The 57671-nt window shown below is 53.7% G+C and carries 48 protein-coding genes (2 of these 48 cut by a window edge); 9 read left to right on the plus strand and 39 right to left on the minus strand.

What is annotated here, in order from left to right; genetic code table 11:
* The 6 genes from L384_RS04300 to ttcA all read left to right on the plus strand — a co-directional run.
* Nucleotides 1-1566 carry the final stretch of a RecE family exodeoxyribonuclease gene (locus L384_RS04300; protein ID WP_023324752.1) on the plus strand. Its footprint begins 1572 nt before the window's first position, so 1566 of the gene's 3138 nt are visible here — the last part of the coding sequence; its start codon lies beyond the left edge, outside the window; it ends in the stop codon at nucleotides 1564-1566.
* Between the two features lie 9 nt (nucleotides 1567-1575).
* Nucleotides 1576-2661: a RecT family recombinase gene (locus L384_RS04295; protein ID WP_022651303.1), complete on the plus strand. Its 1086-nt coding sequence runs from the start codon at nucleotides 1576-1578 to the stop codon at nucleotides 2659-2661.
* Between the two features lie 38 nt (nucleotides 2662-2699).
* Nucleotides 2700-2942: a DUF4060 family protein gene (locus L384_RS04290; RefSeq protein WP_020882485.1), complete on the plus strand. Its 243-nt coding sequence runs from the start codon at nucleotides 2700-2702 to the stop codon at nucleotides 2940-2942.
* 64 nt (nucleotides 2943-3006) lie between these two features.
* Nucleotides 3007-3219: an excisionase family protein gene (gene xisR / locus L384_RS22125; protein ID WP_022651304.1), complete on the plus strand. Its 213-nt coding sequence runs from the start codon at nucleotides 3007-3009 to the stop codon at nucleotides 3217-3219.
* Between the two features lies 1 nt (nucleotide 3220).
* The gene (locus L384_RS04285) at nucleotides 3221-4459 is read left to right on the plus strand and encodes a site-specific integrase (protein ID WP_023324753.1); all 1239 of its coding nucleotides are present in this window, start codon (nucleotides 3221-3223) and stop codon (nucleotides 4457-4459) included.
* Between the two features lie 49 nt (nucleotides 4460-4508).
* Nucleotides 4509-5444, plus strand: a complete 936-nt coding sequence (ttcA, locus tag L384_RS04280; RefSeq protein ID WP_023324754.1) for a tRNA 2-thiocytidine(32) synthetase TtcA — start codon at nucleotides 4509-4511, stop codon at nucleotides 5442-5444.
* Nucleotides 5445-5487: 43 nt separating this feature from the next.
* Here the strand turns inward: ttcA and dbpA are convergent, their stop codons facing one another.
* The 28 genes from dbpA to L384_RS04150 all read right to left on the minus strand — a co-directional run bounded on the left by dbpA (nucleotide 5488) and on the right by L384_RS04150 (nucleotide 42031).
* Complete coding sequence (gene dbpA, locus L384_RS04275) at nucleotides 5488-6861, minus strand: ATP-dependent RNA helicase DbpA (RefSeq protein WP_023324755.1); 1374 nt, start codon at nucleotides 6859-6861, stop codon at nucleotides 5488-5490.
* A gap of 57 nt (nucleotides 6862-6918) precedes the next feature.
* Entirely contained in the window at nucleotides 6919-7065 is a 147-nt protein-coding gene (locus tag L384_RS22540) for a proline-rich small protein YnaL (protein ID WP_275427718.1), read from the minus strand.
* Between the two features lie 280 nt (nucleotides 7066-7345).
* Nucleotides 7346-8329: a zinc transporter ZntB gene (gene zntB, locus L384_RS04270; protein ID WP_023324756.1), complete on the minus strand. Its 984-nt coding sequence runs from the start codon at nucleotides 8327-8329 to the stop codon at nucleotides 7346-7348.
* A 90-nt stretch (nucleotides 8330-8419) separates the two neighbouring features.
* Entirely contained in the window at nucleotides 8420-9550 is a 1131-nt protein-coding gene (locus L384_RS04265) for a methyl-accepting chemotaxis protein (RefSeq protein ID WP_022651306.1), read from the minus strand.
* Between the two features lie 316 nt (nucleotides 9551-9866).
* The gene (locus L384_RS04260; RefSeq protein ID WP_023314232.1) at nucleotides 9867-10355 is read right to left on the minus strand and encodes a hypothetical protein; all 489 of its coding nucleotides are present in this window, start codon (nucleotides 10353-10355) and stop codon (nucleotides 9867-9869) included.
* 28 nt (nucleotides 10356-10383) lie between these two features.
* Entirely contained in the window at nucleotides 10384-11700 is a 1317-nt protein-coding gene (locus tag L384_RS04255; RefSeq protein WP_023324757.1) for a VasL domain-containing protein, read from the minus strand.
* 23 nt (nucleotides 11701-11723) lie between these two features.
* On the minus strand, nucleotides 11724-12179 hold the full coding sequence (gene tssE / locus L384_RS04250; RefSeq protein WP_023324758.1) for a type VI secretion system baseplate subunit TssE: 456 nt from the start codon (nucleotides 12177-12179) through the stop codon (nucleotides 11724-11726).
* Nucleotides 12179-12724: a type VI secretion system lipoprotein TssJ gene (gene tssJ, locus L384_RS04245; RefSeq protein ID WP_023324759.1), complete on the minus strand. Its 546-nt coding sequence runs from the start codon at nucleotides 12722-12724 to the stop codon at nucleotides 12179-12181. The genes tssE and tssJ overlap by 1 nt, the downstream gene beginning before the upstream one ends.
* Entirely contained in the window at nucleotides 12702-13787 is a 1086-nt protein-coding gene (gene tssG, locus L384_RS04240) for a type VI secretion system baseplate subunit TssG (protein WP_023324760.1), read from the minus strand. Before tssG ends, tssJ begins: the two co-directional genes overlap by 23 nt.
* Nucleotides 13751-15505, minus strand: a complete 1755-nt coding sequence (gene tssF / locus L384_RS04235) for a type VI secretion system baseplate subunit TssF (RefSeq protein ID WP_023324761.1) — start codon at nucleotides 15503-15505, stop codon at nucleotides 13751-13753. Before tssF ends, tssG begins: the two co-directional genes overlap by 37 nt.
* 41 nt (nucleotides 15506-15546) lie before the next feature.
* Entirely contained in the window at nucleotides 15547-17148 is a 1602-nt protein-coding gene (gene tssA / locus L384_RS04230) for a type VI secretion system protein TssA (RefSeq protein WP_023324762.1), read from the minus strand.
* A complete protein-coding gene (locus L384_RS04225; protein ID WP_233094131.1) occupies nucleotides 17148-20603 on the minus strand; it encodes an ImcF-related family protein in 3456 nt (1151 codons plus the stop codon). The genes tssA and L384_RS04225 overlap by 1 nt, the downstream gene beginning before the upstream one ends.
* Nucleotides 20566-21741: a hypothetical protein gene (locus tag L384_RS04220; protein ID WP_023324764.1), complete on the minus strand. Its 1176-nt coding sequence runs from the start codon at nucleotides 21739-21741 to the stop codon at nucleotides 20566-20568. The genes L384_RS04225 and L384_RS04220 overlap by 38 nt, the downstream gene beginning before the upstream one ends.
* Nucleotides 21742-21790: 49 nt before the next feature.
* Nucleotides 21791-22696, minus strand: coding sequence for a DUF4123 domain-containing protein (locus tag L384_RS04215; protein WP_023324765.1), 906 nt, complete (start codon nucleotides 22694-22696; stop codon nucleotides 21791-21793).
* A gap of 339 nt (nucleotides 22697-23035) precedes the next feature.
* Nucleotides 23036-23242, minus strand: coding sequence for a hypothetical protein (locus L384_RS22545; protein ID WP_131773768.1), 207 nt, complete (start codon nucleotides 23240-23242; stop codon nucleotides 23036-23038).
* 1 nt (nucleotide 23243) lies between these two features.
* The gene (locus tag L384_RS04210) at nucleotides 23244-23873 is read right to left on the minus strand and encodes a putative type VI secretion system effector (RefSeq protein WP_023324766.1); all 630 of its coding nucleotides are present in this window, start codon (nucleotides 23871-23873) and stop codon (nucleotides 23244-23246) included.
* A 378-nt stretch (nucleotides 23874-24251) separates the two neighbouring features.
* Nucleotides 24252-25211, minus strand: a complete 960-nt coding sequence (locus L384_RS04205; RefSeq protein ID WP_023324767.1) for a putative type VI secretion system effector — start codon at nucleotides 25209-25211, stop codon at nucleotides 24252-24254.
* Nucleotides 25208-27976, minus strand: coding sequence for a T6SS effector BTH_I2691 family protein (locus L384_RS04200; RefSeq protein WP_023324768.1), 2769 nt, complete (start codon nucleotides 27974-27976; stop codon nucleotides 25208-25210). Before L384_RS04200 ends, L384_RS04205 begins: the two co-directional genes overlap by 4 nt.
* A 45-nt stretch (nucleotides 27977-28021) precedes the next feature.
* On the minus strand, nucleotides 28022-28288 hold the full coding sequence (locus L384_RS04195) for a PAAR domain-containing protein (protein ID WP_023324769.1): 267 nt from the start codon (nucleotides 28286-28288) through the stop codon (nucleotides 28022-28024).
* 15 nt (nucleotides 28289-28303) lie between these two features.
* A complete protein-coding gene (locus L384_RS04190; protein WP_023324770.1) occupies nucleotides 28304-30676 on the minus strand; it encodes a type VI secretion system Vgr family protein in 2373 nt (790 codons plus the stop codon).
* On the minus strand, nucleotides 30673-33318 hold the full coding sequence (gene tssH, locus L384_RS04185; RefSeq protein WP_023324771.1) for a type VI secretion system ATPase TssH: 2646 nt from the start codon (nucleotides 33316-33318) through the stop codon (nucleotides 30673-30675). The genes L384_RS04190 and tssH overlap by 4 nt, the downstream gene beginning before the upstream one ends.
* A gap of 172 nt (nucleotides 33319-33490) precedes the next feature.
* Nucleotides 33491-33982: a type VI secretion system effector Hcp gene (hcp, locus tag L384_RS04180; RefSeq protein WP_009653685.1), complete on the minus strand. Its 492-nt coding sequence runs from the start codon at nucleotides 33980-33982 to the stop codon at nucleotides 33491-33493.
* A gap of 5 nt (nucleotides 33983-33987) precedes the next feature.
* Entirely contained in the window at nucleotides 33988-35694 is a 1707-nt protein-coding gene (locus L384_RS04175; RefSeq protein ID WP_023324772.1) for an OmpA family protein, read from the minus strand.
* The gene (gene tssL, locus L384_RS04170) at nucleotides 35691-36380 is read right to left on the minus strand and encodes a type VI secretion system protein TssL, short form (RefSeq protein ID WP_023324773.1); all 690 of its coding nucleotides are present in this window, start codon (nucleotides 36378-36380) and stop codon (nucleotides 35691-35693) included. The genes L384_RS04175 and tssL overlap by 4 nt, the downstream gene beginning before the upstream one ends.
* A complete protein-coding gene (gene tssK / locus L384_RS04165) occupies nucleotides 36377-37717 on the minus strand; it encodes a type VI secretion system baseplate subunit TssK (RefSeq protein ID WP_032628287.1) in 1341 nt (446 codons plus the stop codon). Before tssK ends, tssL begins: the two co-directional genes overlap by 4 nt.
* Nucleotides 37718-37732: 15 nt before the next feature.
* Nucleotides 37733-39268 (minus strand): type VI secretion system contractile sheath large subunit, encoded by a 1536-nt coding sequence (gene tssC, locus L384_RS04160; protein WP_023324775.1) that lies wholly within the window; start codon nucleotides 39266-39268, stop codon nucleotides 37733-37735.
* Nucleotides 39269-39308: 40 nt separating this feature from the next.
* Entirely contained in the window at nucleotides 39309-39800 is a 492-nt protein-coding gene (tssB, locus tag L384_RS04155) for a type VI secretion system contractile sheath small subunit (protein WP_003856899.1), read from the minus strand.
* Nucleotides 39801-40414: 614 nt separating this feature from the next.
* The gene (locus L384_RS04150; protein WP_023324776.1) at nucleotides 40415-42031 is read right to left on the minus strand and encodes a peptide ABC transporter substrate-binding protein; all 1617 of its coding nucleotides are present in this window, start codon (nucleotides 42029-42031) and stop codon (nucleotides 40415-40417) included.
* A 183-nt stretch (nucleotides 42032-42214) separates the two neighbouring features.
* Here L384_RS04150 and mpaA point away from each other — a divergent pair, with 183 nt between their 5' ends.
* Nucleotides 42215-42928 (plus strand): murein tripeptide amidase MpaA, encoded by a 714-nt coding sequence (gene mpaA / locus L384_RS04145; RefSeq protein ID WP_023324777.1) that lies wholly within the window; start codon nucleotides 42215-42217, stop codon nucleotides 42926-42928.
* On the opposite strand, the gene ycjG is transcribed toward mpaA, so the two are convergent.
* Complete coding sequence (gene ycjG / locus L384_RS04140; protein WP_023324778.1) at nucleotides 42919-43884, minus strand: L-Ala-D/L-Glu epimerase; 966 nt, start codon at nucleotides 43882-43884, stop codon at nucleotides 42919-42921. The two genes, mpaA and ycjG, sit on opposite strands and share 10 nt — an antisense overlap.
* A 106-nt stretch (nucleotides 43885-43990) precedes the next feature.
* Here ycjG and tpx point away from each other — a divergent pair, with 106 nt between their 5' ends.
* Nucleotides 43991-44497: a thiol peroxidase gene (gene tpx, locus L384_RS04135; protein WP_023324779.1), complete on the plus strand. Its 507-nt coding sequence runs from the start codon at nucleotides 43991-43993 to the stop codon at nucleotides 44495-44497.
* 34 nt (nucleotides 44498-44531) lie between these two features.
* Here the strand turns inward: tpx and tyrR are convergent, their stop codons facing one another.
* The 3 genes from tyrR to L384_RS04120 all read right to left on the minus strand — a co-directional run bounded on the left by tyrR (nucleotide 44532) and on the right by L384_RS04120 (nucleotide 48631).
* Nucleotides 44532-46073: a transcriptional regulator TyrR gene (tyrR, locus tag L384_RS04130; protein ID WP_003856887.1), complete on the minus strand. Its 1542-nt coding sequence runs from the start codon at nucleotides 46071-46073 to the stop codon at nucleotides 44532-44534.
* A gap of 111 nt (nucleotides 46074-46184) precedes the next feature.
* On the minus strand, nucleotides 46185-47237 hold the full coding sequence (locus L384_RS04125) for a YcjF family protein (RefSeq protein WP_023324780.1): 1053 nt from the start codon (nucleotides 47235-47237) through the stop codon (nucleotides 46185-46187).
* A complete protein-coding gene (locus L384_RS04120) occupies nucleotides 47234-48631 on the minus strand; it encodes a YcjX family GTP-binding protein (protein ID WP_023324781.1) in 1398 nt (465 codons plus the stop codon). The genes L384_RS04125 and L384_RS04120 overlap by 4 nt, the downstream gene beginning before the upstream one ends.
* A gap of 155 nt (nucleotides 48632-48786) precedes the next feature.
* Between L384_RS04120 and L384_RS04115 the strand changes: the two genes are divergently transcribed.
* Nucleotides 48787-49797, plus strand: a complete 1011-nt coding sequence (locus L384_RS04115; protein ID WP_023324782.1) for a LacI family DNA-binding transcriptional regulator — start codon at nucleotides 48787-48789, stop codon at nucleotides 49795-49797.
* A gap of 33 nt (nucleotides 49798-49830) precedes the next feature.
* Here L384_RS04115 and L384_RS04110 read toward each other — a convergent pair whose 3' ends face one another.
* From L384_RS04110 to L384_RS04080, 7 genes are all read right to left on the minus strand, one after another.
* Nucleotides 49831-50745 carry an OmpG family monomeric porin gene (locus L384_RS04110; protein WP_023324783.1) on the minus strand — a complete coding sequence of 305 codons (915 nt, stop codon included), beginning with the start codon at nucleotides 50743-50745 and terminating at the stop codon, nucleotides 49831-49833.
* 65 nt (nucleotides 50746-50810) lie between these two features.
* On the minus strand, nucleotides 50811-51893 hold the full coding sequence (locus tag L384_RS04105; protein WP_003856876.1) for an ABC transporter ATP-binding protein: 1083 nt from the start codon (nucleotides 51891-51893) through the stop codon (nucleotides 50811-50813).
* A 13-nt stretch (nucleotides 51894-51906) separates the two neighbouring features.
* Complete coding sequence (gene pgmB, locus L384_RS04100) at nucleotides 51907-52572, minus strand: beta-phosphoglucomutase (RefSeq protein WP_023324784.1); 666 nt, start codon at nucleotides 52570-52572, stop codon at nucleotides 51907-51909.
* The gene (locus L384_RS04095; RefSeq protein ID WP_023324785.1) at nucleotides 52562-54841 is read right to left on the minus strand and encodes a glycoside hydrolase family 65 protein; all 2280 of its coding nucleotides are present in this window, start codon (nucleotides 54839-54841) and stop codon (nucleotides 52562-52564) included. Before L384_RS04095 ends, pgmB begins: the two co-directional genes overlap by 11 nt.
* A complete protein-coding gene (locus tag L384_RS04090) occupies nucleotides 54835-55893 on the minus strand; it encodes a Gfo/Idh/MocA family protein (protein ID WP_111946901.1) in 1059 nt (352 codons plus the stop codon). The genes L384_RS04095 and L384_RS04090 overlap by 7 nt, the downstream gene beginning before the upstream one ends.
* An 11-nt stretch (nucleotides 55894-55904) precedes the next feature.
* Nucleotides 55905-56693 carry a sugar phosphate isomerase/epimerase family protein gene (locus L384_RS04085; protein WP_023324787.1) on the minus strand — a complete coding sequence of 263 codons (789 nt, stop codon included), beginning with the start codon at nucleotides 56691-56693 and terminating at the stop codon, nucleotides 55905-55907.
* Between the two features lie 16 nt (nucleotides 56694-56709).
* Nucleotides 56710-57671, minus strand: the 3' portion of a protein-coding gene (locus L384_RS04080; RefSeq protein WP_023324788.1) for a zinc-dependent alcohol dehydrogenase. The gene runs 91 nt beyond the window's last position; only the last 962 of its 1053 coding nucleotides appear in the window; the start codon falls outside the window, past its right edge; it ends in the stop codon at nucleotides 56710-56712.

A 57671-nucleotide genomic window follows, 5' to 3' on the forward strand; every position in this document is an offset into this window, starting at 1 on the left:
GAACAACCGCAGGTTGAAAATCTCGGCAGCGGCGTGTTCTCCATCGATGGCCTGATGGGGGGAAATACCGAACCGGTCGTCAATACCTCCTCAAATGAAGTCGAAAACACGAAATACACAGCGGAGACCACCAGCGATGTGCAGATGGAAACGGCTAAGCCAGAGAAAGACGAAGATGTTGATTCGGTACAACCAGGCGAAGGCGCTTATGCAGCTAATACGCAGACAGATTCCATAGCGCCGGAAGAGCAACAGTCAGAGCCAGTAATCGAATACCCGGCCTACTTCGAACCTGGCCGCTACGAAGGTCTGCCGAATGATGTTTATCACGCAGCAAACGGCATCAGCTCAACTCAGGTGAAAGATGCCCGCGTCAGCCTGATGTACTTCAATGCGCGCCATGTAGCTAAAACTATCCCTCACATAGCATCAAAAGTGCTGGACATGGGAAACCTGGTGCATGCCCTTGCATTGCAGCCGGAAAACCTCGAAGCAGAGTTCAGCTTAGAACCGGGGATCCCGGAGGATGCTTTCACCACCACCGCAACCCTGCGCGAGTTCATCGACGCGTACAACGCCAGCCTGCCGGCGCTGCTGAGTGCTGACGAGATTAAAGCGTTGCTTGAACAACATAACGCATCCCTTCCCGCTCCAGTGCCGCTTGGTGCGAGCCTGGAAGAAACGGCTCAAAGCTATATGGCTCTCCCAGCTGACTACCAGCGTATTGAAGAAGGCCATAAACAGACAGCAACGGCAATGAAGGCATGCATTAAAGAGTACAACGCCACCCTGCCCGTGCCGGTTAAAACCAACGGCAGCCGTGATGCGCTACTCGAGCAATTAGCGATCATCAATCCTGATTTGGTCGCACAGGAAGCGCAGAAACCGACGCCGCTGAAAGTGTCCGGCACTAAAGCAGACATGATCCAGGCAGTTAAGTCGGTTAAGCCCGATGCCATATTCGCCGACGAACTGCTGGATGCCTGGCGCGACAACCCTGGCGAAAAGATTCTGGTTACCCGCCAGCAACTGGCCACAGCGCGGGCAATTCAATCTGCACTCCTGGCGCACCCGACCGCCGGCATGCTGCTGACACATCCAAGCCGCGCCGTTGAAGTGAGTTACTTCGGCTTTGACGACGAAACAGGTTTAGAAGTGCGTGTACGCCCTGACCTTGAGATTGAACTGGACGGCGTGCGCATCGGTGCTGACCTGAAAACCATCAGCATGTGGAATGTGAAGCAAGAAAGTCTGCGCGCCAGGCTACACCGGGAAATCATTGACCGGGACTACCACCTCAGCGCAGCTATGTATTGCGAGACCGCGGGGCTGGACCAGTTCTTTTGGATATTCGTCAACAAAGACGAGAACTACCACTGGATCGCCATCATTGAGGCATCCACCGAACTGCTGGAACTGGGCATGCTCGAGTACCGCAAAACGATGCGTGCCATAGCAACCGGATTCGACACGGGCGAATGGCCAGCGCCGATCACTACCGATTACACCGATGAACTGAACGACTTCGACCTGCGCCGCCTCGAAGCGCTGCGCGCTCAGGCTTAAGGGGGATTTATGCATAACACAAACGTTTCCGTTGCTGACCAGAACACCGTTATTAATTCCAACGTGGCTTTGTTCGATTCCCAGTATCTGAACGCCATCAGCACGTTCGCGCAGATCATGGCGCAAGGCACCGCGACTGTTCCTAAACACTTACAGGGTAATCAGGCCGACTGCATGGCGGTAGCAATGCAAGCGGCACAGTGGCAGATGAATCCCTTTGCCGTGGCGCAGAAGACGCACCTGATTAACGGTGTGCTCGGGTATGAAGCTCAACTGGTTAATGCCGTCATTTCACGCAGCGGCGTGCTTGCCAGTCGTTTTGATTATGAGTGGTACGGTCCATGGGAAAAGGTTGTAGGAAAATTCCACATCCGTAAAGGCGATAAAGGCGAGTACCGCGTCCCGGGCTGGACCCTGGCTGACGAAGCCGGGATCGGCATCATTATCCGCGCAACTCTGAAAGGTGAAGATCAGCCGAGAGAACTTGATTTACTGCTGGCTCAGGCCCGAACCCGAAACTCTACCCTGTGGGCTGACGACCCACGCCAGCAGTTGGCATATTTGGCTGTCAAACGCTGGGCGAGACTGTTCTGCCCGGATGTGATTCTGGGTGTTTATACCCCGGATGAACTGGATGATCGCCGTGAAGAACGAGAGGTAAACCCAGCACCGGCGCAGCACGTAAGCCTTGCAGACATTTCAGGTGACAACGTCACTATGACTCAAACGGCTCAGGAATCAGCTCAAAATATCGATGCACTTGCTGATGATTTCCGTGACCGGATCGAGGCGGCTCAGGATGTGGATAGCGCTAAAGCTCTGCGCGCAGATATTGAAACCGTGAAAGTAACGCTGGGTTCTGCCCTGTTCACTGAACTGAAGAACAAAGCTGTGAAGCGTTATTACCTGGTTGATGCTCGTAACAAGGTGGAAGCGGCAATCAACTCCCTACCATCTCCAGATGAACCCGGTGCGGCAGAACGCTTTGGCGAAGCTGAACGCGTGTTGGCATCTGTGAAACGCCATTTAGGAGAGGAACTACACGATCAGTTCAGCATCACCCTGGCGGATATGAAACCGGAATACGTGGACTAACGAGATCGGGAGGAGAAACCCTCCCTCAAGGAGAAGAAATGCGACTGATTAATCGAGGCAGTAAGCAATCCCCTTTAGCTCGCCAGGCATGTGAAATCGCGCTCGCAGCCCACCAGCAAAGATATGGTGACTATGGGCGCAGCAAGATGAAAGAGACCTATACGGTGAGAGTGGAAGGCGTGAAGGTCTGGGTCGAGGTAGTGAACTGCAAGGCAAGCTACGTGGCCACAGCAATGACCGGCATGCGCCGACTGCGTTCCCTGCCCGGCCAGGCAAACTGAAACTGAAATATCAACGACTGAAGACCGGCATATCTATACTCATGCCGGTTACCTGAGGTGAACCATGTCGCAGGTAATTTTTAACGAAGAATGGGTTGTTGGCGCCAGGCTCACAGAAAAAACAGGCCTGACCCAACGACAGATTGAGAAGTATCGCCAGGGCTGCTGGGTAGAAGGTGTCCATTTTAAACGGATATCGCCTTCTGGGGAAAAAACCTTGCGTGGCACAACCTGGTATAACTATCCGAGAATTAATCAGTTAATAAGGGATGCGTAAGATGGCAGCTTTGCCTACAGGTGTCGAAATCAGAAACAATAAGATTTGTATCTGGTTTATGTACCGGGGAAAGCGTTGCCGCGAAATTCTCAAAGGTTGGATTAACACCCCGGCGAACATCAAAAAAGCCGGGAATCTTCGGGCTGTGATCGTTAGTGAGATCAACCTTGGAGAGTTTGATTACCATCAGCGCTTTCCTTCATCGTCCAGAGCAAAAAAAACCGTAACCACTGTTTCAGTTCAAACCTTTTCAGAGCTGTGTGAGCTGTGGACGAGCATTAAAGAAACCGAAATTAGCGCGAATACCATGCGTAAGACTCGCTCACAACTCGGTACGTTAATGCACATCATTAACGGAGATACGCCTGTTTCAACTATACGCCACAGCGACATTCTGAAATACAGAAAGGAGCTGTTGAACGGTGAGACACTTTACCTGGCAAATCCCAGAAGTAACAAACAGGGACGCACTGTGCGTACCGTGAACAACTATATATCGCTTCTGTGCTCCCTTCTTCGGTTTGCACACAAGTCTGGCTTTATCAGTGGCAAACCCTTTGAAGGGATCAAGAAACTACACAAAGGGAAATTAAAACCGGATCCTTTAACGAAGCAGGAGTTTAGTTTGCTTGCGGCATCCGAGCGTGGCCAAAGCCTCAATATGTGGACGTTCGCAGTTTATACTGGTGTCCGTCATGGAGAGCTTGCAGCTCTTGCCTGGGAAGATATCGACTGGGAAAAAGGTACGGCTCATATACAGCGCAACCTTAATGCGCTAGGAATGTTCGTCCCACCAAAAACCGATGCAGGTGATCGCGTTATCACGCTTTTAGAGCCAGCACTAGAGGCCTTGAAGGCACAGCGTAAGCTGACTTCGTTACAGCCCAAAACCGAGATTGTGTTTCATCACCGAGAGTATGGTGCGATGGAATATCAGAACCTGCGGTTTGTTTTCATGCCCAGGATGCGCAAGGGCATACAGAAGGCCTACTACTCTTTATCGAGTATCGGCTCCAGATTTAACGCAGCTGTAAAACGTGCTGGTATTCGCCGCCGGAATCCGTACCATACGCGGCATACTTTTGCCTGCTGGCTTTTATCTGCCGGCGCTAATCCGTCTTTCATAGCCAGCCAGATGGGGCATGAAAACGCGCAAATGGTTTATGAAGTCTACGGTGCGTGGATTGAAGAAATGAATGGCGAACAGGTGCTGATGCTTAACGACAAGCTCGCACGCTGAAGAATTTTTGCCCCTATTATGCCCCTATTGGCTCCGAAGGTAGTAATAAATGCAAGAAAATCAATCAAATACAAAGAAAGAGCAATACAACCTGAATAAACTGCAAAAGCGACTGCGCCGTAACGTGGGCGAAGCCATTGCAGACTTCAACATGATTGAAGAAGGCGATCGCATCATGGTCTGCCTGTCGGGCGGTAAAGACAGTTACACCATGCTGGAGATCCTGCGTAATCTACAGCAAAGCGCACCGGTGAACTTTTCCCTGGTCGCGGTTAACCTCGATCAGAAACAACCTGGCTTCCCGGAGCATATCCTGCCGGAGTACCTTGAGAACCTGGGCGTTGAGTACAAAATCGTAGAAGAGAATACCTACGGCATTGTTAAAGAGAAGATCCCAGAGGGCAAAACGACCTGCTCGCTCTGCTCACGTTTGCGTCGCGGCATTCTGTACCGGACCGCAACCGAACTGGGTGCCACCAAGATTGCGCTTGGCCATCACCGGGACGACATTCTGCAAACGCTGTTTCTGAATATGTTCTACGGCGGCAAAATGAAGGGAATGCCACCGAAGCTGATGAGCGACGACGGCAAACACATCGTGATCCGCCCACTTGCCTACTGCCGCGAGAAAGACATTGAGCGTTTCTCTCAGGCCAAAGCCTTCCCTATCATTCCGTGCAATCTGTGCGGCTCACAGCCGAACCTGCAACGTCAGGTCATTGGCGACATGCTGCGTGACTGGGATAAACGCTATCCGGGCCGCATCGAAACCATGTTCAGCGCCATGCAGAACGTGGTGCCTTCGCACCTCGCCGACGTTGAACTGTTCGATTTCAAAGGGATTAACCACGGTTCAGAGGTGGTGAATGGCGGGGATCTGGCGTTTGATCGCGAAGAGATCCCGATGCAGCCTGCTGGCTGGCAGCCAAAGGAAGAGGATGCGCAATTCGATGAACTGCGCCTGAACGTGGTAGAAGTCAAGTAACCTGGCAGCGTCTCAGATATCGTTTCTGAGACGCGTTTTAAGCTTACTTCAGCAGTCGAACGCGGCAGGTTTTCCCTTTAATCTTCCCGCCCTGCAACTGTTTCCAGGCCTTATGCGCAACCGACTGGCGAACCGCTACGTAGACATGCGCAGGGTGGACCGTGATCTTGCCAATATCTGCCCCGTCGAGACCGATATCCCCTGTTAACGCCCCCAGAACGTCACCGGGACGCATTTTGGCCTTTTTACCGCCGTCGATGCACAGGGTGGCCATTTCCGCCGCCAGCGGAGCGATGCTGATATTACCTGGGGTATTCACCCAGTTGAGTTTCAGTTGCAGCATTTCCGAAAGAATATTAGCGCGCTGCGCCTCTTCAGGTGCGCAGAAGCTGATGGCGAGACCACTGTTACCCGCACGCGCAGTACGCCCGATGCGGTGGACATGCACTTCCGGATCCCATGCCAGTTCGAAATTCACCACCAGCTCAAGCGATTTAATATCCAGGCCACGGGCCGCCACATCCGTTGCAACCAGCACGCGAGCGCTGCCGTTAGCAAAACGCACCAGCGTCTGATCGCGATCGCGCTGTTCCAGATCACCATGCAGCGATAATGCGCTCTGCCCGGCATCATTCAGGGCATCGCACACCGCCTGACAGTCTTTTTTGGTATTACAGAACACCACGCAGGACGCTGGCTGGTGTTGGCTCAGCAATTTTTGTAGCAGTGGAATTTTGCCCTGCTGCGATGTCTCGAAGAACTGCTGCTCAATCGCCGGCAACGCATCGACAGTATCGATTTCAATGGTCAGCGGGTTCTTCTGCACGCGCCCGCTGATCGCCGCAATCGCCTCAGGCCAGGTGGCAGAAAAGAGCAGCGTCTGACGCGTGGCTGGCGCAAAGCGGATCACTTCGTCAATCGCATCGCTGAAGCCCATATCCAGCATGCGGTCAGCTTCATCCATCACCAGCGTTTGCAGTGCATCGAGTGAAACGGTGCCTTTTTGCAGGTGATCGAGCAGACGGCCCGGCGTTGCCACAATGATATGCGGCGCGTGCTGAAGGGAATCGCGCTGCGCACCAAACGGTTGCCCGCCGCAGAGCGTTAAAATTTTAGTGTTAGGCAAAAAACGCGCCAGACGACGCAGCTCACCCGCGACCTGGTCGGCCAGCTCGCGCGTCGGGCAGAGTATCAGGGACTGAGTCTGAAACAGGGTTGCATCAATGTGTTGTAACAGGCCTAGCCCGAATGCAGCCGTTTTTCCACTGCCGGTTTTCGCCTGCACGCGCACGTCACGGCCTTCAAGGATAGCCGGCAGCGCGGCGGCCTGGACAGGGGTCATAGTGAGGTAGCCCAACTCATTCAGGTTAGTCAGTTGGGCTTCAGGCAGAACGTTCAGCGTGGAAAAAGCGGTCACAATATACTCTCGTGGTAATGATTGCAGTCAGATGGCGCGTATCCTCGCAGATCTGCGCTAACGATGCGACAATTTAATCGGCTCTTCATCCGGTGGTGGATCCGGCATCGGCTGCGGACGTGGGACAGGGTCAGGTATCGGCGTCGGATCGGTGGGCACCGGATCGGACTGCCAGGTGTTCAGGCGTTGCAGGGCAAGTAGCATACTCATCTTTTCCTCCAGATTAGGGTGCTGACCCCTAAAGGGTAGACGCAGATAAACAGGAGGCAAAAAAAAGCCGACTATGAAGTCGGCGTCGTACGAATCAATTGTGCTATGCAGTAATTCAAAAAAAGGAAGTAAGACAATATGGAGCGCAACGCCCATCGCTTGACGTTGCATTCACCTGCGGTAGTAATATTGCACCTAACATGGTCGGAGTTTATTGACTTCGCTCAATTAAAATGTCGTTTTGAAGCCGACTCTGCCACAGAAAAGCGTAAATTTACAGCCATTTACTACGATGCAACCACCACGCAACACCGCCAATCAAAACCACTAACATGACGCAAAATGTCGTGAAGCCATAGTGATATTCACCGCCGGGGATCCCTCCGAGGTTTACGCCAAACAACCCCGTCAGGAAGGTACTCGGTAAAAAGACCATCGCCATCAGCGACATGGTGTACGTTCTCCTGGCTAACGACTCCTGCATTACCTGGGCTATCTCATCCGCCATGACTGCCGTTCTGGCAATACATGAGTCAATCTCGTCCAGACCACGTCCGAGCCGGTCAGCGATATCCTGCATTCTGCGGCGCTGATCGTCGTTCATCCAGCTCATGCGTTCGCTGGCCAGTCGCGCATAAACGTCGCGCTGGGGGGTCATATAGCGGCGCATCACGATGAGCTGTTTACGCAGCAACGCCAGAAAACCACGTGGGGGGATTTGCTGATCGAGCAAGTTATCTTCCAGATCGATGATTTTATCGTGAAGTTCTTCTATAAATTCGCTGGCATGATCGGTCAACGCATCACACACATCCACCAGCCAGCTGCCGCAATCCGTTGGTCCCGTGCCCTCTTTCAGATCGTTAATGACGTCATCCAGCGCCAGCACTTTTCGCTGGCGGGTGGAAACAATCATCCGTTCATCCATATAAACACGCATGGCCACCAGCTGATCCGGACGCTCATCCGTACTGCCGTTTATACAACGCAGCGTAATTAACGTCCCCTCACCCATCCGGCTGACGCGGGGTCTGAGACTTTCTCCCGCCAGCGCATCCCGAACGTTGTTGGGCAATAGCGGCGTGGACGCGAGCCACTCGGCGCTGTCCGGGTGCGTGTAGTTGAGGTGCAGCCAGCATGGATGTTCGTTGTCGATGTGATCCTGATCTTCAAGCGGCCTTGCGCCGCCACGTCCATCAAACACCCATGCAAAAACTGCGTCAGGTACGTTAACCTCAGACCCTTTGATGCTCTCCACAGCGCCTCCACCGTTTTATCTCTTTCGGTGTCAGTCTAGCTTTCGCCGAGGGTTAAGCAATAATTATGTGAGGCATCGTCCTGAATACGCTCAGGAATTCACCGCCCATTCGCGGCTTCTTAACGCATTGTCAGCCTGGAGCTCATTTTCCAGACGGAAATTACGTGTTCGTGTCTGGAGCTCAATCACCTGATTGCGCAGCACATCTGACGATCCATTGAGTTCTTCAACCATCGACACGTTGCTCTGCGTTACGCGTTCAAGCTCAGACAAAGCCTGCGTAATTTGTGAAATACCTTTTTCCTGTTCTGATGTTGAGGCGGATATTTCATCCATCAGTCTGCTCACATTGCCCGAACCGGTAACAATATCATGCATATTTTTTTCGGCTTCAGAGACCACGTTAACGCCCTGTGTCACGTTATGGCTGGTAACTTCAATCAATGACTTAATATTTTTTGCCGCTTCGGCGCTACGATGCGCAAGGCTTCTCACTTCGCCCGCGACCACAGAAAACCCTTTACCATGGTCGCCCGCTCGTGCCGCTTCAACGGCGGCGTTAAGCGCCAGAATATTGGTCTGAAAAGCGATACCGTCAATCAGCGAGATAATCTCTGTCATTTGCTGGGCGCAGTCGGTAATCGACTGCATATTGTTCGCGACCTGCCCCATTAACTCTCCGCCTTTACGCGCCTGCAACGTCGCGAGATTCGCCTGTTCGCTGGCTAAACGGGTATTGTCGGCATTATTTTTTGTACTTGCAGCCATCTCTTCCATGCTGGCTGCCGTTTGCACCAGCGAAGCTGACTGCTGTTCTGTTTTGACGGAAAGCTGCGCGCTGCGTGAAGAGAGTTGATCTGACAGGGTCATCGCGGTTTGCGAGGAGGCGCGGATCTCACGGACCAGCGTTGCAATGTTGCTGGAGAGACTATTAATCCCCGGGATCAGACGTCCCGCACAGTTGTTGCCAAATTCAGGTATCGACACGCCAAGTTTGCCTGACGTCACTTCTTCAATACTTTTTTTCACCGTATTGATCGGCGTCACAAGATATTTTGTCATGTACGCCCAAAGCAAAAATAAGGCGATGAATTGTACAATTATGACTGCAATAAAAAGCGAAGAATTTCGTGAAAATAGCGCTATAACTCCATCACTTACCAAAAATACACATAAAAGGAAATAGACAATGAACGTTCTGACACTAATATTTCTTAGCATACGTTTTCCTGGGACATTATATTTTGGTTGGCATTAAGGGTTATAGCATTGCCATACGAATTTGTCCTCACGTTCGTCGCTGGTTTGTTGTTTTGCAGTTTGATATGTGCAGTTTTACTTAAGGCGGATAAAAAGCATGTGTTACGGTAAATATCTGGCTTGTCGTTTGGTTACTGATACTCCTTCAATAACGGTAATTATATATTTAAGGAGAGATACTGTAGAGTGCCGATGTTTAGTGGTGCTTAATAAGTTAACGTAGTTAATATATATTAACTACGTCATTGCACGCCCCTTCCGTTAGGGTGGCTGACGTTCAGGCCAGACAGTCGATAGACTGGAAAAAACAGTCCTCAGTCATGAGGATATTCTCTTTTGCACTTTGATGCCCGCGACGAATATACCAGCCTGCTTCAGGCGCCATGCTTAAATGGAATATCCTTGCCCCCGACAGACTATCGGGGACAGTAATACTCATCGTCACACACCCCTTCTCCGACCCCCTGATCACCTGTTCTGGCATAATGGTGACGCTGCGATCCCCATTTTGCAAAATGATCGTCGTAATAGCATAACGACATATACCGCTACTAAGGCTGTAGCCAACCGTACTTAAATCGGTGATATGTTTTTTAGATAAAAATATTTCAATACCAGAACCTTCAAACCATGTAATGATTTGCTGCGCAAGATCCTCCATCCGCTCACAAAACGCCCTGACTTCGGCCTCAGCCGTATTAACATAGATCGGTTTGTCCCCGATACTCTGTTGCACTTTCTTAAAAAAACGCTCTCTTGCTGACATGTCAACTCCGTGTTTTTCGCCAGTCTCATTATTCTTTTTGGTGCTTCAGCAGAGCATAGCTGGCAATCAACTGCTGAAGATGCTGTTCGGTCTGGTTTAGCTGCGCTGCTGACAGGGGTTGCCCGGCAGGTAAAATGGAAAGCAGACGAAGCTGCTCCTCAAGCGGAACGGTATGGCTGAAGGACTGCGACATGGCAAACACGGCTGATTTCAGTTCACTCACCGTCATATACCTCCCCTTCTGTTCATCCAGTGCGTTCAGCCTGTTCGTCAACTGCTGTAACTGCGTCATTCCCTGATGCCAGCCATTCAGCTCTGACTCTGCAAGTCCGGCAACGCTAATCTGCTTGTGCCACCGCTGCGCCAGGGGTTTGGCCTCTTCAGGCCACAGCGTCAGCGCCTGCTGCACCAGACGGTCGCCGTAGCTTACTGCCCAGTCTGGTTTCAGGTGTAAAAGCTGCGCTAACATCTGCTGTGTCTTACTGATCCCCGGTTCAGGTGGCGGTGACGTTTGTTGCAGCGCCTGCAACTGTGCTGTAGAGAGTCCTTCAGGTATAGGAGCCAGGGACGCGGCCAGCTGCATTTGCGCCGAATCTGGCGCATGCATCATCTGCCATCCCACTGCGACAACACTGGCAGCCACCAGCATGGACAACATACCCGCAGCAAATGGCTTCCACTGCTTCACGGATACAGGAGGCTCTTTATTCAGCAACGGCTCGGGCTGAACCACATAAACCCTTTTACAACGCTCTGTCGGTTCTGTGAGGTGGAGTTCCGCGGCCCCCACCGCGTTCCCCGGCAGACTTACGCCCGTATTTTCGCTGTTTTCCAGACGCACTGCTGCGTTCTGCATCATCGAGCGCAGGGCATCAAGCTGAGCAGCATGCTTAAGTTCGAGGCGTTGCAACATGTCACTCAGAGCGTTCAGATTCTCCTCAGCCTGATAAAGCTGCCCTAAATCGGCATACGTCAACGTCAGCGTTCTCACCACCTGTTGCAGGCGTTTGCTCAGTGCACTGAGGATTTCAACTCGCGCATGGACAGGCTGTGGCCAGAGGCTACCCCACTGACGGACGACCAGTGCAGCCAGTAGCGCCAGCCCTTCATTCATACCATAGAGGCCGGCAAGATGCGTGCGGGCGAGCGTATACCAGGCGGCCGTTTGTAGCTCCACACCGTTATGCTCGAACAGTGACAGACAGAGCGTTTCCGCGTGTTGCCAGTTAACATCCGGGCGTGCCGGATGGGTGAGCTTGTTCATTTCGTCGCGCAAGGCAGCGTAATCCGCAAGCGTGCGCGGATCCCCGCCGGTTTTAAGTTGGCGTTCAGAATTTATTGTCATAACTGTTTTAACCTGAGTAATAACTAGATGGCGGCTCGTGCATCGAGGTATTGCTGTTGTTTCAGATGACGGATTAATATCCTGCCCTCGGGCATAAATTCCGTGCCGTAGCGCACCAGCCCCACCCCCTTCAGCTCCGCATCAATGGCGTAGCGGAGTTCACCGGGCTGCATCTGTTCCTGCATCACCACGTTAACCCGGCTCAGGCGCGGCTCATATTTCAGCAACACGGCCGACAGTGTGGTGATCAGCTGGTGGGCGGTCCCGGGCATTCCCTGGAGGATTTTTGTCATATCCGGCAGGCCGTAGTCCGGCAGGTGAGCCAGCGTACCGGCGCGGCAGTTGAGGATGCGCTGCATGTTATCGAGTACTGATAAAATCACCTGATTCTGTTCGCTGACCTGGTTGAGGCTCAGGCCACCTGAGAAATTGCCGCTCAGCATTTCATACAGCGATGGCGCATTATGTCCCTTTGGCATCAGTCATCCTTCAATGGCTGTAACGTCAGGTGGTTATTCCCGGCCTCCAGAATGCGCGGCTTATCCGGATCGAGATCTTCACGTTTTAGAACCTGCTTCCAGGTATTGTTGACCAGGTCCGGGTGACGAAACAGGCCGACTACCGCGACAAACTGCGTTTCTTCTTCCATTGGCATATCAAGATTTGTATCACCGCCCGGTTTTACGACCACATCGCGGGTCGCCATCAGGTCAGTTTTCAGGATAGTTTCGCCATCGTTCAGTAGTTGCTGGTAAACCGTTTTATCGAAGATTTTACGGTCTTTCAGCTGATAGACACGAACTACCACCGGCTCGGAGAGTGAGTTACTTTCGCGGGAATCGGTGTTTAGCGCTTCACGCGCCGTGAAATCCAGGTGCAGCATCTTAATTTTTTTGTAGAACACGGCGTGAAATGCCGATTTGGTGCCATCGGTGATACCCTGCGTCATCCCGCACCCCGTCAGGCTGAACGCCAGCAGTGCAGGCAACCAGCCTGCGGATTTAATCAAACTTGTACGTAACACGTCGGTTTCCTTGTTGTGGTATTGCCGGCTTCAGGCCAGTGTAATAGCCCAGTTCCGTCGTAAAGGTCGGTGGGATATCGTCTTTAAGTTCCCCCTCATCAGCACCCAGCACGCCGTTCATCCCGAGCCAGAAAGGGCCTTCGCCAAGCGGCGGAACGGCCAGCAGTCGGGTCCGTGTGGTCAGGGTGATCTTTGCTTTAAAACGCCAGCCGAGCCAGACACGAAGCATCACCAGAAAGTCCTGATACAGCAGACCGTCCGGCTTCCAGCCCTGTGCCTCCTGTTCATTATCCGTTGTAAGCGCAACCAGCAGTTGGCTACCCGCATCCATCGCTTCGTCACCCAGTGGCGTGTTGCCGTCCAGCAGAAAATCGTCATCACCGTAAAAGCCCAGCGGCTGACCCATTTCCACCGGCCGCAGGCAGTATGGACTGACCTTCACGGTGGTATCCGGGGCCAGCAACGTCACCAGCGCCTGCATTCCCTCCTGAGTTTTGCCCGGTTGCTGTAGAACACCCAGCAGAGCCAGAAAACGAGATACCGGTGTGGCGATGTGGTCTGCTGTGCCGGGAATACCCAATCCCACCAGGCCCAGCAGTGACTGCGAGATGCTGTCCGTACCACCGGGTTCAAAGGTGGCCGGATAAGAGTATTTACGCCAGATACGGTAAAACTGCGTCAGAATGCGATGGCTGAAAATATCCAGAAAACCCTGTAGTGCGTCATGCCCTTCCCGACGCTGAGCGATGTCATCGAGATACGCCATCGGCAGGGGTGAGTCGACACCGTACATTCCCATAAAGGTCGTGCGGATAAGTGGTGGCCGGCTGTCATCATCCTCATCATACTCCACGGCTTTCAGCTCACTGGCCGGAAATCCCATCCCCGGATGCGGGGCAAAGCGTACCGGGTCATCGCCCGGGTGACTGGTCGAGCCCATCAGCGGCCTGCCCGGGTTACGCTTCTCCAGCAACTGGCATAAACGATAAAAGTTAATACGATGCAGGTCGGCTTCCAGCCGTGGGCTCAGCCGGGAATGCGGCGGTTGTGCTTCTCTTCCCATTCCAGGCGTTCTCCGGTCGGTTGCAGAATGATAATCAGGCGGTTAAACAAATAGATGTCAGTGTATAGCGCAAAGAATCGGCTCATCATCTCGCCAAATAAGCAGATGTCGCCGCGTCCGGCAAAGCCATTGCTGTCCAGCGTGACTTCAATCTGCACGCCACGGACCAGGTAGCCCTGTTCAAAGCGCTCCGTTTCACTGTGCTTCACCTCGAGGATGGCTTCCAGACGGCGACGGTTCATCTCGCTGTCGGTCCATTCATACAGCGCCAGGGTACCGCGCAGCACGTCGGCATTATCCATCATCGACAGAAATCCGCTGCCAAGGTGACTCAGCACGCGCCAGTGGAAACGGTCCTGCGCCGGTGGGTAACAAGGCAGCGTCGGCGCACACAGGTTGCGCACGGCAATGCTGACCGAAGTGGTTTTCATCACCGTATCAAGCACGGTGCTTTGCAGCGCACGTCGTGGCAGTTGACCATTGGTGCCAGTTAGCGTCAGCGACAGGCTTTCGTCTTCCGGGACGGTATGATTATCAAATGCTTCGCCGCCAAGGATGAGCCAGGTGTTATGCAGGCCGGACGGACCGCGGCGCACGCGGGTGTGGTAGTAATATTCCGGTGCTTCATGACGCATCATTCCTCCCTTATGACGGAAGCTCGAAAACGGCACGTAGGTATGCTGGCTCGATGACATCACCGAATCCACGGTATATATCTCGGTATGGCCATCCTGCACGCGCATCGGGCGCAGCATGTATTCGGTTTGCAGAGAATTGAGCGTCAGCGGATCGGATTCCAGCGGGAACAGGTTAATGACCGGCACACAATTCAGGCGCAGGTGCTTTTCGGTAAAGCTGAAGTCATGCTCCCAGCGTTCCGCCAGCACCACGTCGATTTCAAACCACGGGATCTCAGCCGGAAAGACCACGCTGTCAAGCCCGCGCAGCCCCGTAAACATGAATTTTTCGCGAAAGGTGAAGTACTCCAGCAGCAACTGGTAACCGCTGAAACTACTGTCCCCCTTCGGCCACAGTCTGTCATCATCACCAAATCCCAGTGCGGTGAAATACCCGTCCATCGGCCTTCTGTCCGCGTCACCCGGCATGCGTAGCCACAGGCGCGCAGTATTCATGGTAAAGGCTTCATGCATGGCGCAGGCCAGCGGCGCGTCAGCATTGAAATAGAACGGGATCTGGCTGAGATCGACACGGCTCCAGTCAGCAAGATGGCTACAACTGAAGCGCAGGCTGATGACAGAGCGCCCGTCAGGATCAGTCGACAGGCGGGCATGCTCCAACGCCAGTGGCTGAAGGGTTATTTCTTTAGTTGTGGTGTAGCGACAACGCGTGCCTTTTTCACCGATCGGCCGCGAATTGACCTCGAAACCTCTGGCAATACGCATCGGTTCTTTCATCTCACGCCAGACAGGAGTGAACTCCACCACCGACATCGAGGGAATAGTGCGCAGGTAATGCGGCCACAGCAGACTGACCAGCCCTTCAGTCAGTTCAGGCAGGTCGTCATCAAGCTTCTCACGCAGGCGGCCCATCAGGAAGGCAAAGCCCTCGAACAGGCGCTCCACGTATGGGTCGCGCGCGCCCGCTTTATCGAGATTGAGCATTGCTGCCTGCTCCGGGTGAGCGCGGGCAAATTCTTCGCCGGCTTCCAGCAGGTAGCGCATTTCAGCGTCGTAATAACGCAGGGTTAAGTCGTCCATATGAACCTGAATATGTGTGTTTTAAAGGTATGTCAGTCGCTTTACCCGCAAAGCACCGCACTGCCTGCCGGGTCAAGCGCAATCAGACCCGCCAGAAGCTGGTCCATCTCTGGCTGAAGCCGTGACTTGTCGGTTTCACTGCGGGCGGCTTTCATGCGCAGCAGCCTGAGACGGCGCGATTTCACTTCAAACAACAGCGCCGGTGTCCACTGAGTGAGGGTGATGGCCTGTGCTGCACCGTCAAGTTCACCCAGCAGATGCAGGGCCAGTTCATTCCTACCCTTCTGCTCCGCCACACGTGCCATCAGCAGGCGCAGCAGCCATTTGTCTTTCGTTGAGTCCGTACCCGGGCGCGTCTGCAGCCAGTGGAATGTGGCATCCAGACCATCCGTGTCCGCTTTCTCCAAAGCTTCCGGTTCAAGGGCCAGAATATCGTTGCCAGTTTCACTCACGGCATTGACAGGTTCATCCCGCCAGTTGGACATCTCGTCGAGCACGCTCTGGTTTATCCAGTTCAGCGTGACCTCATCAGCAAAGGGGGTGCCGTCATTGAAGGCCAGCGTTTCAAGTCCAGGAAGGCGCCGCAGCAGCCCTTTCAGGTCAGCGGTAATGATATCGGCCGGCACATCCTGGCCTGATTTAATCAGGGCCTGATGGATGTACCACTGCAAATCCAGCCAGAGATGATTGGCGCCACGCGAGAAAGTGCTGTCCGCTTGTTCCAGTATCTCCAGCCAGCTCTGTTGCAAATACAGCCGTTTAAGCATTGCACGCTGGTCAGCCCGCGGCGGTTCGATGCGCGTTTTCCCTTCGGCATCCGGTGCCGGGATCGCTCTCAGCGTGTCGTGACGCAGACTTTTCATCAGCCGGTGTGCGGCAAGCCAGCCATCAGGTTGCTCACGCAAATATCCCGTCAGGGTTCGGGCCTGAGCCAGCAAATCCTGACCGGACGTGATGCGGCTCAGCACTGGCGCGTCCTGTTCTGCCGTATGAGATGCCGACTGCGGGCGTGTCTGACTGCTGGCGTTCTGGGGTATTACCGCATCCACGCCACCGGCTTTCATCAGGCGGGCTCCCAGCGCGCTGTACAGGGCACTCAGATCTGGACGTGACGCTTCAGGCTCAGTTTCAAGACTGTCTCGGATGAGCAGCAACGCACCGGTCGTACGCTGGGCATCGTCGCGTACCACTTCTGGCCAGAGTAACAGGCTGTCAAGTAGACGAGAGCCTGCGAGCCACTCCAGCGCCGGTTTACGGCTTCGCTCGCGCTGAGGATGGAGCTGTGTTCCATACTGGGTTAGTAATCCCGCCAGTAACTCAAGCCCTTCAGCAAACCCGGTTTCACCGTCCTGGTGCAAGCGCGCCCAACAATAGTAAGTAGCAACCCGGACATCTTTGGCCTCTGTAGTCAGCACCTTTTCAGCCAGCTGGCAAATCAGCCCGGTATCAATGCCGGAAAGTTTATTGACCTCCTCCCGGATACGCTGGAAATCATCGTCATAACCCGGGTCTTCTCCTGTAGGATTGATCTCACTGATAGGGGTAAGCCAGCGCTGCCAGCTTTCCATACGTGACTGCGCCTGCTGTCGCAGCAAGGTTTCATCCGCCTGGCAGGCAACAACCAGATTCTGCAAAGCGTCCATTATTCGACTCCGTCCATGTCACTGTTTTCTGTGTTGGTCATCAGCGCCTGCGCCATAGCCGCGCTGTCGACGCTGAATATTTGATCTGGCAGCGTAAAACCCCGGAGTGCCAGTAACGCCAGCGGCCCACTGCCCAGTTGTGAACGCAGTACCCACTGTAGGGTCCGACCATCCGGGGCGGTAAAACTCATCATCCACTGACTGCGGTCTAGCTGCTCTCTCTTACTTTCATCCAGCCAGCGAATAAAGCCCCAGGTTCCGCTGTAATCACCAAACAGACGTGCGCCCGCATTGACGGTGGTCCATGTCAGCATGGTTCCGGGCTTGTAGGTGTCACCAGGCCAACGGAAGCTCTGCCAGTCTGCCATCTGGTTGAAGTAGTGCAGCTTTTGTCCATCAATAGTCAGTTGCGTTTCTACCACCTGCGGTACCGGACGCGCCTGTAGCTCAAAACTGATGCCCTGACTGCCGTCGGTAAATAAGATATCCGATAGCTGGGTGAGCTGATTAATCGCCCTCAGGAAGGCTGGATTAAAGCTCAGCCCCTGGCTATTAACCTTATCCGGCACCCACTGGCTGCCCTCCTTGTGCAGCACACCGCCGAGTTCCGTGGTCAGGAAGCGCTCAATGCGTCCGCTATCCTTACGCACAAACTCAGCCAGCATTGGCAGAGAGGAATCACTCTTGCTGATAGCGAATGGGAAACGTCCGTCAAATGCCGTATGCCAGTTCGCCACCACGGAGCGACTCCATTTGTCATTCAGGCTCGCTGCCGATGGCTGAAGCACAGTTTCCCAGGCCTGGGTCAGTGGCTGCACAAACATGGTGCTGCCAAAACCACTCCACTCTTCGCCCAGGCTTGCAGCAATCAGGCTACCGTACTGCTGGGTGTCGGTCAGGTCCACGCTTTTGCCCTGGAACACGGTCTGCGCCAGGCTCTGCATCATTTCCTGAGGGTCAGAGGCGCTGGCGACCTGTTGCAGACGCAGACGCACACGGGTGATACGGGTAAGATACGTTTGCAGGCTCAGTGAGTTGTCAGCCGACATAAAGTTGCTGCCTTTGTTTTTACCCATAAGTGCCAGCAACGGTCCAAAGGTTTCATCCAGTGGGCCCTGCGGGCCTGAGGCTGACTGGTCAATTACCGGTTTGTCCTTCCCGCCTACCAGGTCTTTAGCCGATTTGATGATGGAGTCCGACAGGCCTTCACTCTTCTGGCCGGTCTGCCCCTGCCAGGCGAGGGTGTTCATCAGGGCAATCAGCGGTGACTGCCGAACATCACTCATCAGCGTCAGCTGGTCGGTGACGTCTGCAATATTGTTTGCCGGATTAAGTTGCAGGCTGTTGAGGAAGCTCAGCCAGCTACCGGCAAAGTCGGTGAAGTAGCGTTCCGTCAGACGTACTTTCAGTGCTTCCGGCGACAGGTCTGAGGAGACGGCTTTCCGGCTGTCGCTCAGCACCCAGTCAATTTCATCGCGGCGGGAGTTCGCCGCTTTCTCAATGGCCTGCTGGATACCTCCCTCCCAGGCCTGACGGGTGAACATGCCTGGCACCACCTCATCGGTGGTAAACAGGCGACGGGCATCGGTACCGCCGGTCATGTCCTCCAGAGACACATCGGCGAAGTTACGACGCACGGATTTGAGCATGTTCTCGTACAGCGTACTTTCCGCGTTGCGCCGTCCAATTTGTTGCAACAGCACCTGGCGGCTCTGGCTGACCAGTTGCGCATCCGGTGTGGTTTTCCACTGTGGCTGCGCTGGCAGTTCGGTGATGTAGAAAGCCCACAAATCTGGTGACAGGCTTTGCCACAGGCCAGCTGAGATGCCTAAACGCGTCGGCTGCACGGTTTTCATGGTTTGCGCGTAGAATGCACCATCAGCTTTATCCGGCCAGGACATCATCAGCCAGGCTTTCAGCTGGTCATAACCCGGTTTCGCCATCTGTGTCCGCTGGTCGCTGTTGGGTGCCGAATTGACCAGCGCAATGAGCTTCTGCTTAAGCGCTTCATTTGCCGGGTCACGTATCAGACGGTTGTTCGCCACCCCGTACCAGGGCAGCATTGCGTCAAGCAACTGCTGATCATGGTTCAGACCAAAGCGCTGATACCATGGCGTGCCGTCCTGAATATGGTGCAGCAGGCGACCGGCATCATTACGCAATGCATGCAGGGCCGTCAGTTGGTAATCCGATACAGAAGGGTGGTCCACCAGAGCATGAGCCTGCTGTGCAACAGAAACTATTTGTGACCGGTTGACCGCAAACGACAGCAGCGTCCCTCCCCCCCAGACGCTGATGATGGCCATCAGTGTCCAGGCCATCGCCCGTTCCCACGGCATACCGACACGACGGCCACGTACGCGGGTGCAGTCGTCGACAATCCCCTGCCAGGTTGCTGGCAGAGTCAGGGCATGACGCTGTGATCCATAATTCTCAGCGTCGGCTGTTCCCGCTGACATTTCGGCAGGTTTCTTCTCCGACAGGCTGAACATCAGACCACGCAGCGGGACGCGCTGCTGAGAAACAAAGAGCCATGGCTGCAACTGCTGAGCCCAGCGGGCAATAGCACCGTCGTTCAGGTGCTGGCTCAGGCGCAGCAGGAAGTCGTGGCTGCTGTTTTCCGCGACCTGACTCATCCCCTGCGTCCGCAGGGCTGGCAGCATCAGTTCCAGCTGGCGGATCACATCGTCTTCTTTTGCGCGTGGTGGAAAGCTTGCGCCTACAGCCTGCTCAGGACGCGTACCCTGCGACCATTGACTGCTGCACAGTTGCCACAGCCAGACCGGAGCGGAATAACGCAGCAGTTCGCTGATTTTTTCCAGGCCGCGTAAATCGTTGTCACTGATTTGTGGGGTCAGATTAAGTGACTCAGGCAGTACACGGACAATCCCGTCCAGCGGACGCCCGCGGCGCAGTTTACGCAGCGCGATGTATTTTTCGCGGTCAGGCTCCGATGCCAGGCTGCCACCGTAAATCAGCACTGTGCGGTTGCCTTCAAGCCACTGCTGCTGTTGCAGGCCAGGCACCAGTTGCTCAATCGCAGCTTCATCGCCGGTGATCAGCAGCAGACGGATCTTGTTTTGCCACAAAAAGCTATAGCGTCGGCGTAAATGAGCTTTTACATGATCCTTTTTACTGGACTTTTTATAGTTATTAAGAACAGTAGCTGTGACGGACTTTCCTCCCGTGATATGCTGAAAGCGGTACTCTTTTTGATGGAACCACACACCGAAATTCATCAACATCAGGAACACAGAAATTAAAAACATGCATAAGAACCAAAGGCTCACTTTTTCTTTTGAGGATACCCACCCAAAGATATCCCCATAGTAGTAACATCCTATAAAAGTCAGCACACCAAAGATAATGAGACAGGATACAAGACCAATCACTCTCCATTTTGCCGAGGTGTTCAATTTAATGCTCCTTGCTATTATCAAATGGCTTAATGACATTTAAAAGGTATTCATCACCAACGCCAGTGACCATTAAAACCGGCTCATTATTTTTTTCTGATATGAAAAGTGCCAGAGCAAACACCAACCAAAAATGGTGCTCATTTAAATTACCCAGCATCAAATTTAAATGCGTTATCTCACACTCCCATTCAACATTCATAGATAAAGATGACAGTCTTAATATCTCCGAAATTTCTGAAGCTTCCTCCGCACTCGTATTGCTAAAAAGTACTCTTGTCGTTTTAAGGACATCTGACTGGTAAGTCATCATGTGGATGACTTCTTGTTTGGTAAGATTTTTGTTGCATACCATTGGTCGCAAAGCCACACCATTATTATCTTTTTCAGGTGGTTGTTCTTGATGAGTCACCAGCAATATTGAAGCAAACTCTGTTGAGTTAGGGGGGTATTTTTCAAAACATTCAATGTTTGCAGATATTATTATTGACACCCGATTTTTTGAGATGTTGGATAATGTATCAAATCCCTGCCCTAATGCTTTACTCCAACAGTAATAATTACGCAAGCAATTTTCATCAATCCCGATCGCAGCCCAACACTCTTGAAATATTGAGAAAGTAATATAATTACTATCATAGGTAAATATAACATCAAATATACATGATTCACTCAACCGTAACAGCCTTGTTCTGACAGACGACAACAGTTCGTAAATCAGTTGTTCTTCAGTATATAAATCATCGTTATGGCCCCGTAGTTTCAATCGCTGGTTATTATATATTTCAACCGAATGAGACATTGCTATATCGGTTTGCGATATTGCAGAAGGGAGAAACAGTTTATAAGCGGAAACATAAAACTTTTTACTTGCCCATTCAGTCCAGTCTTTCCTGACCAATGCTGCTTCGCGCTCTCTTGCTTCGAATGCCGACAAACACAAACCATGGTAATAGATTCTAACGGAAATTATGACAGAAAAAGCCAGGGGCACCGAAAAAAACAACAGGGTAAGCAATTTCAAAAGCTCATTATCTTCAGCAGGCAAAATAATTTTAGCCCCAACCCAACTAACCACCACAATCAACAAAATACCTATGAAAGAAAAAAACCATTTACTCCATTTAATTCCAGGAATCTTATCGACTGGAGGGATTATTTGCACAGGCCAATTCATATCATTCTCCATCATTGTTAACAGCACATTCCCTTAAGCAAAAAAATTCTTAACATGCCATACTGTCAATTATGGATTTAATATCTGAGTATGACTGAAGGTCTTTACTGCGATTACTACATATGATCTTCTTAAATACCTCATCCTGATAAAATAGCCGCTGCGCGCTCAACACATCAAGCCCAAAATCAATAACATCCTTATCGGATGTTGAGAAAATTGAATAATAATAATCCAGCGCAGGATGCAATAATTCCATAACATCACGCTCACTAAATTTATGCGGCATTCTCATTTTCCGATATGCTCGCAAAATATAATTAACAACTGAAATTCGACCCATTTCTAATGCATTTTGCTCTGTTAATCCAAGTGAGTAGTTTAATTTTTTTTTGCATTTACCATCGCCATTCGCCACCTGAGCTATTCCGCCTCCATCAATATAAGACCATGTATTAATATTGCTTAATAGCTGTTGTTTTTGCCATTTATCTAGCGTATACATTAGCAAACCAAATACTGATGGGTCGTAATAGCGAAGTAATATATTACCAACTGATTGAATCGACTGTACGGCGGACAAAGCGACCTGTTCAGCAAGCTGCTCCCCAGTTAAATCCGTCGAAATCCACGCACAGACGCTACGCCCTTCCCCGGAGTCAAGTTTTTCTATTTTCAACTCATTTAATGAATGGTAAATACTATTCTTAAACAATTGACCATCTCTCTCGCTGGAGGCACTAATAGGGAAAAGGTAAAGTGGTAAAGCCCCCTGAAGTTCTCCCTGGCGGAATGTAACCGGAAAAGATTTATACTCTCTAAGAATACCGGGCAAAAAAAGTTCTGAATGATACTGTTCTAAAGATGCATCTATTAGTAGAAAACATTCCCCATTTTTCCCAAAAGCAGCATTGGTAATTTCTTCATGTATGTCGTTAAAAAATTTACCATCCATAATCAACCCTACCAGAATAATATTAGAAAAATATTTCAGTTAATTTTTATTTATGATTTTCATAAAACATCATTATTTTATTCATATTTAGCCGCTCCCTCTCTCAGTAGAGATAGCAATTTTCTCCTGAATAGGTAAATTTCAAAAATTGGGCATACTGGCTTATCTCGTTTCCTGTCGAGGGTAACCAAAATAACACTGTCTTTTTCTGTCTAGTAGTAAAACCAGCCTTCATCTGAATAAATGAATTTCCCACTGGGACAGGCAGATTTACTTTTATCACCCGGCTCATGCCACTTCCCATTGTCTTTTAGTTGTTGCTCACGTTTTTTTGTCATCTTATTGAGGTTTAATGTTGTAATATTTTTTCACACCCAGCAGATGAAATATCTCCTCCGCCAGTTTGCAGCGTGTTGGAGCACAGGCTTTATAAGCAAAGAATGCAATTAATCCTGAAAGACCCCCTCCCCCCAACAATGCTATAACATACAACCAAAAGTATGTGGTGATAAATAACTCAAGGCCCTTCCAGGTATCTTCAATCACTTCACTCAGAACTCCCGCAAAAAAGCACTGAGAAGAAAAAAATCCCCGTGAGAATAAACATATTTTTAATCCGCCACAGCATATGCGCAATATGCCCCATATCACATTTCGGACATACAGACACTATCCGCTCTTCCGGTAACGCAATGGCATAGACTTCATAATGATCATGCTGCCACTCAACAATCATGTCCACATTATCCCCAGACTGAAGTCGGGTGATGCCCACCCAGCCGCGAAATGGTCTGCCATTAATATCTCCCTGCACATATTCCGCCGAATCATTTGATGATTCGCTCTCAGCCATAATGGCAGCCCCGACGCCAGAACTCCCTGCGACTATCGCGGCGGCGGCGGCAGCTCCGCGCTGGCCATCTGATATCTCCTGCAACGTGCTGGTCCGGTAGGCATCTGCATCAAAATACTCCCGAAAATATTCGCTACGGAAAGACTGCAGTTTCCCTGATATTTTCTCCAGAGGACCATAAGGCGGCAATACCGGCGGCGGCGGAAGCTCACGTGTCCACGGCCTACCGTTCATCACCTCAATCTCTCGCTTTGTACGCAGGTCTGCTAATTTTTCTGGCTCAACAAAACGGGAGCATATCTGATGCTGCTCTTCTGAATTCATGTAATATCCTTTATCGCCTCTTCCAGGGCTTTATTCTGGTCTGCCACACTGCGGTTGAACGGTGCTGTTCCAAATACGCATTTCCTGCACCATATCTGAAGCTCATCGTCCGATATCCAGGTCACAACCAACTGTAACAAACTTATTGCCACCATGGTTTCCTGGGTCATTAAAATAGCCAGTATTCTGACATCAAAATATGTGGTCGCCAGTTTTACAGATATGTATTCCGTACCGGATGTCATCTTGGCGGCTAATATCTTTTCCTGAGTCTGAGGCTCTGTCTGTATCGTGGCGCCTAAATCTCTGACGACTTCCCTGGCACATACAGCCCGGTATGTGTGCCGGTAACAAAAATCAGGATTTTCGTTTTCTTAATTAATAGTAATACCAGTGTTCAAACAAGTAGCCAAACTTACGTGTTGGTTGTGGATCATGAAATTGATTTGATGGTTCATGCCATTTATCTTTTTTTTTCTGATGCCGTTCTCTTTTCTTAGTGATTTTCTTCAGATTCACATTGGTAACATTCTTCATTTCCAACAAATGGAATATTTCTTCTGCCAATTTGCACCAAGTGGGTGCGCAGGCTTTATAAGCAAAGAATGCAACTAATCCTGAAATAATTGCACTACCACACAAAAAAACAAAGATAGGAAATCCATAATATCTCCAAAAACCCTCACTTATCCATTCATTTTCAGAAAATGATTTAATCAGACACACACATATAAATGCCATGATAAAGATTATGTCCAGGATAAACATATTTTTAATTCGCCAAAACATATGCGCAATATGTCCCATATCACATTTCGGACACAAAGAAACTATCCGCTCTTCCGGTAACGCAATGGCATAGACCTCATAATGGTCTTGCTGCCACTCGGCAATCATGTCCACATTATCTCCCGCTTTTAGTCGGGTTACACCCACCCAGCCGCGGAATGGCTGACCATTAATCATTCCCTGTACATATTCCGCCGAATCATTTGAAGATTCGCTTTCAGCCATCATTACAGCCCCGACACCAGGGCTCCCTGCAACTATCGCTGCAGCAGCAACCGCACCTCGCTGCCCGTCAGTTATCTCTGGCATAGAGTGGGTTCGGTAGGCATCTACACCAAAATACTCCCTGAATCTTTCATAGCGAAAAGACTCCAGTTGTCCTGATATTTTCTCCAGAGGACCATAAGGCGGCAGTACCGGCGGAGGGGGAAGCTCACGCGTCCACGGCCTGCCGTTCATCACCTCAATCTCCTGCTTTGTACGCAGGTCTGCTAATTTCTCTGGCTCAACAAAACGGGAGCATATCTGCTGATTTTCAACTGAATTCATGAAATATCCTTTATCGCCCCTTCCAGGGTTGTATTCTGGTCTGTCAGACTGCGGTTGAAAGGTGCTGTACCGAACACGCATTTTTTACACCATATCTGAAGTTCGTCGTCTGAAATCCAGGTCACAACCACCTGTAACAATGTAATCGCTACCATCACTTCCCAGGTCATCAGTACTGCAAGTATCCGAATGCCTAAAAATTCAACTGCCAGACCACGGGCGATTAAATCAGCCCCATCCTTTGCAAGAGGTTTGCCAATAAGCTCCAGCAAAAGACCGATCGATTTTGTGACTGCCAGGACATCAATCGTTGTTTTAATAAGCAATACAGAGGAAAGTAAAAAACGGTTATTTTCTAGTTCATCAATAAATGCTCCGCCATCCACATACACCGAAAGCAACGAAGCGGTTCCCCCCGCTGCTGCCCCAACCCCCTTGACCCACGACACCGTAAGCTCACGGGCTTCCAGTCCTTTCTCTATTGCCGGTAAAATAACTGACGTCCCCTGGCTCACCATCGCCAGCCCGCTGGCCATCAGGCTCGACAGCGGCTTTTTCTCTTCCCTGACCTGTCCGCACAGGTAGATAAAATCCATTGCGTTCAGCACCAGCAACAGACTGTTTATCCCTGCCAGTCGGTATTCACCTTTTCCTTTCTCTGTTGCAAAATGTTCCTCCAGCCTGCTGCTCATCGTCTGTTTAATCGCAGTCACTTCATTCTGGTTCGCCATAAAGCGCCCGCTGCTGCGAATACCTGCCAGCACCGTCTGGCGCAATTCCGGGGCATCTTTCAGATACGCATTCACTAACGAGTGAACTTTTTCTGAAGGTATTCCCGCCCTTATCATAAATATCAGCCTGAACGCCGTGGTCGCCAGCTTCTCGCCTGCCTTATCCACCCGCAGAATGCGGCTTATCCTGTCTCCCACCGTGACGATAAACGCATCCGTGTTGAAGAGCTGTACTTCCAGTTTGCTGGCATTTTCCCGCAGCCCCTTCACGACAGTGTTCATCGATTTCTGGTAATAGCCCTCCAGCTTTTTCATATTGCTGACCTGCTGCATCAGGGCTGCCGTCATGGCGGTCGCTGTCAGAGGCGTCACGTCCTCGTCCTTTTTCCCTTTCACCGTCGCCAGATACGGCTCCAGCTCACTGATTAGCTGCGGGTTATTGGCAGCCACATGCCGCCACAGCAGATTCCCGCGATTTTTAGTGCTGTACTCATTCCACCAGCCGTCTATCTTTGCCGCCCCTGCCGGACAGCTGTTGATCCCGTGCATGGCCATCCCCACCGCTGACTGGTAGAACAGCCCTGCCCGCTGTGCCTCGCAGTGGAAATCATCCAGCGTTGCCAGCAGTACCGGTGCACTGAGCCAGTTCACCACGCTGACGATACGCTTCTGGAAGATAGCGTTAACCGAATCAACCAGGTTCGTGTAGCATGTATCAAAGTTCGCCTGTCGGGTTGCGTTGAGCTTTTTCTGATAGGGTGCCCAGCTCCGGGCCCGGACTCCACTGAAATCCTGCGAGGGTTTAGGCAGATTTAAGGCCAGCTCCTCATCGACCTGCGCCTGTATCGCGGCAACCCGTCGCTGGTGAGCAGCCAGCGGTTCGGGTGGACTCATCAGCACACTCTCCGGGTATGATGCCGTCACGTTCTGCGCATGCCAGTTTCTCACTAACCTGTCATCTGCCCTGATTTGTGCCAGCACATCAGGCTTACCCTGATACCTTTTCTCAAGCGCCTGCAGACGCGAATCCAGATATTCGTCTGTCAGCATGGGACCATCAGTTCTTCGTCTCCACATTGCGTCCTCCCGAGATTCGGCATTGCTTTCCAGCAGCGTTCTGACGGCATCGAGATTTGTTTTGGTGGCGAACTCAAGCTCACGCTCCTGCAGAAACTGCGCCTGGCGCCCCAGCACATCCTGGCTCCATCCGTTAAGCTCATGAACAATCCCCACCGGATCCCAGAGTGGAAGCAGCAGCGGCGTCATCCCCTCACTTCGGTTTTCCATGGCCGTGACCGTCGCGTCTGCCCTGCCACTGCGGCTTTTTGCCCACGGATACAGGCTGGACTGCATTTTCACCACATCATTATTGACCCGCCAGGGGGCATCCACCGCCGGATCCCAGAGTGACGTTACCTGGCTGACATTTACCACTTTCGCATCATCCGGACCAGGCAGTTGACCAGAAACAGAAGGCACCTGATAGTCCAGTACCTGATTCAGGCTTGCTGCGGTGACATCGGTCCCTGTTTTTGTGCGCTGGGACCCCGACACCGAAGGCATCACTTTCTGCATTCTCTCAGTGCGCTCTTCTGGCCTGGTGCGATACCGATCGAGCGTTTCCTGCTCCCACGGATACTGACTGAACGCAAACCACACATTGCCGCACTTATCCGGGGATTCAATGCTCATGAACTCGACGTTTTGAGCGATATGCTCGCCCGTTTCGCACAGCGCTTTATCCACCGGTACAGGATTAGACGCCACCTGTTGCAGCCACAGTGAGCCGTCCGGCGCAACGCTGTAGCACTGCCAGTAATTGGTGCCCTGCTTTCCTTTTTCATAAAAAACGTAAAGGTAGCCCTGGCGAAGCGCGCGGAGTGTGTACTTTTCATTACTGGCGAGCGTTACCCCGGTGATGCGCGGATCATTCGCCCATCCCGGTAAACTGGCATTAATATTTTCCGGCACAACAGCATAGCGCACGGGCAGTACTGTCAGGCCTTTCGTTGTGCATAACCCCTGGCATGCCATATTCACATCCTTTTTTTAATTAAGCCTGTAAATAAAAATTCTTATTCAACCAGTGAAAAAATTAGAGCCTGCGATCACTTTATGGCCGGAACATAGACAAAGCACACGGTCCTGATCCTGTACCAGAAGTATGCCATTACTGACGATACCAACTGCAGTGGCCAGGATGGGAAATGTTCCCTTACAGACAGTACAGATGGCTTTGTCATTATTTTGTGCCACCTGTTTTCCATCACTAAAATAATTCGCAGTTGCAGTAATTATTTTCCCATTACTCGTCCTGTCACCTAAAACGGCTAATTTTGTAGTCATCTTTTTCCTCAAGTATTAGCTAAGCATCACCACAGCCCCTTGCTGTTGGGCTGCAGAAATGATTCCGGGTTTGCAGCCAGAAGGTAGCGAAAGCGTTGAATTTAACGTCGCCGCAGACTGCTGTTGAACCGCAATACATTTCAACGTGACGTTTTTGCCAGTACCAACTTCAACCCCCGCGTCACTTAACCGTATAAATGCCCCCCCACAAACCAAAAGGATTTCTTTTTTGGCTGATATGACAACGCTGTTGTCAGAACTGGCAACAGAAAGCTTTTCTTTAGCAAATAAATTCAGCGCGTCCGTCTGTGCCTGAATATCTACTTTGCCCTCCGAGGCATACATTTTTATTCCCAGTTTGTGTGCAAATAAGCTCAGAATATCGCCCACCGCCAGGGTTAATTTTTTGGCAATGCTAATGTCTGCATTTTGACCTGCGGTAACAATTAGATTCTCCCCTGCCGAGACTTGTATGCTCGCTGGGGTGACCTGCGCAATTCCTGAAGGAGCAGACAGAAGTAACGCTTGCTGCTTAAGATCGCTAAGCGTCTGATTCATTAATGTTGTTTGTTTCTCAAGATCGGCTAATTCCGCCTGGGCTGCTTGAGCAGCGTGACGTAATCCAGAAGTCACCTCTCTGGCAGCGTCAAGTTCTTTGAGCGCAGCTTGCATTTCACGCTGCAGTCCCTTCGCTTTCGCCTGCCCGTCCGCAGAGATGAATAGTCCTTTCTGCGCCCGGATGGCACCCCAGCTGTCGGTTCTGAGTTCAAAACCCTCCCCCCGCTGCTGTTTCTCACTGTCGACCAGATGGCCTAGATTCAGCTGGCTCTTGCCGCCGTACTCCGTGCTGACCTTGATATGCTCTTTCCCGCGCTCGTCGTCGAGGCGGATTTTATTGTTTGCCGGCGTACGCAGGACGTTACGTCTGTAGTTGCGAATGGTGACGTGGTCGCCGTGCGCCGAGTCGTGCAGCACACCGGCAATGTACGGCCGGTCCGGGTTGCCGTCCTCAAAACCAATCGCCACCTCGGTACCCGCCAGCAGCGGCAGGTGCAGGCCGTAGTTATTCCCGGCGTACGGCCGGGACTGACGGACCCACAGGCTCTCGAACCCGGTCTCCCAGTTCTCACGGTCAAACAGCATGTTGACGCGGTAGCGGCCGTCCTTATCGATATGCCCGTAGGTGTCATTTTCAGTGGTACTTGTGACGCGGGCCGGTAAGGTACCGGCCATCACCGGACGTGAACCAGGTTCCGGGCGAAAACTGAAATCCGGGCTGTCCGGGATACCGTCAAACCTGACGCAAAAGTCCGCATCACGCTGCGCATGGCTGTGCATCGCCGTGACAACCACGCCCTGCGCAAACACTTCTGCCACTTCGTACCCGCCGGTGACTTTCAGCAGCATACCCGGAGAGAGCTCCGGACAACTGGTGAAGGCAACGGTCTGCGTCTGGTCATTCAGGTAGCGTTCGTGACGGATGCGGGCGTAAAACGCACCGGACTCCGGGGCCGGGTTGCGGTCATACGCGCTGCCGGGTGTCAGGTAGTTATCGGCCCAGTGATAGGCCTCACCGTACGTGGTGGTATCCCCGCCGGTTGCGTCAACCCGGGTGTTCATATCCTCCGAGGCCTGACGGTAGTTGTAGTCGCGGGTGCTGACCGCCTTCTGGACCACCTTATGACGGCTCTCCATATCCCACACCGAGTCCACCCCCTGCGAGTGCTGCCCTGACGGCGGCACCGACGGCAGCGTCAGGCCTTTCTCATACCCCTGCCGGTTGTCGTAAAACTCCGCCACGTCGATGTTGAGGCGCGTGTCGGTGGTGAAGCGGAACCAGATACCGACCTCACCCAGCAGGCGGGTGATAAAGTGCAGGTCGTCCTCAGCGTACTGCATCACCTGCTCACGGCGCGGATACTCTTTTGAGAGTGAGAACAGGAAGTCCTGGCCGCGCATGCCGTGGCGCTCGCGCAGGATTTTCTCCACAATCTGCGGGACGGACATGTCCTGGTAGACGGCGTTCTGGTGCGAACGGCTGAGCAGGGCCAGACGCGGCTCAAGCGTCACTGCGTAGCGGGTTTCATCCTTTGAGGTACCCAGACGTTCAAAACCCGTGACCACGCCCTGAATCACCCGCACCGGCTGCTGTATTTTGATGCCGTAACCCTGGTCAACCGGGGCCTGAAGCGTCAGGGAAGCCGCTTTCATCAGCATCATCTCTTTGCTGATGGCATGGTCCGTGCTGGTGAACTCAATACGGTAGCTGAAGGGTGTGCTCAGGGCTTCATCACCCTCAAACACCAGCACATCGAGCCCTGCATCGCAACCCTTCACCGACAGCAGGTGATGGCTGTGGCTGAATCTCAGCGGGGGATTGCTGCTCATGCGTGCACTCCTTCTGTCCGGTCAAACTCGAGCACTATGCCCTCTTCCTCATCCCAGCCGAGCGTCAGGGTATGCGGCTTCTGCCCCGCTGCCATATGCATCAGCAACTGCTGGCTCAGCACCGGCAGAATCTGCTGGTTCAGCAGGCTGTCAACATTGCGTGCCCCGGTGTCCGGCAGCAGGCAGGCATCAGTCAGCGCGTCGTACAGGCTTTCGCTGATATGGGTAGTCATACCGTAGTGACGGTTGAGGCGTTTACTGACCTGCGCCAGCTTCATCTCCACAATGGTACGCATCGCTGCCTGCGCCAGCGGACGGTAAATCACCGTCTGGAAGCGCGCCAGCAGCGCGGGCTGGAAGTGGTCCCGCAGGACAGGACGCAGCAGTTCATGCAGGTCCGGCTCTGTCGCCTCCGGCTGTTCCTCCAGCATCTGCATGATGAGGTCGCTGCCGAGGTTCGAGGTCATCAGAATTACCGTGTTGCGGAAGTCAATTTCCCGCCCCTCGCCGTCGCGCATGAAGCCCCGGTCAAACACCTGGTAGAACAGGTTCATCACGTCCCGGTGCGCCTTTTCCACTTCATCCAGCAGCACCACGCTGTACGGGCGCTTACGGACGGCTTCGGTCAGAATGCCGCCCTGGCCGTAACCCACGTAGCCCGGCGGTGAGCCCTTAAGCTGCGAGACGGTGTGTGGCTCCTGGTATTCCGAAAGGTTGATGGTGATAAGGGACTTCTCGCCGCCGAACAGTTCATCGGCCAGCGCCAGGGCGGTTTCGGTCTTGCCGGTGCCGCTCGGCCCCACAAGCAGGAACACGCCCTGCGGCCCGTTCTCCGGCGCCAGACCGGTTTTGCTGGCGCGCAGGCGCTGCGCAATGGCATTCAGTGCACTGTCCTGGCCGACCACCCGTACGCCGAGGTTTTGCTCCAGACTCAGCAGTTCGGTCTGTTCGTCCTTCATTAATGAGGAGAGCGGTACGCCGGTCCAGTCGGCGATAACGGTGGCAACCGTACGCGCGTCCACATCCAGCCCCAGCAGCGGGGTATTCTGCTGCACGGCAGTAAGCTGCATCTGAAGGTCCGCAATCTCCCCCTGACGGGAGATATCCGTGCGGCAGGCAAGCAGTTCCTGCGTCAGCGCCAGCTCCTGGCCGTACCGGGTTTCCCGTTCGTCGAGCTGCAAAATGATGGCGACTTCTTCCTCTCCGATGGCGGCCAGACGTTCGCCGTGGGCGGTATTACCCACCGCGATATCCTCCAGCAGCGCCTGTTTCTCCATAGCCAGGGCCGTGAGCTGCGCCTTCATGCGGGTCAGCGGCTCCGGAATAGTGTCGAGGCTCATACGGACACGGGCAGAGGCGGTATCCAGCAAATCCACCGCCTTGTCCGGAAGCTGGCGTCCGGTCAGATAGCGTCTGGAGAGCGTGACGGCGGCTTTAACCGCTTCATCGGTAATATGCACGCCATGGTGCTCCGCGTAGCGTGACTTGAGTCCGCGCAGCATCAGGCAGGCGGTGTCGTCGTCCGGCTCATCAACTTTAACCATCTGGAAACGACGCTCCAGCGCGGCGTCGCGCTCAAAGTACTGTTTGTACTCGCTCCAGGTAGTGGCGGCGATGGTTCTGAGCTCACCCCGGGCGAGCGCCGGTTTCAGCAGGTTGGCCGCATCGGCGCCGCCCGCCTGGTTGCCCGCGCCGATAATGGTGTGCGCCTCGTCAATGAAGAGCAGAACCGGCAGGGGTGACTGCTGCACCGCGTCGATGATGTTTTTCAGGCGCTGCTCGAATTCCCCCTTCACACCCGCCCCGGCCTGTAACAGGCCGAGGTCAAGGGTGCGCACCGAGACCGGCTTCAGCGCGTCCGGCACATTGCCCTCATGAATGCGCAGCGCCAGTCCTTCCACGAGCGCGGTCTTGCCGACTCCCGGTTCGCCGACCAGAATCGGGTTGTTCTTGCGCCGCCGGGAAAGAATGTCCACCATCTGGCGGATTTCATTGTCGCGGCCACAGACCGGGTCGATTCTGCCCTCACGGGCGCGGGCGGTGACGTCGAGGGTGAACCTGTCCAGCGCATTCTGCAACGCCGGGTTCAGCTCTCCTTTTATATCCGCATTCACCGGACGGCCGACAAACTCCACCTCATCCCCCTGCGTAAGCTCCGCTTCCTGCTGCACCTCCGGGCGCTCATCCGACTGCGCATCCAGAAGTCCACGCAGGCGCTCAAGCTGGCTCTGCGCCAGCGTCAGCAGCGGCCACAGGCCGTCGCAGCGCAGCAGTTTTGGTTTTTCCACCAGAGCCATCAGGAGGTGAATGCTGCGGATGTGCTCTTCCCCCGACAGCGAGGCGTGCAGCCAGGCGTCCTGCATCAGTGCCTGCACGCCCTCCGAAAGCTGCGGACGGCTGCGCACTGACCGTGGCAGGCTGTCCAGAAAACCCAGCATATCCTGCCATATCGTATCCATATCCCATTCGTAGCGCCGCGCCAGCACCGTCAGGTCGCCCTCACCCTGCTCCAGCAGTTTCAGCAGCCAGTGCTCAGGCAGTATTTCCGCATGGGCGCGGGTCTGGCACAGGGAAGCGGCCCCTTCCATCGCGCGGGCACAGTAAGGGTTAAGACGGCGTAACAGGATGGCTGGATTTTCCATGAGACTCTCTCTTTATCAGTTCCGGGCACGCTACCGCCCGTCGCTGTTCCCTGTTATTCAGGAACCCAAAGCGCATCAGGTCGGGCAGGCAGATTGTGTTTTTCTTTGCACAGCGTCCGTGCATACAGACGCTGTGCAAAAAATTGCGGACAGGGCCCTGTCCGCATGCGACTTACGCAGTGGCGCGTTCGTTCCAGGAATCGGAATGAATGATGTTGCCGTCCTTGTAGGTCCAGGTGATTTTTTCGTAGCGCAGTTCAATCTGCTCGAGGTGGTTGTGCTTCTCGAAAGCAGGATCCTTGATGTCATGCATCTTCGGATTCACTTTCACCAACTTCACGTTCTCAAGCTTCGTGTTGAAGTACTCCACTTCCTGGCCTGCGTCATTGATTCTGTACCATTTGAACTCGGCCGATTTCAGGGTCTGGCCGGTTGTCACCGCCTTGTACAGGTACGGGCTGGAGGAGTCGATTTCCTTGGTGAACAGGAAAGGCGTGTGGATACGGGTGCCGGTCAGCTTGCCGGTATTGTTATCGGTCGGGATGTACAGGTTGTGCTCCTGGGCCACCACTTCGATACTGCCTTCACGATCCTGAACGTCCACAGACCCTTTAATGTCCGCGCCGCCGTCGTCCTTCAGCCACAGATAGACTGGAATTGCCATGTTAATTACTCCGTTACATTGTTATCAGCGCCATCATCCTGCGATGACGCATGGGTCTTGCCCGGCGCCTGACAGGCATTCGCCTGCGGTACCAGACTGATTTCGACACGGCGGTTGAGCGCACGCCCTTCCGGGGTGTCGTTGGTGGCGACAGGACGGCTTTCACCATAGCCCTGCACCGCAAAACAGCTTTCCGGCACATCGCCGGTGTCCCGCATCCAGTCGCGCACCGACTCCGCACGCTTAAGCGACAGCACCTGGTTGGACTGGTCATCCCCGGTGCTGTCGGTATGGCCCGCGACCACAATCAGCCAGCCGGGCTTCGCCTTGATCCCCACAAGCGACTTCACCAGCAGCTTTGTTGAGGCGGGTTTAAGCGCCCACTTTCCGGTATCGAACAGCGACATGCTGTCGAGGCGGACAATTTTCGGTGCCGGTTTGAGTTCCGGTTCAGGCGGCGGAGGCGGAGGCACATAAGAGCGAATCGCATTCAGCACTGGCATACGCAGACGTCCGCCCTGATACATGCCCAGACTCAGCCGGGCCGGTACGCCGTTACGTGCATGGTCGTCCAGCAATGCCGCATCCTCGCGCAGCACGGCAACGGCGTCAGCTTTCGGCCCGGAGTCATTCATCGGTATACGTTCATAGCGTGCAATATCGAAGCTCACGCGTTGCAGCAGCTGGCGATTATTCCAGCCACTGCTGAGTAGCGCAGCAATGGCTGCCAGCGTGAAGATTCCGAGCGCACCGCGCCAGGTTCGTCCATGCGGTGTCAGGCCTCGTCCTTCTGGCAGTAAAGGGAGGACAAAATTCGGGAACAGGGAAATAACCGTACTGTCCGTTCCCGCCGGCTGCCAGCCAGACACCTGCTGCATCGCAGTATGGCGGGACAACCACGCTGTCCAGACAGAGGTGGCCATGCTTCCGGCCAGGATCGGACCCAATCCCCACAGAACCGCAACAGGTTCAATGACAGGAATATCGGGGTTTTCATCCATAAGGACAGCCTGGACGTGCTGTTGGAACCAGCTCATCAGGCTGTTCATCAGCACCTGTTGCTGCATCGCAGGCGTTCCACCAGTATTAACCCATTCAGCAACTGAGCCAGGCGCTGAAGTCCCACTCCAGACCTTTACCCCTTCTCCCAGGATCGCCGTCTGCCAGAGCATGTCATTCATCATCGCACTGCCGACCTGTCCATTCAGAACCAGTGGCACAGAATGGCCGGTTGCTTTACGCAACCGACTAATCTGCCAGCGCAGGGCAAGCAAACGACTGGTAAGGCGCTCACTATCAGGGTGCTGCTGCGGACAAACACTGACCATCACTGACAGCTGACGTCCCCAGTCGGGGCGCAACCACAGTACCTGACGGGCGGCCTGCTCCAGTTCCAGATGATCCTCCACACGGATCCAGCAGCCCTGCGTGACAGTAAGTACAGGTGACTGATGCGGCCAGGCAAGCGGCAGATCGCCACAGACCAGTACCACGGGCTGGCAATAATTGGCTTCAGGCAGGTCCTCCAGACACAGGGTGAAATCGTGCTGCACGCGACGGCAGGCGACAGCCCAGAACGCCATGATTAGCCCCAGTACCGCCAGCAGGACGAGAACGGAAACCAGCCGGGATGCTGGCAGAAACCACAGGCAGACCACTGCACTCAGCAGGGCAGCCCAGAGCGCAAGCCCGCGCTGTTGTGCAGGGCTCATTTCACAGCTCCCGGCAGCAGGGTAAGCAGTGTCTTATCCAGCCAGCAATCCAGTCCCCACCATAATGCGGTGACCACCACCACACTCAGGCCAATGCGCACGGGCCATGATGCCAGCCACCCCCCTATCCCCCGTCCGGCATGGCTTTCCGCCAGAACGGGATGGGGTTGTGAATAGCTGAACGGCGCAACATATTCATTAAGTGCATTCATGAGTTTCTGCCGCTCTGGATCGTTCAGGGAGCGGAAGTTGCCGAGGAATCCGAGCATCATGACTCGCTGGAAGCAGGTCACAACGGCGTGGTCAGGAGCCGGTTCACGCAGCACATCACGCATCCGATCGCATAACGTGTCACCGGCGTCCATGGTGCCAAGGAAATATCCCTGTAGGGGAATGTCATACCACTGTATACAGGCGTCATCCTCCACACCGCGACCTTTGACTGCCTCATCAAGCAGCGCACACTGTGCCGTAAGAATATGCTGGCAGCTGGCTTCATCGAGTTCGCTCGCTTTCAGTTCTCGCTGCACACGCCCGACATCATCAATGCAGCGCTCCCAAAGCGTACGCCCTTCCCCGTCCTGGAATGTCGGGCCGTGACGCAGACTGATCACCTGTAGCCAGGTGTCCTGTAACAGGGCATCAATATCAATGAACGCGGCAGTAGCGCGTTTACGATCATTCATGTTCTCAGTACCGCAAAGAGTTCAAGTTCAGGCTCGGCGAGCATTCCCGGAACGTAAAACATACAGGTGCCGCTCTGGAACATTTCGATGGCCAGGGGATGAGAGACATCAAGGCTGAAATACTGATTTTCCAGACGCAGTGGAATGGCTGCCGGCACATGGCGCAGCGGCATCAGAGGGACGCCCACCCGCGATGAATTGACGATACTCCTGACATGATCGGGACTGCCGACCTTGCACTGGCGCGGGAACTGCTCCTGCAATTGTGCCACCGGCATCGGTGAACGCACGGAGAGGTAATAATCAGCGCCTTCGCGCAGACGTGGATCATGCAGACGGGCCTGCCAGAAGTGAAGCCGGTCATCATGCTCAAGCTCAATCGCCACCACCCGCGATGGCAGGCTGGCTTCCAGAAGATCGCCAAGTAAATCAAACAGCGGCGGGAAGACGTTATTCAGTTGCTCATGCTGCCATGCCGGGATCGCACTGACCTGATGCTCCAGCGAGAATGTCAACAGGCTGCCTGCAAGCCTTGCCAGCTCCGGATAGAGACGCTCAGGCGGGCTTTGCGGGTGGCGCTGAAACTGACCCAGCACGGGCTCAGCACTGTTCAGGGCATTGAGCAGCCAGAACAATGAAACATCGGCTACGGCAAAATCCGCCATGCGCTCATTACTTTCCCGGCGCATGTCCATCAGGCGGCCCAGACGGGCGCGCAGTTGCGTCAACAGTTGCTCCAGCTGGGTCATCAGCCAGCGGCTGCCCAGCAACGCCAGCAGCGGCGGAAGGTATGTCTCATCAAGTGCCCAGTTCCCCTGCGAATCTTGTTGCAGGCGGGCAACCGGACAGGTCAGGTAATCGCTGTTGTTCTGATGGGCAAATCGCAACGTCAGCTCTGGCCGCATCACTGCAATCTGGCGGGTGTCATCGCCAAAAAGGTTGCGGACATCCCGCCAGCGCTGGCGATAGCGAACAGGACGCGCGGCCACCTCATCGGGCTTAAGGCAGTTGCCACCATTCGCGCGCAGCAGCGGAAGAGCCAGAACCACCACCACGTCCTGTGTTTCACTCTCAAGCGCCAGCACCGGTGGCAGGTCGTCAGCATTATCCGTATCGATTAATGTCCCGTCAGGGAACCGGAGGTGCAGATGACGGGCCTGTAGACGGCCCAACTTCAGTACATCCGGTTCGAAAGTGGCATTAATCACCCCCCAGGGATGGGAGAGACCCAGTCGGGCGATACATTCCGCAGACCAGGCCGCATAGGCGGCCTGTTGCTGGAAGTGCTGGGGAGAGACCATCTGGCCCCTGCCCCATAACGGTTGTTCCGTTCTCATGCTTCCTGCCTTACGTTACGCTTTCGCTTTCGGCATCTGGCTCACCAGAGACAGGTTCACATCCATGCCTTCCACCTGGAAGTGCGGCACCGCAAACAGCTTCACGCGGAAGAAACCCGGGTTGTCTTCGATATCTTCCACCACTACCTTCGCGTCACGCAGCGGATGAGAAGCCTGCAACTCATCGCCCGGATCGGTCATTTCCGTCACCAGACTACGCACCCAGGTATTCAGCTCCAGCTCCAGCAGACGGCGGTCCTTGGTGGTGCCGATGTTTTCGCGCTGGATGAGCTTCAGGTAGTGCGCAATACGCGACAGCAGGAAGATGTACGGCAGACGGGCGTTGATGCGGCTGTTGGCCGTGGCATCTGCGGTGTCATACAGCGCCGGTTTCTGCGCGGAGTTTGCCGAGAAGAAGCAGGCATAGTCGCGGTTTTTGTAATACGAGAGCGGAATAAAGCCGAGGTTGGCAAACTCAAACTCGCGGGTCTCCGGGATCATCACCTCAGACGGGATTTTCACCTGGTTGCCGGTGCCCAGATCGTACAGATGAATAGGCAGGTCTTTCACCGCCCCGCCCGCCTGCGGGCCACGGATCTGCACGCACCAGCCGTTATTGATGAAGCTCTTCACCATGTTTGACGCGAAGGAGAACGACGCGCTGGTCCACAGGTATTTCTCGTGATCCGGGCCTTTCACCTGCTCAACGTAGTTAAAGCTGCGTACCGGTACGGTGTCCGGGCCATACGGCAGACGCCCCAGCACGCGCGGCATCACGAGGCCGATGTAGCGGGCGTCGTCGGTGTCGCGGAAGGATTTCCACTTGATGTACTCGGCGCGGTCGAAGTAGTTGCCGATATCCTTAATTGCAGCGACCTCTTCCATCGAGTCTTTCAGGAAGAATTTCGGACCGACAGAGCCAATAAACGGCATATGTGCGGCAGCTGATACTTTAGAGATGTTGCGCAGCAGCGCCACATCCTGCGGGCTGGCGTCAAATTCATAGGATGAAATCACGGAACCAATCGGCTCGCCGCCCGGGGTGTCGTATTCGGCGGTATAGGTGTGCCAGTAGAGGCCGCTCTGAATAAGTTCCGGCGCGTCTTCAAAGTCCTGACGCAGATCTTCTTTCGACACATCCAGAATTTCGGTTTTCACATTCTGGCGGTAGTCGGTGCTGTCCACCAGCTGCTTCAGGCCGCGCCACAGGGACTCCACCTTCTGGAACTCCTGGTGATGCATTACGGCATCCAGCTGACGGCTGATCTGGAAATCCAGTTCAGCGATATGGTGGTCAATCAGCGTTTTGTCGAGCTTCTCCACCGGCTGACCGGATTTGCGGATGCAGTCCATAAACACCTGCATCGCCGCCGTCAGGCGTTCACCCGCCGGAGCGTCAGAAAGCGCGGCGTCATCCAGAAACGCATTGATATCCCCCAGGCTGGAGGCCGGGGTCAGGTTGATTTTTTCAAACAGGGAGGCGTAAACGCCCTCTTTTTCCAGTACGGTGGTCTGCCCCTGCGCGGAGGCGGTTTCAGTATTCACAGACATCAGCATATTCCCGGTTAATCCATTAAATTACACATGCCGCTTATTTCGGGGCCAGTGCACTCATTTCGTCGCGTAATTCCTGAGACAGCGCCGGGTCTTTGAGAATTTTCTCGAGTTCTTTTCTGAAAGTAGCGTTATCAAGGAGATTGGATTTGAGGTCGCGTAATAAATTACGCATGGCCAGCATGGCGCGGAGCTGGGGGATCTGGCGGGCAACCTGTTCAGGTTCGAAATCCTTAATATCGGAGAAATTCAGTTTTATGCTTTCTTCCGAGCCATCCCCGGCCATTGTGTTAGGAACCGTCAGATTCACTTCCGGGTTAAATTCCGAAAGTACGCTGTTGAAGTTATTTTTATTGACGTTGATTTTCTCCCTTTCCGATAATGGGCGATTCTCTTTTCCATTACTGAAATCACCGACGGTGAGGAGTTTAAGCGGCAGTTCGATTTTCTTCTGCGCGCCACCTGTATGCAGAGCCAGCTTTAAATTTATGCGTGCCTTGGGCACCTCATTCTGGAATGAATCGGCCATAGCAATCCCTTTCTTTAAAAGAAATAAATGTTAAGTGAGTGACGTTTGTTTACAAAGCCATATTAGAGCAAAAGCCCATTTAAAATCAACTTCTCAGATCAAAGATCTACAATTGGACTTTTCTTAAGAATATTCCACTAAATTATTGTACTCATAAATGCCATAGATACATGACATACAGTAAAAACTAACCATTTATTCACATTAATTTGGCAGGAATGACTGCTTTGTTTGGAAATATTGAACTTATTGTTCCATGAGGTTGAATAATTGATTTACATCAATGCATTTATTAACACGCCCCGTAACAGCGCAGAGAAATAAGGTTTTAATTCAATAAATGGCCTGAATATGAAAAAATCCTGTATCGGACAAATTTAATCTTGAAAACAGTAATGACTATACTGCTACAGGAATGGCGAATAAATGACTACGCGTTTTTCGATAAACGGGAGAAAGAATCTCTCTGAAGATATTCATCATGACAATGAGTGATGGGCTGATATGAAGGGGATATACGGTATTAACCAGGCTGTAAAATCATGCCCCCTGAGAGCGGGCGCTTATGCGGTTAATGGATGTTTACCATAATCACGTAGCGCCCTGACCTCTTTTTAATGCTTTTCAATATACATTGTACGGCTGTACGCAACATCCTCTGGGTTATTTATCGGATAACCTTTAACCCATGGCTTGATGAGACGTCCATTGGTGTACTGATAAATAGGGGCAATCGGTGCTTTCTCGGTGAGGATCTTCTCGGCCATGTTGTAGTCGGCATTACGCGCTTTTTCAGTGGTTTCGAGCGTCGCCTGATGAATAATCTTATCGTAAGCAGGGTCGTTGAATCGTGAAATATTCCCGCTATGGGAGGAGGTCAGCAGCGACAGGAATGTCGACGGCTCGTTGTAGTCCCCTACCCACGATGCACGGATGACGTCAAAATTCCCGGTATTGCGGCTGTCGATGTAGGTTTTCCACTCCTGATTCTGCAACTTAACGTCAACACCCAGATTTTTCTTCCACATGGATGCAACGGCAATCGCGATTTTCTGGTGGTTTTCAGACGTGTTATACAGCAGCGTTAATTTTAGCGGACGCTGAGGGCCATAGCCTGCCGCCTGCAACAACGTTTTCGCTTGCGCATTCAGCTCCTGCTGTGACATCTGCTCAAATGGCGAGGTTTCCGGCGTAAAACCCGCAGTGACATCGGGAGTAAAATGCCAGGCCGGTTTCTCGCCGGTCCCCAGGACTTTTTCCGCCATAATACGTCTGTCGATAGTCATGCTGAGCGCGAGACGTACGCGTGCATCCGCGGTTGGGCCTTTTTGCGTATTAAACGCGTAGTAATAGGTCCCAAGCTGTGGCGGTGTATATACCTGTCCCGGAATATCTTTAAGCAGCTTCTGGTACATGTTTTTCGGAAACGATTCTGTAATATCGATATCGCCCGCAAGATAGCGTTTGGTCGCTGAGGACTCCTGGTTGATCGGCACAAAGGTGACTTTTTTAAGCACCGTCCTGCCGTTATCCCAGTAATGAGAATTTGGCTCAACCACCAGTTTTTCATTCACCACGCGATCTTTCAGCACATACGCACCGTTGCCAATGAGCGCGCCAGGGCGCGTCCATTCCTTACCGCTTTCCACATTGGCCTTTTGAACAGGATAAAACGCGAAGTTAGCCGTCAGATTGCTGAACCAGGGCAGCGGTTTGTCAAGCTGCACGCGCAGCGTTTTAGCATCCACCGCCGTCACGCCGAGCGTATCCGGAGCAGCTTTGCCGTCGATAATGGCCTGGGCATTGTTAATGCCCGCCAGCGCCGCAAACCAGGCGAAAGGTGACGTTGTTTTAGGATCAACCAGACGACGCCAGCTATAGACAAAATCGTGTGCCGTCACCGGGGTACCGTCAGACCACTTAGCGTTATCCCGCAACGTGAACGTCCAGACGCGATTGTCATTGCTCTGCCAGCGCGTCGCCACGCCGGGAACTAACTCCCCTTTTTCGTTCTGATTTACCAGCCCTTCATAGAGGTCGCGAATCACCTGTATCTCCGGCAATCCCACCGCTTTTGCCGGATCGAGCGAAGCGGGTTCATCTTTGATATGTCGAACCAGCTCCTGCTTTTGCGCCAGAACCGTTCCTTCGGGAACCTCCGCGGCATATGAAAGTGAAGAAAGCCCGCACAGCCACAGCGCAGTACAAAGAAGCGAAACAGGATGCTTCATACGATCCCCTTAATGATGTCAGGTAACAGACAGATGCGTAATTATTTGTTTCGAAACGGAGAAATGCAAATGCTTCCTCCGGAAAGTTGATGTCAGGCAATTTTCCACACACACGGAAACTATTTGATTAAGCGCGGCTTTTGCACAACACTGCCAGAAGTGACTTTATCATCAGGGTTTACTATGGCAACTACCCGACCAAGAACGGAACGCGGCGCCTTCCCGCCCGGTACTGAACATTATGGACGCTCATTTTTAGGCGCGCCGCTGATCTGGTTTCCGGCCCCCGAGGCCGATCGCAATAGCGGCTTAATCATTGCAGGCACGCATGGCGATGAAAACTCGTCTGTCGTGACGCTCTCGTGCGCGCTACGTACGCTGGCCCCCGATTTACGACGTCATCATGTGATTTTGTCCGTCAACCCGGACGGTTGTCAGCTTGGATTACGGGCGAATGCACGCGGCGTTGACCTGAACAGGAACTTCCCGGCGGCAAACTGGCGCGCCGGTGAAACGGTGTATCGCTGGAACAGTTCGGCGCAGGAGCGAGATGTGGTCCTGCTCACAGGAGACAAACCCGGTTCCGAACCGGAGACTCAGGCGCTGTGCCAGCTTATTCATAAGATCCACCCGGCCTGGGTTGTCTCTTTCCACGATCCCCTCGCCTGTATTGAAGATCCTCGTCATACGGCGCTCGGGCAGTGGCTGGCGGATGCGTTTGCTCTACCTCTGGTGAGCAGCGTTGGCTATGAAACACCCGGGTCGTTTGGCAGCTGGTGCGCAGACCTCAGCCTTCACTGTATCACCGCAGAGTTTCCGCCCATCTCCTCGGATGAAGCGAGCGAAAAATACCTGCGGGCGATGACAGATCTCCTGCGCTGGCAGCCTCAAAGATGAAGTACGCCGGAGGTAAAATTCAGCGCGGGTGAGACGTCAACCGCCAGCCAGGTTGGGCCGTCCAGATCGGCAAAGCGCACGCTGTTCACCAGCGGGAGTGCAGCGCCGATCGCTCTGGACGTACACAACATACAGCCCAGCATCAGAGCAAAGCCTTGCGCCTGCGCATCTTGTGCCAGAGCCAGAGCCTCGGTTAATCCACCTGTTTTATCCAGCTTAATGTTCACCATTTCGTAACGTCCCTTGAGGGCTGACAGGCTCTCACGGGTATGACAGCTTTCGTCTGCACAGACGGGAAGCGGATGAATAAAATTCGCCAGCGCGGCATCGTCTTCTGCCGGGAGGGGTTGCTCCAGCATGGCAACGCCCAGATCGGCAAGCAGCTGACAACGGGCTGCCAGCCCTTCGCTGTGCCATGATTCGTTCGCATCGACGATAAGAGTGGCATCAGGTACCGCCGCACGAATGGCGACCATGCGTTCGCTAATCAGACGATCGTCGAGCTTCACCTTTAATAATGTTGCACCTGTGGCATACAACGCCTGAGCGCTGGCGGCCATTTGCTCTGGTTCACCGATGACCACCGTTTGCGCGGTGACGATCGATTGCGGCAGCGTAACGTCCAGCAGCGCAGGCAGCGGTTTTTGTCGTTTCGCCGCTTCCAGACTCCAGAGTGCGCAGTCAATCGCGTTGCGTGCCGCGCCGGCCGGCAACCGAAGCTGAAGAGCCTCACGCGTCAGGCCCGCCTGCAACTCGGGCACCACCGTCATAATTTGCGCCATGACTGACGCCAGGCTTTCTCCGTAGCGAGGATAAGGGGTACATTCTCCGACGCCTTTTACGCCGTCCTCTTCACATTCAACCACGACCACGCAGGCCTCATTACGGCTGCCGCGCGAGATCACAAACGGGGTGTGCAATGGCCAGGCTTCTTCATAGACCTTAACGCTTCTCATCACTGACTCCTTGCAGGCCGGAAAGGCAGAAAATTGGTTTGCCGTGCTAACTGCGGATGACATACACTAGCCACGACGTTAACTATTTGTAAACAGGAAGATATCTATGTCACAACTCGTTCATTTCCAGGGCAACCCGGTTGCTGTTGCAGGTTCCATCCCACAGTCTGGCAGCAAAGCACAGCCTTTTACTCTGGTGGCTAAAGATCTGTCTGACGTCACGCTGAGCCAGTTTGCTGGCAAGCGTAAAGTCCTAAACATTTTCCCAAGCATCGATACTGGCGTTTGCGCTGCATCAGTGCGTAAATTCAACCAGCTGGCGACCGAAATGGACAACACCGTAGTGCTGTGCATTTCTGCTGACCTGCCGTTTGCCCAGTCCCGCTTCTGCGGCGCTGAAGGCCTGAGCAACGTTATCACCCTTTCCACTCTGCGCAGCCCGGATTTCCTGGAAAAATACGGTGTTGCCATTTCCGAAGGCGCGCTGAAAGGTCTGGCTGCTCGTTCGGTGCTGGTGATCGATGAAAACGACAACGTTGTTTTCAGTGAGCTGGTCAACGAAATCACTACCGAACCGGATTACACCGCTGCACTTGAGGCGCTTAAAGCCTAAACGTAAAAAAGCCTCTGCAAAGAGGCTTTTTTATTTATTCGTCACCCTTCTTCTGATTTAACCCATACTCGCGCAGCTTATTCGCAATCGCGGTATGTGACACCCCAAGACGTTTAGCCAGCTTGCGCGTGCTCGGATAGCTGCGATAAAGCTGCGTTAACACTGAACGCTCGAAACGGCTGGTGATGTCATCCAGCGAGCCTTCCATTGCCTCTTCGCCTACCGAGACCGTCCCGGCATCGTAATCCGGCAACAGAATATCCTGAGGGCGCAGTTCATACCCTTCAAGCTGAGTTAATGCGCGATAGACCGCATTTTTAAGCTGACGAATATTGCCCGGCCAGCCGTAACGCGTCAGCACGGTGCCCAGGTCGGCAGAGAGCTTCGGACGCGGCACGCCCTGCTCGTCGGCAAAACGGGCCACGAACAGTTCTGTCAACGGCATGATGTCCTGCGGGCAATCGCGCAGCGGCGGAATATTGAGCGTCAGAACGTTGAGACGATAGTAGAGATCTTCGCGGAATACCCCTTTCTGCACCAGCTCCACCAGGTTTTTCTGGGTGGCGCAGATGACGCGCACGTCCACATGCACTTCATGATCTTCCCCCACGCGGCGGAACGTGCCGTCATTGAGAAAACGCAGCAGTTTCGCCTGCATGCGTGGCGACATTTCGCCAATCTCGTCCAGCAGCACCGAGCCACCGTTCGCCTGTTCAAAGAAGCCTTTTTTACCTTCCGGCGCATGCCCGAACAGCTCACTTTCAACGGCATCTTCAGGAATAGAGGCGCAGTTCAGCGCCAGATACGGTTTTGCCGCACGCGGGCTGGCCATGTGCACAGCATGCGCCAGCAGATCTTTCCCCGTACCGGTATCCCCGGTAATCAGCAGCGGCGCCGTAAGATTTGCCAGCTTGCGCGCCTGGTCGATCACATGACGCATCTTCGGGCTCACCGCAATAATCTGGCTGAATGCGCCGACGTCCTGGCTGGAAAGGTTCTGTAACTGACGCCCCATTCGCACCGTGGAGCGCAGCATGATCACTGCGCCGGTCAGCACCCGCGCGGCATTTTCCCCTTTCAGGTAGACCGGCGTGATCTCCATCAGGAAATTCTGTCCGTTGATGACGACATGCTCGCTATGGGTATTTTGCGGGTTGCTGTCCAGCCAGCGCTGGAAATTAAAACCGGTGATCAGTTGCGTGGCGTGGTGCCCGATAAGTTTTTCCTGAGTCTGCGCAAACAGCTGGCAGCTGGCCTGGTTAACGCGCTCGACTTTATTTTTCAGATCGAGAGAGAGAAACGGCTCCGGCATTGCTTCCAGCAGCGCGCTCAGCGCAAGATGTTCCCGCTCGGACGGCATCCAGGGGATGGTGCGTACATCCGTAACGCCAGCGATACGGCGGATTTCCGCCATCAGGCTACTGAAGGTATTAAATTCAATTTCGGCAAAATTGAGGTAAATTCGCCCGACAGGGTCGATCTCTATGCCACGTAAATCAATGCTACGTAAAACAAGAAGATCGAGTAACTCGCGGGTCAGACCGAGACGGTCCTCACAAAAGACTTCCAGACGCATGGGAAATTCACCGTTTAAGCCAATAACAGTAAAATGATATGTCAGATCACGGTGTTCGGGAAGGTGGCTGTCAACAAATATTGACAGCCCGCACGATTAGTAAACAAAACCTCACTGAGCAGGTTTTTTATTGAGCGTCTCTTTAAGCTGGCCAATCAATTCGCGACGGAAATCCCCCAGCCGCGGCTTATCGCCATCGATCCAGGGGAGTGGACGACAAACCTCCATCGCTTTGATACCCAGGCGTGCCGTCAGCAGACCGGCACCAATCCCCTGCGCCGCCCGGGCAGAGAGACGCGCCGCAAGATCCTGCGACATCCAGTCCATCCCGACCTCCCGTACCAGTTCGCTTGCCCCGGCGAAGGCGATATTCAGCAACACCAGTTTGAACAGGCGCAGTCGGCTGTAATAGCCAAGCTCAATGCCATACAGCCTGGCGATGCGGTTGATCAGACGCAGGTTGCGCCAGGCGATAAAGGCCATGTCCACCATTGCCAGCGGACTGACGGCGATCATCAGGGTAGATTCCGCCGCCGAACGGCTGATCTCACGACGAGCCTGCGCATCCAGTACCGGTTGAACAATGTGCGCATAGAGCGTGACCACTTCCTGGTCATTCTGGGTTTCGTGGATCGCCGCATACCAGCGCTGAAGCGCCGGGTGAGAGTGATCTATCCCGGCCTGAGCCGCAAGCTTTTCACAAAAAGCACGCCCTTTTCCTGTGCCGTGACTGTGCAGCAGATCCCGCGCTTCATCGCGTTCGTGGGCACGCTGACGCAAACGCCAGAGGCGACGCCACTCGCTGACGACTGAGCCAACGCCCGCACCAACAATCAACGCCCCGGCGGCGCATACCCCCAGCGCCACCCAGTCCTGCGTTTGCCAGGCATTGACGCCCCACTGCACGCCCTGGCCGATTACGCTCACACCAAAAAGGGCTAACCCGGCGGTCACCATCTTACGCCACAGGCTGCGTTTCGGGCGCAGTGCCGCATCAACCACCGCTTCCGCCTGCCCCTCTTCAACCATCGGCTCGTCTGCCAGCACGGGAGCAAAGTTGTCAGCCTGCGGGCCGCTGAAGGTTTGCGCCGTTTTAAACGCCTCATGGGGCGTCTGCTCAAGCTGGCCGGTAAAATCAATGCGAGGTTTTAACGGTTCCGTCATCGCAATTTATCTCCAATTAAAAACTCCAGCGCAGCATCCAGACGGATATGCGGCAATGGCTGATCAACGTTCATGCTCTGCGGACGGAAGGCTTCGAACTGAAAACCCTGGCTTTGCCAGAAAGCCTGGCCCGGCAGACGCGCCGGAACTTCCCCCGGATAGACCGTGAGCGGTTCGCCGTCGCTGAGACGGTTGCCCCGCAGGGCCGGAATTTTCTCGCCATTCAGGTCAATCAACCCACTCTGCGTAGCCTGTACGGACGCCAGCCCCAGACAGTCCATGCTGATCCCTTCGAAGGCCGCATTCTGCCAGGCATCCTGCACCAGCTGTTGCAGCAGGGATACCATGTTGGCGTGCTGATCGACCGTCACATGGTCAGCTTTTGTGGCGGCAAACAGCAGCTTGTCGATGACCGGCGAGAACAAACGGCGAAACAGCGTACGCTGGCCATAATGAAAGCTTTGCATCAGCTGCGTCAGCGCCAGCCGCATATCATTGAACGCTTGCGGCCCGCTGTTGAGCGGTTGCAGGCAGTCCACCAGCACGATCTGGCGGTCAAAGCGTAAAAAGTGATTTTTATAAAAGCCCTTAACCACCTTCTCACAGTAATAATTGTATCGCTCGCGGAGCATACCGGCGTTAGTGGTCTTGTCCGCCTGCGCCAGTTTCGATTCGCCGATGCTGTCAACGTCCGGCCACGGGAAAAACTGTAGCGCGGGAGCACCGGCTAAATCACCCGGCAGAACGAAGCGGCCCGGCTGAATGAAATGCAACCCATCCTGCTTGCACTGATGCAGGTAATCCGTCCAGGCTTCGGCTATGACGGCCAGACGGTTTTCATCCGCCGGCGCCAGCGGGTCCAGCCCTTCGCAAAGCTGGCGCCATTGGGTCGACCACTCTGCCCGCTGCCCCTGCAACAAACCGGTCATCTGTCGGGACCAGTTCAGGTAATCCTGCGCCAGCATCGGTAAATCGAGCAGCCATTCTCCCGGATAATCCACAATTTCGAGATAGAGCGTGGACGTTTCTTTGAAGTGACGCATCAGGGATTCATTCGAGCGGAAACGAAGCGCAAGCCGGATTTCGCTCACGCCACGCGTCGGGGTGGGCCAGGCGGGAGGTCCCCCGTATAACTGCGCCAGACCTTCATCATAGGTGAAACGGGGGATGCCAAAATCACGTTGCGGTACGCGTTTCACCCCCAGCAACCGCTCCTCGCGCACTGCGCTAAGCAGTGGCAGGCGCGCTCCTGCATGCAGGTTCAACAGCTGATTGACCATCGCCGTAATGAATGCTGTCTTACCGCTGCGGCTCAGCCCCGTCACGGCAAGACGCAGATGGCGATCAACGCCACGGTTCACCAGAGAATTGAATTCGTTTTTAAGTCGCTTCATCGCCGTCCTTCATTGCCTGGAACCCTGAAAAAAGTCACTTCAGAATACAGTAAATTGGGGCAGATCGTTGATTATCAATTCTTAATTATTGCTATTGCCGTTTTCTCTCCAGTAAGATGGGCGCAATTGCTGTCCGTCTGGAGTGAGTAAGGTGTATGTCACCCACCATCTATGATATTGCCCGCGTTGCTGGCGTTTCGAAATCAACCGTGTCGCGCGTTCTGAATAAACAAACGAATATTTCTCCTGAAGCGCGCGAAAAGGTGTTGAAGGCGATAGAAGAATTAAATTATCAACCGAATAAACTTGCCCGCGCACTCACCTCTTCTGGCTTCGACGCCATTATGGTTATTTCGACCCGTTCAACCAAAACCACCGCAGGGAATCCGTTTTTCTCTGATGTACTGCATGCCATAACGGCAAAAGCAGAAGAAGAAGGTTTTGATGTTATTTTACAAACGTCCAAAAGCAGCGAAGATGATCTGCAAAAATGCGTGGGTAAAATAAAGCAGAAGATGATCAAAGGGATCATCATGCTAAGCTCGCCGGCGAACGAGTCTTTTTTCGCGACGCTGGACGAATACGGTGTGCCCGTGGTCGTTATTGGTAAAGTGGAAGGCAATTACCAGAATATCTATTCTGTCGACACGGATAATTTCCACGACAGCGCCATATTAACCGACTCATTTATCACACATGGTCGCACTAAAATTGCCTGCCTGCATGCCCCTCTCGATTATCACGTTTCTATCGATCGCCTGGCGGGCTATAAATCGAGCCTTGAGAAGCACGGTATTGCGATTAATCCGGACTGGGTTATTGATGGCGGATATACCCATGAAAGCGCGCTTCAGGCGGCCTGTCAGCTACTCTCATCAGACAACCCGCCCGATGCGGTTTTTGCGACGGACAGCATGAAATTGCTGAGTCTTTATCGTGCCGCGGACGAGCTAAATCTGACGATCCCGGAACAGGTCGCAATGGCAGGATACAGCGACCCGATGCTATCTCTCATTTTAACCCCTGCACCAGGCGGTTTTGATATCCCCACGAGAAAGCTGGGCGAAGAGAGCTGCGATTTGTTGTTCAGGTGCATTGCGGGTAAACCTGCCCCGCATAAGGTATTGGTTGAAACGCATTTTTCAGATGCGGCTTCATTACGCTAAAAACCAGGGGCAAACGCCCCTGGTAACGTCCTGTCAGAACGCGTAATTCACGCCGATCCCCGCATAGTGGAAGCGATCGTTTTCGCCTTCGTCATGGTTTTCCCATTCGTAGGCATATTCCAGCGTCATGGAAAGGCCATTCGCAAAGTCATAAGCATAGAGCAATCCCAGACGATTGAAATCATGCCCTTCACGTGTCGGATCGTCCTGCCAGTCCCAGTTTGTCCAGCGGTCAAGCCCAAGACGAGTATACGGCGTCAGGGTTGTCTGTCCTAATGAAACAGGCATATACGCACGGATTTCCTGAGTGGAGAATTCACCGTTATTACGTGAACTGTCCATATTGAAACCCCGCTCTAAATAGTAATTAACTTTTGCAGAGACGGTTTCGTTAATTGTCCAGGTAAAACCGGTTTCCGTTTCAACACGGCTGTCAGAATAACCGGTTTTTGCCAGGTCATTCGCAAACTGGTACATGGCAAACCATCCGCCAAAACGCCAGTCATCGGTTAATTTTACATCCCAGTCCGGTTGAATTTTATAGCGCTGCATATTTGCGCTGCCCGCTTTCGCGCCATCCTCATCTTTGAAATGATAGCTGTAATTACGGAAACCACCCGTCAGTCCCAGCGTGAAATCATCGGTACCAATAATACGATAGCGTAATTCTACTTCGGGACGATCGAAATAGGTGCCGCGCGTCATGCTACTGTAATCAACCGGCCCTTCCTGATACATAGCCAGCGAAATGGTCCATGCATCCCAAGTGGCATTAAACCACACGGAGGCTTCATATAATCCATCTTTATCGTCTGCCTGACCTTCGACGTTTTCAATTTCATACATGGCGCCAATATTAAATTCCCACTGTTTGGCTGATTCAGTTGCTTGCGCGCAGCTCACCCCTGCGCACAGGACGAGTGCAGCACTTCTTAGTAGAGTACTCATTAAAATATTCCTTTATAATTAACATACAAAAAACCGGAAACTTTCATTTCCGGCGAACACCTTTCTTATCTAATAGCTGTTTCAGTATCAGCATCGAAGAAATGGCACTTATTCATATCGAACTGGATGCCTATATTATCTCCGGCAACGTAATCATCCGCCGCTCCCGCACGGACAACCAGTTCATGCCCACCCACGGTGGCATAAAGCATAAATTCAGCCCCGGTCAGCTCAGCAACGCTGATCTTCGCCGTGATGTTTTCGCCGCTTCGCTGTACGGTGAGAATATCTTCCGGACGGATCCCAAAGACAACCGCTTTACGCTGGTAACCTTGCGCATTCAGTACGGCCAGCTTGTCCTCCGGGATCTCCAGACGCAGCGTTTCCGTCACAAAATAGCGGTCGTCGATTGCGCCACGAATGAAGTTCATCGCCGGTGAGCCAATAAATCCTGCAACGAACATATTCGCCGGCTCGTTGTAGACCTGCTTCGGCGCGCCCACCTGCTGAATGATGCCGTCCTTTAAAATCACGATGCGGGTCGCCATCGTCATGGCTTCCGTCTGATCGTGCGTCACGTAAATCATGGTGGTATTAAGCTTCTGATGCAGCTTGCTGATTTCAGCGCGCATCTGCACACGAAGTTTGGCATCGAGGTTGGATAAGGGCTCATCCATCAGGAACACCCCCGCTTCGCGCACTATCGCCCTGCCTAACGCCACGCGCTGACGCTGACCGCCGGACAACGCGCCAGGTTTACGCTGGAGGTAATCGCGCAAGCCCAGGATCTGTGCCGCCCAGGTAACGCGTTCTTCAATGACGGAGGGCGCAATTTTTTGCATTTTCAGGCCAAACGCCATGTTGTCGTAGACCGTCATATGCGGATAGAGCGCATAGTTCTGGAAGACCATCGCGATATCACGGGACTTTGCGGGAACATCATTCATGCAAACCCCGTCAATAATCAGTTCACCCGCGCTGATCTCCTCGAGGCCGGCAATCATTCGCAGCGTCGTGGATTTCCCACAACCCGATGGACCGACGAAGACGATAAATTCTTTGTCTTCAATTTCGAGGTTGAAATCCTTCACCACGTGGACCTGGTTATCATAAATTTTCTGAATGTGTTTCAGAGACAGTTGAGCCATTATTAATTCCTTATCAATACGCCCGGGATGCCCAGAACGCCGTCAGGCGTTCCCAGGTCAGTTCCTGCGTTGAATGAAGTTGTAATCCCGCATGGTTCAGGCCAGGTCCAATCCCGACCGACAGCATTCCTGCGGCGTTGATCGCATCTACCCCTGCGGCGGCATCTTCGATACCAATGGCCTCTTCAGGACGCACGTTCAGTCCTTTACAGGCCGCAAGGAAGATTTCCGGGTCCGGCTTTGAGCGGCTAATACGCGAAGCATCGGCGCAAAAATCGAAAGCCTGATGAATACCCAACGCGTGCAAAATCCCAGGAGCATTAAGCGATACGGATGCCAGGCCAATTTTGACCTTCGCGGCGCGAATATCCGCCAGCACGTCGCGAATACCCGGCAGCAGCGAATCCTGCGTCAGTGATGCCAGCGACTGGAAGTAAAGCGCGTTTTTTTTCGTCGCCAGCGCCAGGCGCTGCTCGTCACTGAACATCCCCTCTTTCCCGCCATGTTTCAGAATGCGCTGGAGGGAGTCCATACGGCTTATTCCCTTCAGCTGTTCGTTAAATACTTCATCGAAGGTGATACCAATCTCCTCCGCCACGGCGCGCCAGGCCAGAAAGTGAAGATGCGCGGTATCGGTGATCACCCCGTCCAGATCGAATACAACAGCGTTAAGCGTCATGGCGCCCCTCCGTGGTAGCGGTCCCATTAACAGGTACAAGAAAGTCCTTACGCTCACAGACCTTTCGCCCTGATACATGCAGCGTTTCACCCCACAGCGTCAACGTGACAGGTGCGGTGGTTTCAATGGTTAACTGGTCATCTTCACAGGTAATGTGCATTGTTGCGCCCCGCCACCGCAGCGGGAAGGCGAGTTTCTGCCAGTGAGCAGGCAGCTTCGGCGCAAGATGCAGCTCCCCTTCGCTAATGTGCAGGCCAGCAAATCCCTGGATGGCGCCCAACCAGATCGCACCGGTGGCGGCGGCATGAATACCGTCATCACTGCTGTGCGGGTCGTCCCCCAGGTCGATGGCAATCCCATCGCGCCAGAAGGCATACGCCCCCTCGGTGTCACCGCAGCGTGCGAGCACGATGCCGTGAATGGCTTTACTCAGGGATGAATCATGGATCGTGCGTGGCTCGTAGAACGCCAGATTGGCGGCACATTGCTGCGGCGTAAACCGTTCCGGCAGCAGGTAGTTAAGCATCACCACGTCGGCCTGCTTCAGGATCTGCATCTCGTTCACTTCCGCGCGAGAGTAATCAAGCAGAATGGTTTGCTTACCCGCTTTGGCTTTATAGCGGCTCAGATCGATGGCAGGTTTTGCCATGAAGGTATCATCCTGCGGGATCACACCCTCTGCGTCGGCCTCTGGCAGCCACAGGCGCGCCAGGAACTTACCGGCATTCTCCGTAAAACGCGCATCTTCACGCCCAAATTTCGCCATAAACTGACGCGCGCAGGCCACGTTGTGCCAGGCCAGATAGTTGGTGTAAGCGTTGTTGTTGACATGCTCGGTGTATTCATCCGGTCCGATCACGTCATGGATCTCAAGACGACCATTAATTTCCGTCGCGCGTCCCATCCAGAACGAAGCGGTTTCCATCAGCAGCGTCAGACCCTCATTGCGCATAAAGGCATCGTCGTGTGTTGCCTGCCAGTAAGCGACAACGGCCCAGGCAATATCAGCCACGATGTGGTGTTCAGCGAGTGCGGAGGCGACCTTCTGGCGAACCCCGGTGCGGATGTTAATGGCTGCGAATTCTGACGTCTCTTCCTCTCCGCTGGCGGCGCTTTCCCACGGGAACAACGCGCCCGGCCAACCGTTACGGCGTGCTTTTTCACGCGCGCCAGAAAGATTCAGCCAGCGATAGCGCAGCAGGCTGCGGGCAATCTGTGGACGGGTAAACAGATGGAACGGCAACAGGAAAATTTCGGTATCCCAGAAGACGTGCCCTTTGTACCCTTCCCCCGTCAGCCCTTTCGCGGCAATGCTGCTTCTTTCGCTATGGGCTGGCGTCATTGTCGTCAGGTGCCAGACGGCATAATCCAGCGCAAGCTGATCCTGCTGTTCTGCACAAGTCACTTCCACCCGAGCGTCACGCCATACCGCTTTCCAGGCATACGCTGAGCTTTCAAGCAACGCATCGTAGCCTCTTGCCGCGCAGACTTTGAGATCGGCCAGCGCGTTGCGGGCGAAAGACTCCTGTGAGAGCGCTTTATCGCTGCGATGGGTCAGCCAGACGATCTTCTCAAGCGTGACGGTGTCACCTTGCGAGATAGTCAGAGAATGATGAACGCTGAGGCGACGATTTTTGGCGGTGAAACAGCTGTCGCTCTGAGCGGAGAGCTGACAAAACGCCGAAACAACAACTTCAGACGCCCGGTCCTGCGTTTCATACACACCCTGCATGTAGTGCTGGTCAAAAACCCTGACCGAGATTTCATCCAGATGCTGCCTGCCGCTGTTCGTCTGTGTCGCATCTATGCCGGTTTTCAGCACGGCCTGAGCGGCGCCATCAAGCGGTGTAATCGAGAGCTGCATTGCCACTAAGGGCAACTGGTCCAGCGAAACAAAACGACGGCTCTCGAGGCGATAGCGTTTTCCGTCCGGCGAACGCCAGACAACGTTACGATGCAGTTCGCCGTTAGCAAAGGCCAGCTCGCGTTGCCACTCAAGAATTTCGCCTGAAAGGAGCGTGAAATTGACGCCGTCCAGCTCAACTTCAACCCCGGTGACATCCGGCAGATTGATCAGCTCTGTGGTTTCGTTGCGTCCCGCGCGATGATACAGCCCCGCGAGATACATGCCTCTGGTCTGCTGGGTGTAATCTTCTTCATGCGTGGCGCGAATGCCCATGTAGCCATTGCCGCAGGCCATAATGGACGCGTACTTATTCAGGCTATGCGGGCAAAAGCTCGGATCGGTTAATACAGACTGGTTCAGCATAACGTCACGCTTTCCCCTGTTTCCGCGGCTTCATATAACGCCGCGACTAATTGCTGGATCACCAGCCCCTGCTCCGCATCGGCAATCATGACCGGCTCGCGCAATACGTGGCGAACAAACGCGTCCATACTGCGCAGATGTCGGCGATCGTCAGCTTCTTCCCGCTGGGTCAGCGTCTGTAAAACACCGGCTTCGTCGTTATAAATGTGTGCCGGGAACAGCGTTGCACCCGCCTTCTCACCGCAGAAAGAGACGTTCATGATCGACTGCTCGCGGATATTAAGCGCAAAAGAGGTATCCAGACGCAGAATGCCACCGTTGCAGAACTCAATCGTGCCAAACAGGGCATCTTCCACGGTAAACTGCGCAGGATCCCATTCGCCAAACTGGCCGGTGTGTTTCCGGTTCCCCAGTCTCTGGAAGCTGTGCGCGGTTACCCGTTTCACGGTCGGGAAACCCAGCACATACATCGCGGCATCCAGCATGTGAATGCCGATATCGATCAGCGGCCCGCCGCCCTGGAGCGATTTATTGGTGAAAACGCCCCACCCCGGCACACCGCAACGACGCAGCGCCTGCGCGGAGGTGAAGTAAATTTCACCGAGCGTTCCGTTCATTACCGCATCGCGCAGGAGCTGGGTATCCAGCGCAAAGCGATGGTGAAAATCGTACGCGAGGACTTTTCCGGCCTTGCGCGCCGCGAGACGCATCTCATCCGCCTGGTGCGGCGTCATCGCCGGCGGCTTTTCACACATCACATGACAACCTGCTTCGAGAGCCGCCATCACATGTTCAAAATGGAACCGGTTAGGCGAACAGACGCTCACCACATCCGGTTTTACTTCCTGCAACATCTCGTGAGCGTCCTGCCATGCCGATGGAATAGCATAACGTTCCGCGAACGCCTGTGCCTGCTCAAGGCGGCTGTCCATGACAGCCACCATTTGAACATCACTGCGCGTGGCGTAATACGAGGCATGCACTTTGTCTGCAACCTGCCCGGCGCCAATGATGGCGACGCGCAGAGGCAAAGGTGTAGAAGCACTCATCACGCTCGTCATCCTTAGCATTCACGCAAGTAAGTGAGAGAGTCCTTATAGGCCTGAGCCGGATCGTCGGCACGCACCCGGCACTCGTACACGACGTAACCCTGATAATTATCGGCACGCAGCTGATCGAACAGGCTGGCGAAATCGAGGCTGCCGCTGCCCGGCTGATAGCGGTGGTTATCAGCAATGTGCACATGACCCAGCAGGTCGCGGTTCTGATGCAGCGCTTCCGTCAGGGAGTCTTCTTCAATATTCATGTGGTAGAAATCACCGATGATCTGCACGTGCTTCAGGCCGTTCTCTTCGATATAACGACGCGCGTCGGCCAGAGTGTTGATCATATGATCCTGATAGCGGTTCAGCGGCTCCAGGTAGACGGTAGTACCGGTGCGCGCTGCCACCTCATCCAGCCAGCGCAGGGAAGCGCTGACCGCTTTGCGATCGCCGTCCAGACTACGTGGCGAAGTCATTGGCGGCAGACGGAAGGTAAACATCCCCCAGGCAGCCGGAACGATAATCCCTTTTCCGCCCACTTCTGCCAGCGCTTCCAGAATGCGTTCAATCTGCTGTAGACCGTTCAGGCGGCGTTCTTCAATGAAATCCCCGATCCAGCCATCGTATCCGCCACAAGCCGTCGTGACCGGCAGGTCGGTGGCTTTGATAGCCGCTTTTACTTCGTCGAGGTTTTCCACCAGCAGTCGGCCATCAATTTCGTAGCCATCAAATCCCATCGCTTTGATGTATTCGAATTTTTCCATGATAGCGGTCGGGAAAAAGGCCTGGTTTTGTGTTGCGATTTTCATGATTGCTGTCCTTAGCTTAAAAAGTGACGCCCATTTTGATACTGAGTTCCGGGTGCTGATCGACATACTTCATATAGCTTTCCGGGCTGGTGGTGAAGGTGACGACCGGGTCGATCAGATCTTCGCAATTGAGATAACCGTTCATCAGCAATTCCCAGCAGGTCTCTTCAATACGCTTGCGGCTCCAGCGCGGATAATCCGGGTTGGGTTCACTGCATGCGCGGGAGAAGACAATTTTGGCATTATTGAAGTGTGCTTCGCGACCAAGGTTGAAGCCTGCCGCAAACGGCTTGGCGAAAGCCACGTAGGAGATCGTTCCACCGTAGGCGAGACCGCGCAGCGCAGATTGCAGCGCATCTGCAAATCCGCTGGTTTCGATGATCACATCGGCGCCCTGCTTGCCGGTCAGTTTCTTAATTTCCAGACCGACATCGGTACCGATTGGGTTCAGGCAGTGGTCTGCACCGTGACGGCAGGCGATCTCACAGCGATGTTCGATAGGATCGACACCAATAACCACTGACGCACCGGCTTTTTTCGCCAACTGAATCGCAATCTGGCCAATCGCGCCCAGCCCCACAACCACGACGAAATCCCCTACGCGGACGTTAGCATCACGCACGCCGCTCATGGCGAACTGCGCCGGATCGTAGCAAACGGCGTTTTTCCAGGATGCGCCCTGCGGCATTTTGCGCAGCTTATAGTTGTTCACCGCGTTTACGATGACCGTTTCCTGCAACGGGCCGTAGCAGCAGACGCTGTCGCCGATCTGGTATTCCGTCACGTCCGCACCACATTCGATAATGTCGCCGACGATCATGTTCCCCAGCTGGAATTTACCAAATTCGATGCCGCGCGCTGCACCTTTTTCACGCGGGGTAAACATCTGCCACTCAGCGTTGAACTCTTCATCGATGAACGGGCTTGCCGCGCGGAAATCCACGACTTCGGTGCCGTGTTTCGGGGCACCATAACGGG

It is taken from the genome of Enterobacter sp. MGH 38, assembly GCF_000492855.1.
Classification (GTDB): domain Bacteria; phylum Pseudomonadota; class Gammaproteobacteria; order Enterobacterales; family Enterobacteriaceae; genus Enterobacter; species Enterobacter hormaechei_C.

Bases quoted from the DNA above. Each gene is read 5' to 3' on its own strand.
- L384_RS04295 (WP_022651303.1), top strand. From the start codon at position 1,576: ATGCATAACACAAACGTTTCCGTTGCTGACCAGAACACCGTTATTAAT.
- L384_RS04290 (WP_020882485.1), top strand. From the start codon at position 2,700: ATGCGACTGATTAATCGAGGCAGTAAGCAATCCCCTTTAGCTCGCCAG.
- xisR (WP_022651304.1), top strand. From the start codon at position 3,007: ATGTCGCAGGTAATTTTTAACGAAGAATGGGTTGTTGGCGCCAGGCTC.
- L384_RS04285 (WP_023324753.1), top strand. From the start codon at position 3,221: ATGGCAGCTTTGCCTACAGGTGTCGAAATCAGAAACAATAAGATTTGT.
- ttcA (WP_023324754.1), top strand. From the start codon at position 4,509: ATGCAAGAAAATCAATCAAATACAAAGAAAGAGCAATACAACCTGAAT.
- L384_RS22540 (WP_275427718.1), bottom strand. From the start codon at position 7,065: ATGCTACTTGCCCTGCAACGCCTGAACACCTGGCAGTCCGATCCGGTG.
- L384_RS04265 (WP_022651306.1), bottom strand. From the start codon at position 9,550: ATGCTAAGAAATATTAGTGTCAGAACGTTCATTGTCTATTTCCTTTTA.
- L384_RS04260 (WP_023314232.1), bottom strand. From the start codon at position 10,355: ATGTCAGCAAGAGAGCGTTTTTTTAAGAAAGTGCAACAGAGTATCGGG.
- L384_RS04255 (WP_023324757.1), bottom strand. From the start codon at position 11,700: ATGACAATAAATTCTGAACGCCAACTTAAAACCGGCGGGGATCCGCGC.
- tssE (WP_023324758.1), bottom strand. From the start codon at position 12,179: ATGCCAAAGGGACATAATGCGCCATCGCTGTATGAAATGCTGAGCGGC.
- tssG (WP_023324760.1), bottom strand. From the start codon at position 13,787: ATGGGAAGAGAAGCACAACCGCCGCATTCCCGGCTGAGCCCACGGCTG.
- tssF (WP_023324761.1), bottom strand. From the start codon at position 15,505: ATGGACGACTTAACCCTGCGTTATTACGACGCTGAAATGCGCTACCTG.
- tssA (WP_023324762.1), bottom strand. From the start codon at position 17,148: ATGGACGCTTTGCAGAATCTGGTTGTTGCCTGCCAGGCGGATGAAACC.
- L384_RS04225 (WP_233094131.1), bottom strand. From the start codon at position 20,603: ATGTCATTAAGCCATTTGATAATAGCAAGGAGCATTAAATTGAACACC.
- L384_RS04220 (WP_023324764.1), bottom strand. From the start codon at position 21,741: ATGAATTGGCCTGTGCAAATAATCCCTCCAGTCGATAAGATTCCTGGA.
- L384_RS04215 (WP_023324765.1), bottom strand. From the start codon at position 22,696: ATGGATGGTAAATTTTTTAACGACATACATGAAGAAATTACCAATGCT.
- L384_RS04210 (WP_023324766.1), bottom strand. From the start codon at position 23,873: ATGAATTCAGAAGAGCAGCATCAGATATGCTCCCGTTTTGTTGAGCCA.
- L384_RS04205 (WP_023324767.1), bottom strand. From the start codon at position 25,211: ATGAATTCAGTTGAAAATCAGCAGATATGCTCCCGTTTTGTTGAGCCA.
- L384_RS04200 (WP_023324768.1), bottom strand. From the start codon at position 27,976: ATGGCATGCCAGGGGTTATGCACAACGAAAGGCCTGACAGTACTGCCC.
- L384_RS04195 (WP_023324769.1), bottom strand. From the start codon at position 28,288: ATGACTACAAAATTAGCCGTTTTAGGTGACAGGACGAGTAATGGGAAA.
- L384_RS04190 (WP_023324770.1), bottom strand. From the start codon at position 30,676: ATGAGCAGCAATCCCCCGCTGAGATTCAGCCACAGCCATCACCTGCTG.
- tssH (WP_023324771.1), bottom strand. From the start codon at position 33,318: ATGGAAAATCCAGCCATCCTGTTACGCCGTCTTAACCCTTACTGTGCC.
- hcp (WP_009653685.1), bottom strand. From the start codon at position 33,982: ATGGCAATTCCAGTCTATCTGTGGCTGAAGGACGACGGCGGCGCGGAC.
- L384_RS04175 (WP_023324772.1), bottom strand. From the start codon at position 35,694: ATGAGCCCTGCACAACAGCGCGGGCTTGCGCTCTGGGCTGCCCTGCTG.
- tssL (WP_023324773.1), bottom strand. From the start codon at position 36,380: ATGAATGATCGTAAACGCGCTACTGCCGCGTTCATTGATATTGATGCC.
- tssK (WP_032628287.1), bottom strand. From the start codon at position 37,717: ATGAGAACGGAACAACCGTTATGGGGCAGGGGCCAGATGGTCTCTCCC.
- tssC (WP_023324775.1), bottom strand. From the start codon at position 39,268: ATGTCTGTGAATACTGAAACCGCCTCCGCGCAGGGGCAGACCACCGTA.
- tssB (WP_003856899.1), bottom strand. From the start codon at position 39,800: ATGGCCGATTCATTCCAGAATGAGGTGCCCAAGGCACGCATAAATTTA.
- L384_RS04150 (WP_023324776.1), bottom strand. From the start codon at position 42,031: ATGAAGCATCCTGTTTCGCTTCTTTGTACTGCGCTGTGGCTGTGCGGG.
- mpaA (WP_023324777.1), top strand. From the start codon at position 42,215: ATGGCAACTACCCGACCAAGAACGGAACGCGGCGCCTTCCCGCCCGGT.
- ycjG (WP_023324778.1), bottom strand. From the start codon at position 43,884: ATGAGAAGCGTTAAGGTCTATGAAGAAGCCTGGCCATTGCACACCCCG.
- tpx (WP_023324779.1), top strand. From the start codon at position 43,991: ATGTCACAACTCGTTCATTTCCAGGGCAACCCGGTTGCTGTTGCAGGT.
- tyrR (WP_003856887.1), bottom strand. From the start codon at position 46,073: ATGCGTCTGGAAGTCTTTTGTGAGGACCGTCTCGGTCTGACCCGCGAG.
- L384_RS04125 (WP_023324780.1), bottom strand. From the start codon at position 47,237: ATGACGGAACCGTTAAAACCTCGCATTGATTTTACCGGCCAGCTTGAG.
- L384_RS04120 (WP_023324781.1), bottom strand. From the start codon at position 48,631: ATGAAGCGACTTAAAAACGAATTCAATTCTCTGGTGAACCGTGGCGTT.
- L384_RS04115 (WP_023324782.1), top strand. From the start codon at position 48,787: ATGTCACCCACCATCTATGATATTGCCCGCGTTGCTGGCGTTTCGAAA.
- L384_RS04110 (WP_023324783.1), bottom strand. From the start codon at position 50,745: ATGAGTACTCTACTAAGAAGTGCTGCACTCGTCCTGTGCGCAGGGGTG.
- L384_RS04105 (WP_003856876.1), bottom strand. From the start codon at position 51,893: ATGGCTCAACTGTCTCTGAAACACATTCAGAAAATTTATGATAACCAG.
- pgmB (WP_023324784.1), bottom strand. From the start codon at position 52,572: ATGACGCTTAACGCTGTTGTATTCGATCTGGACGGGGTGATCACCGAT.
- L384_RS04095 (WP_023324785.1), bottom strand. From the start codon at position 54,841: ATGCTGAACCAGTCTGTATTAACCGATCCGAGCTTTTGCCCGCATAGC.
- L384_RS04085 (WP_023324787.1), bottom strand. From the start codon at position 56,693: ATGAAAATCGCAACACAAAACCAGGCCTTTTTCCCGACCGCTATCATG.